Raw genomic sequence first — 41,308 nt, 5'->3', positions numbered from 1 at the left:
CGTCCTCATCAGCCCAGGAGGGTTCGCAACAGCAGCTGCGTGTCCTTGCCGCGCCCGAGGTAGGCGAGTCCTCATCAGCCCAGGAGGGTTCGCAACCACTGGGGACACGGCACCGAGCCCCGCCCCTCGCACGTCCTCATCAGCCCAGGAGGGTTCGCAACACCATGCGGACGACGAGCCGGCCACCCAGCCGCTGTCCTCATCAGCCCAGGAGGGTTCGCAACCTGATGTACACCGACGTTGAGACGATCCAGCTCAGCGTCCTCATCAGCCCAGGAGGGTTCGCAACTGCGGCATCCGGAGGTGATGAGGGAGGCGTACACCGGTCCTCATCAGCCCAGGAGGGTTCGCAACTGGCTTCCTCGATCACTGTGTACGGACCGCCGACCGGTCCTCATCAGCCCAGGAGGGTTCGCAACCCCATGCCCATGACCAGACCGCCGCCGGACAGCAGCGTCCTCATCAGCCCAGGAGGGTTCGCAACGAGGCGGTGGGGTGGGTGTCGGGCTGGACGGTCATGCGTCCTCATCAGCCCAGGAGGGTTCGCAACTACTGGATCCCCCGGCGCTACGTCGGCGGCGGCGGCAGGTCCTCATCAGCCCAGGAGGGTTCGCAACCACCGGGCGAGGATCGTTGCCCCCACCGATCCGGGCGTCCTCATCAGCCCAGGAGGGTTCGCAACGGGGTGCTCATGCTGCGTCCCCCTCCGCAGCTCGGGGTCCTCATCAGCCCAGGAGGGTTCGCAACATGTGGCAGGACATGCAGCGCAAGAAGTGATCCCGGGTCCTCATCAGCCCAGGAGGGTTCGCAACGCGTATATGGGCTCGCGGAACAGCCCCTGCCACTGCGGGTCCTCATCAGCCCAGGAGGGTTCGCAACGGGTAACGCCCGACGGCAACGCGAGCGGTTCGAATCCGGTCCTCATCAGCCCAGGAGGGTTCGCAACAGGTACCCGAGTGGCCTCACCCGCTGCTGCCCGCACGTCCTCATCAGCCCAGGAGGGTTCGCAACGCGGACACGTACACCCACGCACCGCCGACCTCATGCCGTCCTCATCAGCCCAGGAGGGTTCGCAACGTCCCGGCCGGGGAGGAGGAGCGGGCCCTCGGGGGCGTCCTCATCAGCCCAGGAGGGTTCGCAACAAAAGCCCTTCTAGGTCTTTGGGGTTCATGGCTTCCGTCCTCATCAGCCCAGGAGGGTTCGCAACATCTGCTTGGCCCGGGCGCGGATCTCCTCCGACGCCGTCCTCATCAGCCCAGGAGGGTTCGCAACACCCGGACAACCCGGCGAACAACGACGCGAACATCTAGTCCTCATCAGCCCAGGAGGGTTCGCAACTGATGGTCCTGCCGCCGGCCCCGTTGTCGACGTCCAGGTCCTCATCAGCCCAGGAGGGTTCGCAACCGGAAGGCGCCACCTGCCCTCAGGTCGCCCGGGAGCTGTCCTCATCAGCCCAGGAGGGTTCGCAACAGCCGTCGGGGTAGCGGACGCCGCGGCTGATCCGCAGTCCTCATCAGCCCAGGAGGGTTCGCAACATCCACTTGTCCCCGCCGAGACTCACGGCTCCATACGTCCTCATCAGCCCAGGAGGGTTCGCAACGTGCGGCCGTACGCCATCCACCGCAGGAACGTCGCCGTCCTCATCAGCCCAGGAGGGTTCGCAACGGAATCTCGTGGACGATCCGGAACTCCGGTTCACCGGTCCTCATCAGCCCAGGAGGGTTCGCAACAGGGGCAAGGCAGCCGGCATCGGCTACTCGCTTCGCGGTCCTCATCAGACCCAGGAGGGTTCGCAACCTCTGCATCTGCTGGAGCCACCGGACATACCCGAGGGTCCTCATCAGCCCAGGAGGGTTCGCAACACATACGTCAGTGCCACGGGGGCCTCCTGTGGTTACGGTCCTCATCAGCCCAGGAGGGTTCGCAACGGTGCCCGCACCCACGGCAGTCCACGGGGCCGCCCTCGGTCCTCATCAGCCCAGGAGGGTTCGCAACCTACAGGTGAGCACCCCTACGGATCGCGTCTGCCCACGGTCCTCATCAGCCCAGGAGGGTTCGCAACGGGAGTGGCCGGCGCCTGGCGGCCGAGGGCGGCCCGGGGGTCCTCATCAGCCCAGGAGGGTTCGCAACAAGGCGGGGCAGGAGAGGCGTCGCGCTCTCCAATCCAAGGGTCCTCATCAGCCCAGGAGGGTTCGCAACAAACGGAAGGGTGTGGGACATGGTCTTTCCTCCGAGTTCGCAACATCAGCACCGTCGCGGCGGCGAGGGCGAGAGTGGCGTGGGTCCTCATCAGCCCAGGAGGGTTCGCAACATACGTCCTCAACAGTCAGCGGCTGGCGTACGTGTAGGGGTCCTCATCAGCCCAGGAGGGTTCGCAACGCCAGGATCTGGAACCGCTTCTGCCCGTCGCCGCTGGGGTCCTCATCAGCCCAGGAGGGTTCGCAACCCGTGCACGACGAGCTGGATGGCATCGTCCGCGCTGGGGTCCTCATCAGCCCAGGAGGGTTCGTAACACGTACTGCCGGACGGTGTTTCCGCCGTCGCTCGACGGTCCTCATCAGCCCAGGAGGGTTCGTAACGCAACCACCGGATCGAGCGGCACCGGCGGATCGTTCACGGTCCTCATCAGCCCAGGAGGGTTCGTAACACCGGCACCCGGCCGCCGTCGCCTGCAACATGCCCGGGTCCTCATCAGCCCAGGAGGGTTCGTAACATGCGGTCCTGCGTGACGCCGATCCCCTCGAACGCGCGGTCCTCATCAGCCCAGGAGGGTTCGTAACTAGCTGGGTTCGCTGGAGCAGCCGACGAGCAGCAGGGGTCCTCATCAGCCCAGGAGGGTTCGTAACGCGACCCTCAACGCGGCGCGCACGGCGGCGGTCTGGGGGTCCTCATCAGCCCAGGAGGGTTCGTAACGCGGTCGTGTAGGTGCCGAGGGGGATCTGCTCGTGCGGTCCTCATCAGCCCAGGAGGGTTCGTAACCCGTGCTCCGCCGCTACGGCTGGTGCCAGTCCCTGGGTCCTCATCAGCCCAGGAGGGTTCGTAACGGTGCAAGCCGAGGGATTCGGCGTACTCCAGGGCGTACAGGTCCTCATCAGCCCATGAGGGTTCGTAACGCTCCGGGCCGCCGCCGACACACTAGGGCGAGCAGTCCTCATCAGCCAGGAGGGTTCGTAACCCGGGAAGACCGTGGCCGCCTGGGGCGACACCAAAGGTCCTCATCAGCCCAGGAGGGTTCGTAACGCCTGGCGATCGGCATGCAGCTCTCGGGTTCGCCAGTCCTCATCAGCCCAGGAGGGTTCGTAACGCGGCCCGGCTGCCTCTCGACAACTGGCTGGCGAAGGTGTTCCTGCCGCACCGGCTCGACGACACCATCGACCTCATGGCGACAGCAGCGGCCCCCGAGCAGGAGCCCGCTCCCGTCGCAGCCGCCCGTAAGATCATCGCCGACTGCGATGCCAAGCTGGCTACCCACCGAGCCGCCCTGGAAGCAGGCGCGGACCCCGCTCTCGTCACCCAGTGGATTGCTGAGACCCAAGCCCGCCGGGCCAGGGCCGGAGCCGAGCTCCGCACAGCGTCGAGGGGGCCGGGCACCAGAATGTCGCGCGATGCCGGTCCATCAGCGACCTGGCTGTCGCGATCCAACAGGCCGAGGCCGAAGACAAGGCCGAGATCTACCGCCTGCTGGGCTTCCGGCTCACCTACGCGCCAGCACAATCGACCGTGCGCGCCGAGGTCACGCTCGACCCGAAAAACAACAAATCCCCACGGTCGACCAACGACCGTGGGGAAATGGTACGTGTCCGAGGGGGGACTTGAACCCCCACGCCCGATAAAGGGCACTAGCACCTCAAGCTAGCGCGTCTGCCATTCCGCCACCCGGACCAGGTGTCTGCCGGTCGGCCTGCGGCCGTTCCGACGTGGAAAACCATAGCAAACATCCGGACGTGCTCGATCACGCCCGGTCGCCCGGCCGGGATGGTCCGGGGGAGGGGCCACTGTGACGGGGGCATGACGGCGGCGTTACCGCCTTGGGCTGGCTGGGCGGGCGCGGGAGGATGGGGAGGGTCCCCGTCGCGGTTCCGGCCCGGCCAGGGTGTTCCGCGGCAGTGAACGACGAGGAGGCAGCGTGAGTGAGTCGCTATCGGGCGCCACGACGACCGGCACGGTCAGAGGCGAGGACGAGGTGGTCGACCTCTGCCGCGATCTGATCCGGATCGACACCAGCAACTATGGCGATCAACCCGGGCCCGGCGAGCGCGCGGCAGCCGAGTACGTCGCCGAGAAGCTCGCCGAGGTGGGGCTCGAGCCGAAGATCTTCGAGTCCCGGAAGGGCCGGGCGTCCACGGTGGCACGGATCGAGGGGGAGGATCCGTCCCGTCCGGCGCTGCTCATCCACGGCCACACCGATGTCGTACCGGCCAACGCCGAGGACTGGACCCATCACCCCTTCTCCGGCGAGATCGCGGACGACTGCGTCTGGGGCCGGGGCGCGGTGGACATGAAGGACATGGACGCGATGACGCTCGCGGTCGTGCGGGAGCGCCTGCGCACCGGCCGCAAGCCCCCGCGCGACATCGTGCTGGCCTTCCTCGCCGACGAGGAGGCGGGCGGGGTGCACGGGGCGCGGTATCTGGTCAATGAGCACCCCGAGGTCTTCGAGGGCGTGACGGAGGCGATCGGCGAGGTCGGCGGCTTCTCGTTCACCGTGAACGAGAAGCTGCGGCTCTATCTGATCGAGACCGCCCAGAAGGGCATGCACTGGATGCGGCTCACGGTGGAGGGCACCGCGGGCCACGGCTCGATGACCAACAACGACAACGCCATCACGGAGCTGGCGGAGGCGGTCGGGCGGCTGGGGCGGCACAAGTTCCCGGTCCGGGTGACCAAGACCGTACGGTCCTTCCTGGACGAGCTGTCCGACGCGCTCGGCACCCCGCTCGACCCCGAGAACATGGACGAGACGCTCGCCAAGCTCGGTGGCATCGCGAAGATCATCGGGGCCACCCTGCAGAACACCGCCGCCCCGACCATGCTCGGCGCCGGCTACAAGGTCAATGTGATCCCCGGGCAGGCGACGGCCCATGTGGACGGCCGCTTCCTGCCGGGGTTCGAGGAGGAGTTCCTCGCCGACCTCGACCGCATCCTCGGCCCGCGGGTGAAGCGGGAGGACGTGCACGCGGACAAGGCGCTGGAGACCAGCTTCGACGGGGCGCTGGTCGACGCGATGCAGTCGGCGCTGCAGGCCGAGGACCCGATCGCCCACGCCGTGCCGTACTGCCTCTCGGGCGGGACGGACGCCAAGTCCTTCGACGACCTCGGCATCCGCTGCTTCGGCTTCGCCCCGCTGCGGCTGCCCCCGGAGCTGGACTTCGCCGGGATGTTCCACGGGGTCGACGAGCGGGTGCCGGTGGACGGGCTGAAGTTCGGCGTCAGGGTGCTGGACCGGTTTCTGGACGCCTGCTGAGGCTCGCCGAGGAGTGAACCGTTCGGCCTAATCGATCACACATACCGAAGGAACCAAAAAGGGTGAATGCTGTCGTAGCTTGATAGCTTGATTGCTCCTTCCTCGTTACATGGGGTGTGCGGCCCGTGACAGGGCCGCTATGCCGAGCAGGGGGTGGGTGCTGTGCCCCGCCTTCGGCAACTACCGCATCGATCACGTGACATTGGGTCACGGTCCACCGGGATGTGGTCCCGGGCGGTCTCGGAGTGTGCGCCATGCACTCCGGGGGCGCCCGGGCATGGGGGTGCGGGCGAACCGCCCGCACGCGTTCCGGCTCAGGACGGAAGGCAGGGGAGCAGAAAGTTATGCGACAGGTTGCGAAAAAAGGCCTGATCACCGTAGCGGCGGCGAGTGGCGTGCTGGCCATGACCGGCGGCTACGCCCACGCGAGCTCGGGGGCCGACGGCGGCGCCGCGTACGCGCCGGGGATCGGATCGGGCAACTCCGTCCAGGCCCCGGTGCACATCCCGGTGAACGTGTGCGGAAACACGGTGAGCGTCATCGGGATGTTCAACGGCGCGGGCGGAGGCCGGTGCGGCGAGCGGTCCGGGGGCGGATCGGGGGACTCGGGTGGCTCGTCGAGCGGTGCCCAGGCGGGCGGCTCCCAGGCCCAGGGCAGCACTCACGGCTCGGCCGGAATCATCTCCGGCAACAATGTTCAGGCCCCGATCGACGTGCCGGTCAATGTGTGCGGAAACAACATCGGGGTGGCCGCCGTCGGCAACAGCAGCGGCGGCGACGGCTGCGGTCAGGTCGTCCCGGCCGTCCCGAGCGACCCGGGGGAGCCGGGTGAGCCTGGCGAGCCCAATGAGCCGGGTGAGCCGAACAACCCCGGTCAGCCCGAGAATCCCGGCCAGCCCAATAACCCGGGCCAGCCGAACAACCCGGGCCAGCCGAACAACCCGGGCCAGCCGAACAACCCGGGCCAGCCGAACAACCCCGGCACCCCCAGTAACCCCGGGCACCACAACCCCGGCGGTGACTCGGACCACGGCTCGCACCACAACGGGCAGCAGGCCGGATCCCCCGGCGTCGACCCGTCCGCGAACCTCGGGGGTTCCCGTCCCGCGGGCAGCGAGCAGCTCGCCCACACCGGCGCGGGCCCCGTGGAGCTGGCCATTCCGGCTGCCGCGGGCATGCTGCTGGCGGGGACCGTGCTCTACCGTCGCGCCCGCGCCGCGCGGCGCTGACCCGCAGCACACCCGCACGCCGTGTGACCGCGGCGTCACTCCCGGCGGGCCCCGCGATGCGCGGGGCCCGCTCGGCATCCGGGCGACCTACCAGGTCGCCCGGAGCTGGCGGATGATCCGGCGCCGCAGGCGCACTCTGCGGCTGCCGTCGGGGTTGAGTCTGAGTCGGTCCAACTCCCAGTGTCCGTACTCGGCATGGTCCGTGAGCAGGCGAGTAGTGGCCTTGCGGGAAACCCCGCGCGGCACGTACACGTCATAGAATTCGTATTCCGGCATCGCATCTATTGTGCGGGAACTGCCCTGCTACGGATAGCGTCTGCACTATGTCTGATGCTGCGCAGCCATCCGCTGCCGAGGTACGCGCCGCTGCCGAAGCGGTGAAAGCCGCACTGGATCGTCACCTCGACGCTGTCGAACGCCGGTCGGGGGAAGGCGACCCGGCCGTCTACGCCGCGTTCAACGAACTGGCCGCGGCAGCCGAGGTCTACGACGAGCTGCTCTATGACGCCTATGACGAGGTGACGCCCTTCGAGATCCCGGGTGACGACAACCTCCCCGCGTACGCGGGGCCGGGGGAGCCGAGCGCGCTGAGCGTGTTCATCCGCAGGGACTACGCGGTCGTGGAACCGCAGCGGCTGCTCTCGCAGGCCCGGCGGATCGCCGAGCTGGATCCGGACGTGGAGAGCGCCAATGGCCGCCCGGACGGCCCCGCCGCCGGCGAGAGCGTGCACGCCGCCCTAGGGGTGCTCTTCGGGGAGTTCGAACCGGATGAGATCGCCTCCCGGCACAAGGAGTTCGGCCTGGAGGAGGGCGACTCCACGCTGTGGGTGACAGCCGCCGACGAACCCGCCGAACCGGGGGAGTGGCTGCCCGCCCCCTTCGATCAGGCTGATCCGCAGCTGGTGCTGTGCCGCTTCGATGTGAGCACGGTCTTCGACGAGGAGCTGGGCGAGGAGCTCGAGGACGAGGACGATCTGGAGGTCCTGGAACCGGGCACCTGACGGCTGCCCGGACACCTCACGGCTCGGGCCGGCACCCGACGGCACGGGCCGGGGTGCCACCGCGGACATGCCCGATGCGCGTCAGGGCAGGTCCGCACGGGCACCCCGCCGGCCTCCCGGGGCGGGCAGCCCCGGGCTCCCGCCCTCACCCGGTGGCCGGGACCTGTGTTTCGAGCAGGGTCCGCAGCCGGGTGGTGCGGTCCACATATGGAATCTCCGCCACCGCCCGCGGCAGCGCCCCCTCCGCGCCGTGCACCACGGACAGATGGCGCTCACCGCGGCTGAAGGCGGTGTAGACCCAGGCCCGGGTCAGCCCCGCCGCCGCGTCGCCCGGCAGGACCACGACGGCCGCGGGCCAGCGCGCCCCGGCCGCCTGGTGCGCGGTGAGGGCCCAGCCGTGCCGTACCAGGTCGCCCACCTCCTCCCGGGGCACCACCACCGGCGTGCCCGCGCAGTCCAGCCGCAGCCCCTCGGAGTCCGCCGAGACCACGGTGCCCGGCACCGTACGGCCCGGGGCCGGGGTGTACGCCACGCGGTCGCCCGGGTCGAACCCGCCGAACCGTCCGGGCCCCGGGTTCAGCCGGTTCTTCAGGGCCGTGTTCAGCACACGCGTCCCGGCGGCGCCACCATGGCCCGGCGTGATCACCTGCGTGTGCTCCGGCGGCACGCCGATCGCGCGTGGCACCGAGTCGGCGACCAGCTGTACGGTACGGTGCACCGCCTCGCCCGCGTCGCGCACGGGCACGATCACGACCTCCTTGCCGGGCGCCTCGACCTGGTTCAGCTCGCCGATCCCGATCCCCGAGACCAGCTCGCCGATCGGACCCGGGTCGGGGGTGCGGGAGACGACGTGCGGGCAGCGGCGGGCCGCCACCAGATCCGCGAAGACCCGCCCGGGGCCGGCCGACCACAGCACACCGGGGTCGCCGCCGAGCACCAGCCGGGCGCCCTCCGGCAGCGACTCGACCAGCATCGCGGCCGTCTCCACATCGAGCTGCGGCGTGTCCAGCACGGCGAGCAGATCGAGGGCGAGCGCCCCTTCCTCGTCGCGCCCCGGGCCTTCGGCGCCGGACAGCAGTCCGGCGACGGTCACGGCCGCCGGGGTCTCGTCGGGGCCCGTGGCACCGAGCGTCGCGGCCAGCCGCCGCCTGCCGTCCTCGCTGTGCGCGGCCGCGTACGCCCGCAGGCCCATCGCCCGCGCGGCGGCCACCAGCGCCGCCGGTTCGGCGCGCGCCGCCTCGCCGCCGCTGTGGATGACCAGACCGTGGGCCGCGACGGTGCGGATGAGCTCGGCGGCGGATGAGGTCGGCGCACCGGCGGCCGCGCTCTCCCAGTCGGGCGCGCCGTCCGTCTCACCGCCTGTCTCGGCGCCGGTCTCACCGCCCGCCTCGGCGCCGGTCACACCGCCCGTCTCGGCGAAGGTGCTGGCAAGGCGGGCGAGACCATCGGCCAGGCTCTCCTCCGCGAGTGCGTAGCGGTCCAGTCCCAGCAGCACCCGGACCGGCTGCTCGGCGTCCTCGTCGTCGCTCTCCGCCGTGGCACGGGCCCCGCCGGGTGCGTCGAGCGCGTCCTGGAAGACCAGCACCCCACCGTCCGCGATCGCGGTGCGCAGCGCCTCGTCCGGGTCGGGCACACCCACCTTGGCGAGCGCGGCGCGCAGCGCGGCGGACTCCAGCGCGGTGTGCCCCTCCCGGGCGGCGCGCTCCAGCAGCCAACCGATGAGCGCCTGCGAGCGGCGCTCGTCGCCGGGCTCACAGGCCGGGCCGAGCAGGGCCCGGGCGAAGCCGTCGGCCTGGTCGTGGCGTACGCCCGGCACGGCGAGGAGCTGCCAGGGGTTCTCGCGCAGCGCCCCGGCCGCGCGCTCGCCGAAGGCCTCGACGACCGGCCCGGCCAGGCTCTCGGGCGCTCCGCCCGCCGCGAGCACCTGCCGGACGTCACCGAGGTCGATGTCCTCACGGCCCGGCCGGACCGGGGGCCGGATCTCCCTCCGGGGCGGCTGCTCGCGCACCGGCGCGGCCGGGGCGGCGGGCGCGGCGGGGGCCGCCGGCCGGCGTGCCGGGGCGGTGTCGTTGAAGAACGAGGCCGCCGGCCGCTCCCCGCTCTCCACGGCCCGCACAGCGGCGGCCAGCGCCTCGGCGGCAGCGGACCGCCGCCCTTTATCCTCCGGGCTTCCGGCGTCGCGGGACACTTCCGCCCCGCCGCCCGTGGCTGCCTCGGGCCCAGCCGCGGCCCCGGCGCTTCGCGGGGCCGCCCCCGGCTCGGTGCCCTGGGGCTCCGCCCCCGGGGCCGTCTGGGCCGAGGCGTCCCGCGCGCCCGCGGGGCCGGGGGCAGCCGTGCCCTCGGCACTCCGGCGCCCGGCCCCACCGGCGGCCGCCGCCTCGGCTCCGGCGCTCCGGGGCGCCGCGCCTTCGGCGTCGCGGTGCTCGGCCCCGCCGGAGGCCGTGTCTCCGGCCCCGGCGTCCGTGGCCGTCCCGGCCCCCGCCGCGGGGGCGTTGGCCTCGGCCGGAGGCTCGGCCACAGCGGGCTGGTCGCCTGGCGCGAGGTCCGTGGGCGCCGTGCGCCCGGGGCCCCGGGGCTCCGCCCCCGAGGCCCGCGGGGCGGCCTCGGCGGTGGCCGCTCGCTCGGCCCCGCCCGGGGCAGCGGCCTCGCCCTCAGCGTCCCGGGGCTCCGCCCCGGCAGGGGCGTCCGTGCCGGCGATGGCCCCGGGGACCGCCCCCGGGGCCGGGTCCGGGGACGCCTCGGCTGCGGGGCCCTCCGGGGGCGTCGGGCCCCCGGAGGGCTGGGGCTCCGCCCCCTGGGCGGCCTCGCCGGCGAGGCGGTCGGTCGTCACAGCGTGCTCCAGTCCTGATCGGGATAGCGGTGCACGGGCGCCGACACATCGTCGAGCGCCTGGCAGATCTCGTCCGGAAGACTAAGGCTCTCCACTGACAACGCGGTCCTCAGCTGCTGCGCGTTGCGCGCGCCGATGATCGGGGCGGTGACGCCGGGCCGGTCGCGGACCCAGGCGAGGGCCACCTGCAGCGGGGTGGTGGCCAGGCCGTCGGCGGCTATGGCGACCGCCTCGACGATCCGGCTCGCCTCCTCGTCGAGGTACGGGGCGACGAAGGCCGCGAGCTCGGAGGCGCCGCGCGAGTCGGCGGGAGTCATATGGCGGTACTTGCCGGTGAGCACGCCCCGGCCCAGGGGTGAGGACGGGAGCAGACCAAGGCCCAGATCAAGGGCGGCCGGCAGCACTTCGCGCTCGACACCGCGCTGGAGCAGCGAGTACTCCATCTGCGTGCTGGCGAGGGGGGTGTGCGTACCGGAAGAGGCGAGCTGCCAGGTAGCGGCCTTGGCGAGCTGCCAGCCGCAGAAGTTGGACACCCCCACATAGCGGGCCCGGCCGCTGCTGACCGCGATGTCGAGCGCCTGCAGGGTCTCCTCGAGCGGGGTGCCGGGGTCGAAGGCGTGCACCTGCCACAGGTCGACATAGTCGGTGCCCAGCCGCTCCAGGGAGGCGTCCAGTGCGGCCAGCAGATGGCCGCGCGAGCCGTCGAAGCGGCGGTCCGGGTCGGGGACGCTGCCCGCCTTGGTGGCGATCTGCAGATCGCGCCGCGGCACCAGCCCTTCCAGCAGCCGGCCCAGGAGGTATTCGGCGCCGCCGTCCGCGTATACATCCGCGGTGTCGACCAGCGTCCCGCCCGCCTCCCAGAACGCCTTGAGCTGATCCGCGGCGTCGTGTTCGTCGGTGTCCCGCCCCCAGGTGAGCGTGCCGAGCCCGAGCCGGGATACGCGCAGGCCCGTGCGGCCGAGGTGCCTTAGCTCCATGAACGTGAGATTACTGGCCGGAAAGCGGCCTGTGGGAGCCTGTGGATAACCCGCCCCTGCCGCAGCCCGGCCTCGCGCGCTAGAGTCCCCGGAACAGCGACGTTACTGATCGGTAAGAGGTGCGGTATGAGGCTCGGCATCAACCTCGGCTACTGGGGTGCCGGAATGGACGCGGACAACCTCGCGGTCGCCCGCGAGGCGGACCGGCTCGGCTACGCGGTCTGCTGGGCCGCCGAAGCGTACGGCTCGGATGCCGCCACCGTGCTCGCCTGGGTCGCCGCCCAGACCGAGCAGATCGACGTCGGCTCGGCCATCTTCCAGATCCCGGCCCGTACGCCCGCGATGACGGCCATGACCGCCGCCACCCTCGACACCCTCTCCGGCGGCCGTTTCCGGCTCGGGCTCGGCGTCTCGGGCCCGCAGGTGTCGGAGGGATGGTACGGGGTGCGGTTCGACAAGCCGCTGGCCCGCACCCGGGAGTACGTGGAGGTCATCCGCAAGGCGATGTCGCGCGAGCGGCTGACCCACGACGGCGACAACTGGACGCTGCCGCTGCCCGGCGGCCCCGGCAAGCCCCTCAAGCTCACCGTGCACCCGGTGCGCGAGTACATCCCGCTCTACATCGCGGCCATAGGCCCGAAGAACCTGGAGCAGACCGGCGAGATCGCCGACGGCGCGCTGGTCCTCTTCTACGCCCCCGAGCACGCCGAGGCGACCACCCTCAGCGCGCTGCGCGCGGGCCGCGCAAAGGTGGGCAAGGACCTTGAGGGCTTTGACGTCGTGCCCACGGTCCCCATGGCCCTGGGCGACGATGTGAACGCCCTCGCCGACCAGTTCCGCCCGTACACCGCGCTCTACGTGGGCGGTATGGGCAGCGCGAAGCAGAACTTCTACAACAAGCTCGCGCAGCGCATGGGGTACGAGAAGGAAGCCGCCGAGATCCAGGAGAAGTACCTGTCCGGGGACAAGGAGGGCGCGGCCGCCGCCGTCCCCCACGACCTGATCGACTCCACCGCGCTGCTCGGCCCCGTCGAGCGCATCGCCGACCGGATGCAGGCGTACGCCGAGGCCGGGGTCACCACCCTGTCGCTCACCCCCGCGGGCTTCACGCTGGAGGAGCGGCTGGCCGGGCTGCGGGCGGGCATCGAGGCGCTGGAGCGGGCCGGGCTGGCCTGAGGCCGCCCGGCCGCCGGCCGATACAGCGGGTCCTGCGGCCGTGGTGGGGGCTCGGGGGTCTTCCCCGCCACGGCCGTCACCCAGCACAACGCCGTACGAGCCCCGGGGTTACGCGGGCGCCGCCCCCGTGGATTCCCCCGTTCGGCCGAATCCCGTCCCCCAGGTGTTGCCGCTCCGCGCCGAGGGCAGTTGACTCTTTCTGCACGGATGCCGTGCACGGAGGAGGCAGTGATGCTCTCGGCGAAGCGCGTCTTCCAGGAGATCCTCGACAACGACGAGTCGTTCCGGCTCTTCTGCTCCATCGCGGCCAGCGGCGAGGCCCAGGGTGGGTGGGAGAACGGCAGGATCGCCGCGCTCGTCCCCGAGGGCCTGCGCGACCTCGCGCCCAAGATCACTCGCCATGGCGCGGACGAGGACAAACACGGCCGGATCTTCAACGCCCTGCTCCGCAAGCGCGGCCTGGAGCCGCTGGAGGTCCCCCGGGACACCGACTACACGATGCTGCTGGAGGCGCGCGGCATCGGCCTCGCCCATGAGAAGCTGCGCCGCGACGAGCCGCTGACCGAGCACGACATCATCATCTACCTCGCGCACAGCAGGGTCACCGAACAGCGCGCCTCCGCGCAGATGGCGATGTTGCGCAAGTACTTCGGCGACCATCCGGTCCTCGGCCGCGCCGTCGCCATGGTCTCCGCCGACGAGGACAACCATCTCGCCTACTGCCATGAGGAGCTGCTGCGCCTGGCCGCCGCCGGGCACGGCCGGACCATCCAGCGGGTCCTGCGCGAGAGCGCGCTCGCCGAGATGGAGGTCTACCGGGACGTCAGCCTCGCCGTGATGGCCCACATGGGGCTCATCCTGGGCTGGCCGAGGGCGCAGTGCGCGGTGCTGGCGGCGGGGGTCCTTGCCCTGTACGCGTACGAGCGGCTGGGCGGCTGGCGGCGCATGGTGTCGCTGCGGATGCCCGAGCGGCGGAACGCGCTGGGCGGGCCCGCGACGGCCGCGTCCGAGGCGCCCGAGTTCGTCTGACGCGGCTGTTCAAAGCCACTGACGGCGGCTGTTCAGAGCCAGCCGCGGCGCTTGAACAGGCGGTACAGCAGGGCGACCAGTCCGGCCATCACCACGACCACCGCCGGGTACCCCCAGGGCTGGTGCAGCTCGGGCATGTACTCGAAGTTCATCCCGTAGACACCGGCGATCATGGTCGGCACCGCGGCCATCGCCGCCCATGCCGAGATCTTCCGCATGTCGTCGTTCTGCCGCACACCCATCTGCGCGAGATGGGCGGACAGGACGTCCGACAGCAGCCGGTCCATGCCCTCCACATGCTCGTTCACCCGGGTCAGATGGTCGCTGACATCCCGGAAGAACGGCTGTGACGCCTCGTCCACGAAGGGCACCCCGGTACTCGAGAGCCGCCTTATCGGGTCGGCCAGCGGGGCCGTCGCCCGGCGGAATCCCATGACCTCCCGCTTGAAGGCGTAGATCCGCCCGGCGGTGCTCTGCGTGGTGGCGCCGTCCGGCGCGAAGACGTTTGCCTCCAGCTCCTCCAGGTCCTCGTGCAGGGCGTCCGCGACCTCCAGATAGGTGTCCACGACCGTGTCGGCGACCGCGTACATCACGGTCGTCGGCCCGTGCTGCAGCAGCTCCGGGTCACGCTCCAGCCGCTCGCGCACCATGCCCAGCGGGTTGGCCTCGCCGTGCCGGACGGTCACCACGAAGGAGTCACCGACGAACACCATCAGTTCACCCGCGGTGACGGTGCCTGCCGTGTCGTCGTACTGGACCGGCTTGAGGACCAGGAACAGCGAGTCGTCATAGACCTCCAGCTTCGGCCTCTGGTGGGCCTTGAGGGCGTCCTCGACGGCCAGGGGATGCAGCCCGAACTCGCTGGTGACCAGCTCGAACTCCTTCTCGGTCGGCGCGTACAGACCGATCCACAAGAAGGCGTCGCCACTCGCACGGGCCTGGTCGAGGGCGTCGGAGAAGTCGGCGGGCCCCTCGGTGCGGCGCCCGCCCTGGTAGATGGCACAATCCACGATCACGCCGGGCATTGTGCCCCCCAGGTCCCCGGTCCACACAAGATGATCACGGACGCCGGTGGTCCCCGCCCCCACTGATCGGCGCCGGGGTGGTCGTAGGGTGGCAGGCATGCCCATGCTGATCCTCGTCCGGCACGGCCGGTCCACCGCCAATACCGCGGGCGTCCTCGCAGGCTGGACACCCGGTGTCGCCCTCGACGAGCGCGGCGCCGCCCAGGCCGCGGCGCTGCCCGGCAGGCTGGCGCGGCTGCCGCTCGCCGCCGTCGTCACCAGCCCGCTCCAGCGCTGCCAGGAGACGCTGGCTCCGCTGCTCGCCGCCCGTCCCGAGCTGCCCGTGCACACCGAGGAGCGGATCGGGGAGTGCCACTACGGCGAGTGGTCGGGCCGCAAGCTCGCCGAGCTGGCCGATGAACCGCTGATGAACGTCGTCCAGCAGCATCCGTCCGCCGCGGCCTTCCCGGGCGGTGAGTCCATGCGGGCCATGCAGGCGCGCGCGGTCGACGCGGTACGCGACTGGAACGCCCGGATCGAGGAGCAGCACGGCGCCGACGCGATCTATGTGATGTGCTCGCACGGCGACATCATCAAATCGATCGTCGCGGACGCCCTAGGTCTGCACCTCGATCTCTTCCAGCGGATCTCGGTCGAGCCCTGCTCGGTCACCGCGATCCGCTACACCCCGGTCCGTCCCTTTCTGGTGCGGCTCGGGGACACCGGTGACTTCGCGGGGCTGGCCCCGCGCGAGGACACCCCTGCGGACCGGGGCGGGGACGCGGCGGTGGGCGGCGGCGCGGGAGCACCGTGATCTCTGTGCGCAGTAGGGTGGTGCCGCACCGCCGCGACGTGCCAGGACGGCCGTGACCGGGCAGTCGTGACACCCAGCAGCCAGCACCCAGTAGTTCAGCGGTCAGCAATCAACCAGCCAGCAGTCGAACCAAATGGAGCAGGACGTTGTCCCGTCAGGTGTTCCTCTATGACCCACCGGACCGTTTCATCGCCGGTACGGTCGGGCTGCCTGGCCGCCGTACCTTTTTCCTGCAGGCGTCCGCGGGTGGCCGGACCACCAGCGTCGCACTGGAGAAGACGCAGGTCGCCGCGTTGGCCGAGCGGATAGACGAGCTGCTCGACGAGGTGGTGCGGCGCACCGGCGGCAATGCCCCGGTCCCGGCCGTCGCTCCGGCCGAACTCACCGATACCGCGCCGCTGGAAGCCCCTGTGGAGGAGGAGTTCCGGGTCGGCACCATGGCGCTCGCCTGGGACGGCGAGGAACAGCGCATGATCGTGGAGGCGCAGGCGCTCGTCGAGCTGGAGGCCGAGTCCGAGGAGGACCTGGCCGAGGCCGAGGAGCGGCTGCTGCAGGACGAGGTGAACGGGCCGCCCATGCTGCGGGTGCGGCTCACCGGGACGCAGGCGCGCGCCTTCGCCAAGCGCGCCCTGGAGGTCGTCAACGCCGGCCGTCCGCCCTGCCCGCTGTGCAGCCTGCCGCTCGACCCGGAGGGACACGTATGTCCGCGCCAGAACGGATACCGCCGCGGAGCGTGACGCCCCCGTCCCCGGCCGAGCTGCTGGCCCTGGGCGAGCTGACGGTGCGCGGCCGGGTCAGGGAGGCGTCCAACGCGGTGCTGTACTGCACGGTCGAGCACCAGGGCCACAGCGCCCCGTGCGTCTACAAGCCGGTGGCTGGGGAGCGCCCGCTGTGGGACTTCCCGGACGGCACGCTCGCCCAGCGCGAGGTCGCGGCGTACGAGATCTCCGAAGTCACCGGCTGGGGCCTGGTCCCGCCCACCGTGCTGCGGGACGGACCGTATGGGCAGGGGATGTGCCAGCTGTGGGTCGAGGTGGCCACGGACGGACACCCTGACGGATCCGGGAATGGGTCCGGGGAGGGGTCCGGGGACGGCGGCGGGGAGATCGAGGGCCCGGAGCTGCTCGCCCTCGTCGAGGGCGATGAGCCGGGCCCCGGCTGGAAGGCGGTGGGCTTCGCCGAGGTCGGCGAGGGCCGTACCGCGCTGCTGGTGCACGCCGACGACGTACGGCTGCGTCGGCTGGCCGTCCTCGACGCGGTGATCAACAACGGCGACCGCAAGGGCGGCCATCTGCTGCCCGCGGCCGGCGGCCGGCTCTATGCGATTGATCACGGCGTCACCTTCAACGCCGACGACAAGCTGCGCACACTGCTGTGGGGCTGGGCCGGGGAGCCGCTGCCGGATGATGTGCTGGAGGTCCTCGGTCGGTTGACGGATCAGCTGGCCGAGGGCGGGCCGCTCAGCGCCCGGCTGGCGGAACTGATCACCGAGGCCGAGATCAAGGCGCTGCGGGCCCGGGTGGCCACGCTGCTGCGGACCAAGGTGCACCCCGAGCCCAGCGGTCAGTGGCCCGCCATCCCCTGGCCGCCGGTCTGAACGAGGCGGCCGGTCTGAACGAGGCGGCCGGTCTGAACGAGGCGGCCGGTCTGAACGAGGCGGCCGGTCTGAACGAGGCCGCCGTCCGAACGAGGCCGCCGTCCGAACGAGGCCACCGGTCCGAACGAGGCCACCGGTCCGAACGAGGCCGCCGGTCTGAATGAACGGGGACAAAGCAGGTCACGGGGGTTTGCGCAAGACCGCCTATCCGGCCAACAGCACTGGTCCGGTTCGTATCCGGAACCGGCATCCGGTTACGCTCATTGCATGTATGCCTGGCCCGCTTCTGAGGTTCCCGCCCTGCCCGGCAGTGGCCGCGACCTGAGCATTCACGACACCGCGACCGGGGGACGGATCAACCTCACCCCCGGTCCCGTCGCGCGCATCTACGTCTGCGGGATCACCCCGTACGACGCGACCCACATGGGTCATGCGGCGACCTACAACGCGTTCGACCTCGTTCAGCGCGTGTGGCTCGACACCAAGCGGCAGGTGCACTACGTCCAGAACGTCACCGACATCGACGATCCACTGCTGGAGCGGGCCGTGGCGAACGGCGACGACTGGACGGCCCTCGCCGAGCGCGAGACCGCCCTCTTCCGCGAGGACATGACGGCCCTGCGGATGCTCCCCCCGCGTCACTACATCGGCGCCGTCGAGGCGATACCGGGGATCGTGCCGCTCGTGGAGCGGCTGCGCGACCTGGGTGCCGCCTATGAGCTCGAGGGCGACATCTACTTCTCCGTGGAGTCCGATCCGTCGTTCGGGTCGGTCAGCCGGCTCGACGCCGAGGCCATGCGGCTGCTGTCCGCCGAGCGCGGCGGCGACCCGGAGCGCCCCGGCAAGAAGAACCCCATCGACCCGATGCTGTGGGTCGCCGCCCGTGCGGGCGAACCGAGTTGGGACGGCGGGTCGCTCGGCCCCGGCCGCCCCGGCTGGCACATCGAGTGTGTGGCCATCGCCCTCGACCACCTCGGCATGGGCTTCGACGTCCAGGGCGGCGGATCCGATCTCGCCTTCCCCCACCACGAGATGGGGGCCTCGCACGCCCAGGTGCTCACCGGTGAGCGGCCGTTCGCCCAGTCTTATGTGCACGCGGGGATGGTCGCCCTCGACGGCGAGAAGATGTCCAAGTCCAAGGGCAACCTGGTCTTCGTCTCCGCGCTCCGCCGCGACGGAGTGGATCCGGCGGCCATCCGGCTCACGCTGCTGGCCCACCACTACCGCGCGGACTGGGAGTGGACGGACGAGGTGCTGCGGGAGGCCGAGGAGCGCCTCGGCCGCTGGCGCGCCGCCGTCTCCCGGCCGGACGGGCCGTCGGCCGACGCGCTGATCGAGGAGATCCGCGAGGCTCTGGCGGACGACCTCGACGCCCCGGCCGCCCTGGCCGCCGTCGACCGCTGGGCCGCCACGCAGGCGTCCGCCGGCGGCACGGACGAGGGGGCGCCCGGTCTGGTGTCCCGCGCCGTGGACGCGCTCCTCGGCGTGGCGCTGTGATGTCAGGGCCCAGTTCGCCTCCGGGGCCCTCTATATCGGCTGGGGGCACCTCCCAGAGGTAGCTGGGGGAGGCTTGAGCGCCGCGGAGGCGAACCGAGCCGTCAAAAAGGGGACAGCAAGAGGGCGGGCCCGCACCGGAATCCTCCCGGTGCGGGCCCGCCCTCTTGCTGTCCCGGGCGGCCGCTGTGGTTACTGGCCGGAGCTCTGCTCCCCGTCGCCGCTTTGCTCCCCGTCGCTGCCCTGCTCCCGGTCGCCGCTTTGCTCCCCGTCGCCGCTTTGCTCCCGGTCGCCGCTCTGCTCCCCGTCGCCGCTCTGCTCCCCGTCGCCGCCCTGGTCCGTACCGCCTTCGTCGCCGTCGGCGTCCTCGGAGTCGTCCTTGGCCACGTCGTCCTTGGGGGACGGCTTGCGCGGCCGCGGATGACCGCTGGTCGAGTCCCGCAGATACGAGGCGCCCGTACCGCCCTCCCGGCCGTCCGCGACGCCGCCGCTCTCGGTCGCGTGGCCGCCCGGTCCGGGCTGGCCGTCGCGCCGCCGCAGATAGCGCTCGAACTCCCGGGCGATGGCCTCGCCCGACGCCTCCGGCAGCTCGGCGGTGTCGCGCGCCTCCTCCAGCGACTGGACGTACTCGGCGACCTCGCTGTCCTCGGCGGCCAGTTGGTCCACGCCCAGCTGCCAGGCGCGGGCGTCCTCGGTCAGCTCGCCGAGCGGGATGCGCACCCCGATCAGATCCTCGAGGCGGTTGAGCAGCGCCAGGGTGGCCTTCGGGTTCGGTGGCTGCGAGACGTAGTGCGGTACGGCGGCCCACAGGCTCACCGCCGGGACCCCGGCGTGGGTGCAGGCCTCCTGAAGGATCCCGACGATGCCGGTCGGGCCCTCGTAGCGGGTCTCCTCCAGGTCGAGGCTGCGGGCCAGGTCCGGATCGGAGGTGACCCCGCTGACCGGCACCGGCCGGGTGTGCGGGGTGTCGCCGAGCAGCGCGCCGAGGACGACGACCATCTCCACGCCCAACTCATGGGCGTAGCCGAGGATCTCATTGCAGAACGACCGCCAGCGCATGCTCGGCTCGATGCCGCGCACCAGCACGAGATCGCGGGACTTCTCCCCGTTCTCCGCCCGGACCACCGAGAGCCGGGTGGTCGGCCAGGTGATCTTGCGGACCCCGCCCTCCAGCGCCACGGTGGGCCGGTTGACCTGGAAGTCGTAGTAGTCCTCCGCGTCGAGCGCGGCGAAGATCTCGCCCTTCCACTCCCGGTCCAAGTGCCCGACCGCGGTGGAGGCGGCGTCTCCGGCATCGTTCCAGCCCTCGAAGGCACAGATCATGACCGGGTCGATCAGCTCGGGAACCCCCTCAAGCTCGATCACCCAGCGCCTCCTTCCGACCGGGGCGGACAGGTCGGTACCGCCGCCGGCTGCAGTTCCATTGCGTGCGTCCCAAGCCTACGGCTTCCAGGGCCTGTCACCGCAGCCCCCGTACAGCAGTACTAGGAGATTCATCCGACCTGTCTGCTGGAAACGCGGGCGTACCGTTGGACGGCCTCGAGCAGGAAGCGCTATACATCGGATCACCACGAAAGATCCGATGTCCTTGTGCCCCTCGCTCATGGAGCCCCCATCGAGTCTGCCTCCGACTTTCCCACGGCCGAGCGGCTGGACGCTCGGACGCGATGAATCCGGATCCCAACGCACCGGACGCGGCGGCGACTTCGAAGCGCTGGCCGCGCTGGTCACCGGCGGCGCCTCCGGCATCGGCGCCGCCGTCGCCACCGCGCTGCGCGACCGGGGCGTGCGGGTGGCCGTGCTCGACCGACCCGACCGGTGTACGTGCTCGATCGCCGCCACTGCCGGGCTGCCGCAGCACGCCGTCGTCTTCGGCGCCAACGCGGCCCGCGCCTGCGGCCCGGACGGCTGAATCGGCAGCGTCCTCACAGCGTGGAGCGCAGCCACTGCTCCACGCTGGCGATATGCACCGTCGCCCAGGACCGTGCCGCCTCCGCGTCGCGGTCCCGCAGCGCGGCCAGGATCGCCCGGTGCTCATGGAGGGTGCGGCTGACCGCGTCCTGCTGGCTCAGACCGCGCCAGACGCGGGCCCGGGTAGTGGGTCCCGACAGCCCGTCGAGCAGCGAGCAGAGCACCGAGTTGCCCGACGAGTGGACGATGCGGCGGTGGAATTCCAGATCGCAGGCGACCAGCTCCTCCACCGTTGGCTCCGGCCCGAGCGCGTCGAGCTGGGCGCTCAGCGCCTCCAGCTCGGCGTCGCGGATCCGGGTGCAGGCCAGCGCGGTGGCGGCCGGTTCCAGGATCCGCCGCACCGCCAGGAACTCCAGCACGGTGTCGTCACGGTGGAAGTCGACGACGAAGCTCAGTGCCTCCAGCAGCAGCTGAGGGTCGAGGCTGGTGACATACGTTCCGTCGCCCTGCCGCACATCCAGGATCCGGATCAGCGACAGGGCCCGTACCGCCTCGCGCAGCGAGTTGCGGGACAGGCCGAGATCGGCGGCCAGTTCGCTCTCCTTGGGGAGCCGGTCACCCGGCCGCAGCGCACCGGAGACGATCATGCCCTTGATCTTCTCGATCGCCTCGTCGGTGACCGCCATTGGTGGACCTCCCCGCGTCAAACGTCCGACCTCTGGACCATTATGGCGTACAGGCGCGGGCGGACCGGCGGCGTTGCCGGGGACGCCGCCGGTCGGCTGTGTGTGTCGGCTCTGCGCTGCCGGCGAGGAGCCTCAGAAGGTGAACGGTCCCGGCGACTGCGCGGACGTGGCGGTGCAGTTCACCGTGATGAGGCCGAAGATCACGAGCTTCAGCGACGTGGCCTCCAGCACGTCGCCCGCGGCGACCGTGCCGGTCAGCGGGCCGGTGCTCACATCGGAGCCGGACGGGAGTGCCGGGTTGGAGCTGCCGGTGAACGTCGTGGTGTCGGTGCCGTTCTTCGACAGGGTGAGCGTCGAGTTCACCGAGCCCGCCGGCACGTCGAGCGACGCCTTGACCGCCGACGAGGAGAGGGTGATCGTCGCCGAGGTGCCGTCCTGCGTGGCCACCAGCGTCGCCAGGCCGGAGCCGAAGGACCCGCAGTCGGCTGTCAGGGTCGCGGTCGTGGGCGTGACCGCGGTCGCCGTCGGCGCCAGGGCGAGCGCGCCGGTGGCCAGTGCCGCCGCTCCCAGTGCCGTGCTGATCCCGAGCTTGATACGTCTCATGGGACTGCCTTCCGGTGTGGGGGAAGTGCGCGATGTGGGGGGGTCGTTCCTGACTGCCCGTCACAGCGGGCGATGTCATTGATGCGCGTGCCACCGAAGAAAGCAAGAGCGATTCCGCTGATTTGTCAACGCGCGGGTCAGGTAGCCCTCCGGCGCACAGCCCGCACAGCCCGCACAGCCCGCACAGCCCGCACAGCCCGCACAGCCCGGCCCGAAAAAGCCCGGGCGGCCGGGTGAAACGAGGTCTCACCCGGCCGCCCGGGCCCGTCAGCGGTCTGAGGGGAGTATCAGGCGGGCTTGGCCAGCAGCTCCTCGACCCGGGTCCGGATGTCCTGGGAGTCCAGGCCACGGATCGTCAGAGTGGTACGGCGGCGCAGCACATCGTCCGCCGTCTGCGCCCACTCGTGGTCCCGGGCGTAGACGACCTGTGCCCAGATCTCCGGGGCGTCCGGGTGGATCCGCTCGGCGAGCGCGGCGTCGCCGCTCGCGAGCCGGGCGATGTCGAAGGAGAGCGAACCGTAGTGGGTGGCCAGATGGCGCGCGGTGTCGGCGGCCATCCGCGGTCCCGGCGTACCGCCGTCGACCAGCAGCCGGTGCTCGACCGCGTGCGGGCTGGCGAGACCGGGCAGTGGCATGTGCTTGGGGAGCAGCTTGACCGGCTCCATGTCGTCCGCGAGCGGGCGGCCGGGCAGCTCGGCGAGCTTGTTCATGACGGTGCGGCCGATGTGGCGGAAGGTGGTCCACTTGCCGCCCGCTATGGAGAGCATGCCGCCCTTGCCCTCGGTGACCACCGTCTCCCGCTTGGCCTTGGCGGTGTCGCCCGGGCCGCCGGGCAGTACGCGAAGGCCCGCGAAGGAGTAGGTGATCAGATCGCGGGAGAGCTGCTGGTCGCGGATGGAGAAGGCCGCCTCGTCCAGGATCTGGGTGATGTCGGCCTCGTTGACCGCGACGTCGGCCGGGTCGCCCTCGAATGCCTCGTCGGTGGTGCCCAGCAGCAGCATGTCCTCCCAGGGGAGGGCGAAGGTGATGCGGTACTTGTCGATCGGGGTCGCCAGCGCCGCCTTCCACGGGGAGGTGCGCTTGAGGACCAGATGCGCGCCCTTGGAGAGCCGGATCGACGGTGCCGCGTTCGGGTCCTCCATCCGGCGCAGGTGGTCCACCCAGGGGCCGGTGGCGTTGAGCACCAGACGGGCGTCGACACCGAACTCGGTGCCGTCGGTGCGGTCCTTGAGCTCGGCACCGGTCACCCGGCCGTCGGTCTTGCGCAACCCGACGACCTCGGCGTGGTTGAGGACGGTGGCGCCCGCCTCGGCCGCCGCCCGGACCGTCATCAGGGCCATGCGGCTGTCGTTCATCTGGCCGTCGCCGTAGACCGCGACCGCCTTGAGGCCCTCGGTGCGCAGCTCCGGGACATCGCGGGCGGCCTTCTCCGCGCCGATGACATGGCCGACGCCGTCACGGAACGCGGAGAGCGCGGAGTAGGCGAAGACGCCCGCGCCGAGCTTGGCCGCACCGTGCGGGCCGCCCTTGTAGACGGGCAGGTAGAAGGTGAGCGGGTTGGACAGATGCGGGGCGACGGTGCGGGAGACCGCGCGCCGCTCGAAGTGGTTCTCGGCGACCAGCTTGACCGCGCCGGTCTGGAGGTAGCGCAGGCCGCCGTGGAGCAGCTTGGAGGAAGCGGAGGAGGTGGCGCCGGCGAAGTCGCCGGCGTCCACCATGGCCACCCGCAGCCCGGACTGCGCGGCGTGCCAGGCAGTGGTGATGCCCAGGATGCCGCCACCGATCACCAGGAGGTCGTACGTTGCCTTGGACAGCTGCTCCCGGGTCTCGGCGCGGCTCGGGTGCGAGCCGGCAGCCGGGTGCGTTCCGAGGGAGGGAACGCTCTGCAGGGTGGTCATGTGATTACTCCTCGTCCTCGATCCAGCCCATGGTCCGCTGCACGGCCTTGAGCCAGTTCTTGTACTCGCGGTCGCGAACGTCCGCTTCCATACGGGGGGTCCACTCGGCGGCCCGGCGCCAGTTGGCGCGCAGGGCATCGGTGTCCGGCCAGAAGCCGACGGCCAGGCCGGCGGCGTAGGCGGCGCCGAGGCAGGTGGTCTCGGCGACCATCGGGCGCACCACGGGTGCGTCGAGGGCGTCCGAGAGCGTCTGCATCAGCAGGTTGTTGGAGGTCATTCCGCCGTCGACCTTGAGCGCGGCGAGCTCGACGCCGGAGTCCTTGGTCATCGCGTCGACGATTTCGCGGGTCTGCCAGGCGGTGGCCTCGAGCACCGCACGGGCGATGTGCGCCTTGGTGACATAGCGGGTCAGACCCGCGATGACACCGCGGGCGTCATCCCGCCAGTACGGGGCGAACAGGCCCGAGAAGGCGGGCACGAAGTACGCGCCGCCGTTGTCGTCCACCGAGCTGGCGAGGGTCTCGATCTCGGCGGCGCTGTTGATCAGGCCCATCTGGTCGCGCATCCACTGCACCAGCGAACCGGTGACGGCGATGGAGCCCTCCAGGGCGTAGACCGGCTTCTCGTTGCCGATCCGGTAGCCGACGGTGGTCAGCAGGCCGTTGTAGGAGTTGACCGGCTTGTCGCCGGTGTTCATCAGCAGGAAGGTGCCGGTGCCGTACGTGGACTTGGCCTCGCCCTCGGAGAAGCAGGTCTGGCCGAACAGGGCCGCCTGCTGGTCGCCGAGCGCGGAGGCCACGGGCACGCCCGCGAGGACGCCCTCGGCGGTCCGTCCGTACACCTCCGCGGAGGAGCGGATCTTCGGCAGCACCGCGGCCGGGATGTGCATCGAGGACAGGATCTTCTCGTCCCAGTCCAGGGTCTGCAGGTTCATCAGCATCGTGCGGGAGGCGTTGGTGACGTCGGTGACGTGCACACCGCCGTTGACGCCGCCGGTGAGATTCCAGATGACCCAGGAGTCCATCGTGCCGAAGAGGATGTCGCCCGACTCGGCGCGCTCGCGCAGCCCCTCGACGTTGTCGAGCAGCCAACGGATCTTCGGGCCCGCGAAGTAGGAGGCCAGCGGGAGGCCGGTCTCGCGGCGGAAGCGGTCCTGGCCGACGTTGCGGCCGAGCTCGCGACACAGGGCGTCGGTACGGGTGTCCTGCCAGACGAGCGCGTTGTGCACCGGCTCACCGGTGTTCTTGTCCCACAGCACGGTGGTCTCGCGCTGATTGGTGATGCCGATCGCCTTGACGTCGGCGGCGGTGATCCCCGCCTTGGTGATGGCGCCGCTCACGACCTCCTGGACGTTCTCCCAGATCTCGGTCGCGTTGTGCTCGACCCACCCCGGCTTGGGGAAGATCTGCTCGTGCTCCTTCTGGTCGACGGAGACGATTCTGCCGTCCCGGTCGAAGACGATGCAGCGGCTGGAGGTGGTGCCCTGGTCGATCGCGGCGATGAACGGTCCGGTGCTGTGTGTGTCAGTCATGGTGTGAATGCTCTCCTGCGAAGTCGGTGTATTGGGGTCGGCTCAGGCAAACGCGATCTCGAAGAGACCGCCGGCGAGAGCGCCGCCGACGAGCGGGCCCACGACGGGGATCCAGGCGTAACCCCAGTCCGAGCCGCCCTTGTTGGGCAGCGGCAGAAGGGCGTGCACGATACGCGGGCCCAGGTCACGGGCCGGGTTGATGGCGTAGCCGGTCGGGCCGCCGAGCGAGAGGCCGATACCGACGACCGACAGGGCCACGATCAGCACTCCGGTGCCGGAGACGCCCAGGCCCTTGGTGAGGCCGGTGGTGAGGATCAGCAGGACCAGCACGGCGGTGCCGATGATCTCGGTGACCAGGTTCTGCACCACGTTCCGGACCTCCGGGCCGGTGGAGAAGACGCCCAGCACCGGGCCGGCGGCCGGGGCCGCGGCCTTGTCGACCAGGCCCTCATCGTCCTTCCGGCCCACGATCTCCGGGTCGGTGAGGTGGGCCTGAAACTGACCGTAGTAGGAGAGCCAGGCGAGCGTGGCGCCGAGCATCGCGCCGAGCATCTGGCCCGCGAAGTAGACCGGAACGTCGCCCCACTCGCCGGTGGTGACCGCGATGCCGACGGTGACGGCCGGGTTGAGGTGCGCCCCGGAGAGCGGAGCCGATATGTAGGCGCCGATGAGCACGGCGAAGCCCCACCCGAAGGTGATGGCAAGCCAGCCCGCGTTCAGGGCCTTCGAACGCTTGAGTACGACGCCTGCGACCACACCGGCGCCGAGCAGGATGAGTGCGGCGGTACCGATGGTCTCGCCGATGAAGATGTCGGAGCTGGACACCCGCGACTCCTTTGTCCTTCGTCCAGGGGAAGGCGAACCCCCGGCTCCTGCCGAGGATCCGCGCCCTCATGGGAGGGCGTTGGTCGGCCCGCGGCGAGTCCACCATAGCGAATATTGTCGTCAGGTGTTCGACAATGCCGACCGATGAACGGCAGTTTTCTTCACGCTGAATGCCCCGTCAAGGGTCGTGTGAAGGAAAAATCGCGAGGATGTGAAACCGTGATGGAAGGGGCGGGGCCAGACATCGGTCCTGGTCAGAAGCGACCGGCGCCCAGGTCCCGGGAAACGGAGCGCGCACAGTCCCGTACCGCGGCCACGAGCTCCGAGCGCAGCTCCCCGTCATCGCACACCCGCTCGACCGCGCCCGTTATGCCCACGGCGCCCACCGGCAGCCGCCGCCGGTCGTGAATGGGGGCCGCGACCGACGCCACGCCCTCCCACGTCTCCTCCACGTCCGCGCCCCAGCCGCGTGCCCGGGTCAGGGCCAGGAGGTCCTCGAACTCCTCGACGCCGGTCACCGTGCGCGGCGTGAACGCCTTCCGTGCGCCTTCGGTCACCTCGGTGTGCGCGACCGGGTCGTACGCGGACAGCACCTTGCCCAGGGCGGTGGAGTGCAGCGGATGCATGGCGCCGACCTCCAGCACCTGCCGGCTGTCGTCGGGGCGGAAGACGTGGTGGACGATGAGCACGCCCTGCTGGTGCAGCACGCCCAGATACACGCTCTCGCCGCTGGAGCGGGCCAGGTCGTCCGTCCATACGAGGGCGCGGGCGCGCAGCTCGTGCACGTCCAGATAGCTGTTGCCCAGGCGCAGCAGCTCCGCGCCGAGCTGATAGCGGCCCGAGGCCTCGTCCTGCTCGACGAACCCCTCCTGCTGCAGGGTGCGCAGGATTCCGTGCGCGGTGCCCTTGGCCAGCCCGAGGGTGGAGGCGATGTCGGACAGTCCCAGACGTCGCTCACCACCGGCGAGCAGGCGTAGCATCGCGGCAGCTCGCTCCAAGGACTGGATGTTCCGGGCCATCGCCTACCCCTCCTGACTGCGGTTCGACAATGCTGAACACTATCGGTCCATGTCGACACCGTGGTACTGCATGGGCATCCCAAACGATCAACAGCGGGTCCCGGCTGTCCCGTCCCGGCAGATGGGACAGTCCTCGAGGAAAGAGCCCCGGCAGTTACGCTGGCGTGGTGCGCCCTCCTGACCGGGGGCGCAAAGCCGACAGCCGTCGCACTCCAGGGAGCACATCCATGGCCTCGCATACGCCATCGTCCACGCCCGCCGCCCGAGCCGACGCACTCCGCGAGGCACTGGCCACCCGTGTGGTGGTCGCCGACGGCGCGATGGGGACGATGCTCCAGGCGCAGGACCCCAGCCTCGAGGACTTCCAGCAGCTCGAGGGCTGCAACGAGATCCTCAACATCACCCGCCCGGACATCGTGCGGTCCGTCCACGAGGCCTACTACGCGGTCGGCGTCGACTGCGTCGGGACCAACACCTTCGGCGCGAACCACGCCGCGCTCGGCGAGTACGACATCCCCGAGCGCGTCTTCGAGCTGTCCGAGACCGGCGCCCGTATCGCCCGCGAGGTCGCCGACGAATTCGCGGCCGACGGCCGCCAGCGCTGGGTGCTCGGCTCCATGGGCCCCGGCACCAAGCTGCCCACCCTTGGCCACGCCCCCTACACCACGCTGCGCGACGCCTATCAGCAGAACGCCGAGGGCATGATCGCCGGCGGCGCGGACGCCCTGCTGGTGGAGACCACCCAGGACCTGCTGCAGACCAAGGCCGCGATCCTCGGCGCCCGCCGCGCCCTGGACGCCACCGGCGCGAACCTGCCGCTGATCTGCTCGGTCACCGTCGAGACCACCGGCACCATGCTGCTGGGCTCCGAGATCGGCGCGGCGCTGACCGCCCTGGAGCCGCTCGGCATCGACATGATCGGCCTCAACTGCGCGACCGGCCCGGCCGAGATGAGCGAGCATCTGCGCTATCTCGCCCGCCACTCGCGTATCCCGCTGTCCTGCATGCCGAACGCCGGTCTGCCGGTGCTGGGCAAGGACGGCGCGCACTACCCGCTGACCGCGGGCGAGCTCGCCGACGCCCAGGAGACCTTCGTCCGCGAGTACGGCCTGTCCCTCGTCGGCGGCTGCTGTGGTACGACCCCGGAGCATCTGCGCCAGGTCGTCGAGCGGGTCCGCGACCTGACCCCCGGCGAGCGCGAGCCGCGCCCCGAGCCCGGCGCCGCCTCGCTCTACCAGTCCGTTCCGTTCCGCCAGGACACCTCGTATCTGGCGATCGGCGAGCGGACGAACGCCAACGGTTCCAAGAAGTTCCGCGAGGCCATGCTGGAGGGCCGCTGGGACGACTGTGTGGAGATCGCCCGCGAGCAGATCCGCGAGGGCGCCCATCTGCTCGACCTGTGCGTCGACTACGTGGGCCGCGACGGCGTCGCCGACATGGAGGAGCTGGCCGGCCGCTTCGCCACCGCCTCCACCCTCCCCATCGTGCTCGACTCCACCGAGGTGGACGTCATCCGCGCGGGGCTGGAGAAGCTGGGCGGCCGAGCGGTGATCAACTCGGTCAACTACGAGGACGGGGACGGCCCCGAGTCGCGCTTCGCCAAGGTCACCCGGCTCGCCCAGGAGCACGGTGCCGCCCTGATCGCGCTGACGATCGACGAGGAGGGCCAGGCCCGTACGCCCGAGAAGAAGGTGGAGATCGCCGAGCGGCTGATCGCCGACCTGACCGGCAACTGGGGCATCCACGAGGCGGACATCCTCATCGACTGCCTCACCTTCACGATCTGCACCGGGCAGGAGGAGTCCCGCAAGGACGGCACCGCCACCATCGAGGCGATCCGCGAGCTGAAGCGGCGCCACCCGGACGTGCAGACCACGCTGGGCCTGTCGAACATCTCCTTCGGCCTGAACCCGGCGGCCCGCATCCTGCTCAACTCGGTCTTCCTCGACGAGTGCGTCAAGGCGGGCCTCGATTCGGCGATCGTGCACGCCAGCAAGATCCTGCCGATCGCGCGGTTCGACGAGGAGCAGGTCACCACGGCTCTCGACCTGATCTACGACCGTCGGGCGGAGGGCTACGACCCGCTGCAGAAGCTGATGGCGCTCTTCGAGGGCGCCACCGCGAAGTCGCTCAAGGCGGGCAAGACCGAGGAGCTGCTGGCCCTGCCGCTCGAGGAGCGGCTCAAGCGGCGCATCATCGACGGGGAGCGCAACGGCCTGGAGGCCGACCTCGACGAGGCCCTGGGGGAGCGGCCCGCCCTCGACATCGTCAACGAGACGCTGCTGGACGGCATGAAGGTCGTCGGCGAGCTGTTCGGCTCCGGACAGATGCAGCTGCCCTTCGTCCTCCAGTCCGCCGAGGTCATGAAGGCCGCGGTGGCGCACCTCGAGCCCCATATGGAGAAGTCGGACACGGAGGGCAAGGGCACCATCGTGCTGGCCACCGTCCGCGGCGACGTCCATGACATCGGCAAGAACCTCGTCGACATCATCCTGTCCAACAACGGCTACAACGTGGTCAACCTCGGCATCAAGCAGCCGGTCTCCGCGATCCTGGAAGCCGCCGAGGAGCACCGGGCCGATGTGATCGGCATGTCCGGGCTGCTGGTGAAGTCCACCGTGATCATGAAGGAGAACCTGGAGGAGCTCAACCAGCGCAAGCTGGCCGCCGACTACCCCGTCATCCTCGGCGGCGCGGCGCTCACCCGGGCCTATGTCGAGCAGGACCTGCACGAGATCTACGAGGGCGAGGTCCGCTACGCCCGCGACGCCTTCGAGGGGCTGCGCCTCATGGACGCGCTGATCGCCGTCAAGCGCGGCGTCCCCGGCGCCACCCTCCCCGAGCTCAAGCAGCGCCGCGTCCCCCGGCGCGCCGTCGAGGTGCGGGAGCCGGAGCCCGACGAGGGTCCCGCGCGCTCGGACGTGGCCACCGACAACCCGGTACCGGAACCGCCCTTCTGGGGCACCCGGGTCGTCAAGGGCATCCAGCAGGCCGACTACGCCTCCTGGCTGGACGAGGGCGCCCTCTTCAAGGGCCAGTGGGGGCTCAAGCAGGCCCGCACCGGCGACGGGCCCGGCTACGAGGAGCTGGTGGAGACCGAGGGACGACCGCGGCTGCGCGGCTGGCTCGACAAGCTGCACACCGAGAACCTGCTGGAGGCGGCCGTCGTCTACGGCTACTTCCCGTGCGTGTCCAAGGGCGAGGACCTGGTCCTGCTGAACGAGGACGGCAGCGAGCGGACCCGCTTCACCTTCCCGCGCCAGCGCCGCGGCCGCCGGCTGTGCCTCGCGGACTTCTTCCGGCCCGAGGAGTCGGGGGAGACCGATGTGGTCGGGCTGCAGGTGGTGACGGTCGGCTCGAAGATCGGCGAGGCCACCGCCGAGCTGTTCGCCGCCGACTCCTACCGTGACTACCTGGAGCTGCACGGGCTGTCCGTCCAGCTGGCCGAGGCGCTGGCCGAGTACTGGCACGCCCGGGTCCGGGCCGAGCTGGGCTTCGCCGGGGAGGACCCGAGCGATGTCGAGGACATGTTCGCGCTGAAGTACCGCGGCGCCCGCTTCTCGCTGGGCTACGGCGCCTGCCCGGATCTGGAGGACCGCGCGAAGATCGCCGACCTGCTGGAGCCGGAGCGGATCGGGGTGAAGCTCTCGGAGGAGTTCCAGCTGCACCCCGAGCAGTCCACGGACGCCATCGTCATCCACCATCCGGAGGCGAAGTACTTCAACGCCCGGTAGGGGCCCCTGGGCCGTCCGTGGGCGCCTTACGGCGGCCATCAAGCGCCGCGGCCCGGCGCGACGTAGACTGGTCGATCCGGTAGAGGCCGGTCGTCTTCCGTATCGCGGAAGGGGGCCGGCCTTCGTGCCCCTTATCCGGAGGTGTTTGGATGACCAGCAGCATCCCCGCCGTCGAGACCCGTACGGCCGAAGGCTCCGCTCTCCAAGCCGTCCTGCTCGACATGGACGGCACCCTGGTCGACACCGAGGGCATCTGGTGGGACGCGGAGGTCTCGATCTTCGCCGAGCTCGGCCATGCGCTCGCGGAGGAGTACCGCGAGGTGGTCGTCGGCGGCCCGATGGCCCGCAGCGCTTCCTTCCTGATCGAGGCCACCGGCGCCCAGATCGCGCTCGCGGAGCTCACTGGCCTGCTGAACAGCCGCTTCACCGAGCTGATCGACGGCAGCGTCCCGATGCTGCCCGGTGCCCGCCGGCTGCTCACCGAGCTGGCCGCGCACGGCATCCCCACCGCGCTCGTCTCGGCCTCGCACCGGCGGGTGATGGACCGCGTCCTGCGCTCGCTGGGTCCGGAGAACTTCGCCCTGACCGTCGCGGGCGACGAGGTCGACCGCACCAAGCCGCATCCGGACCCGTATCTGTTCGCCGCCGCGGGCCTCGCCGCCGACCCGGCCCGCTGTGTGGTGGTGGAGGACACCGTGACGGGCGTCCGGGCGGCCGAGGCGGCGGGTTGCCGGGTGGTGGCGGTGCCCTCCGTGGTGCCGATCGAGCCCGCAGCGGGCCGTACGATCATCCGCTCGCTGGAAGAAGTCGATCTCCCTTTTCTGCACACGCTCGTCACTGCAATGCACTGATCGCGCACTGTGCGTATTTCTGTAAATTGCAGACTGAATAGCGCGCTTCCTTTTCGAGGCTCACCGGCTCCACTTCGAACGTGATGTTTGTCACTGCCCATACCGTCGACAAACGGGGTCGGTCCCTGCTGTGCGTCCCCTCTGGGGTGGTTTGAGTCGGCCCTTGTGTCCGGATTGGTGACACGCCGTACGAAACGCGACCGCGTTCGGATATCGGTCGGCCGTCTCTCGTTATCGGGGCGTGATATCGCCTCAAGTTCGTTGTGTCCCAGCATGGCTGGCGCCGCGGACTAATCTCGTCGCGAGCAGTTGATCGATCGCAGGGAGACTCCCGACAATGAAGCGCAAGTCGCTGGTGCCGCCTGCCGTGGCCGGCCTTCTGGTATCCGCGCTCACCGCGTGCGGTGGCAGCGACGGATCGGGCTCCGACGGGAGTGCGATCGTCCTGGGCAGCACCGACCGTATAGAGGCGACCAACGTCGCCCCGGCGCCCCTGGACCCCGCCCTGGCGTATGACTTCGCCTCCTGGAGCGTGCTGCACAACACGTTCCAGACGCTGATGCGGCTGCCCCGCTCCGGGACCGAGCCCATACCCGACGCGGCCGAGCGCTGCGGCTTCCAGGACCGGCAGAGTGAGCAGTACCGCTGCACCCTGCGCAGCGGACTGAAGTTCTCCAACGGCCACGCGCTGACCTCCGAGGACGTCAAGTTCTCGCTCGACCGGGTCCTGCGCATCAACGACCAGAACGGCCCCAAGTCGCTGCTGTCCAACGTGGACAAGGTGGAGACCCCCAGCGACCGCGAGGTCGTCATCCACCTTCGCGCCCCGGACGCGACCTTCCCGTCCAAGCTGACCACCCCCGCCGCGGCGATCGTGGACAGCGAGGTCTACCAGGGGGACGCGCTGCGCAAGGGCTTCGACGTGATGGGCTCCGGCCCGTACGCCGCGAAGACCGAAATGCGTGGCAACCTCCTGACGAAGGTGATCTTCACCAGGAACAGCCACTACAAGGGCGATCTGAAGCTGAAGAACGACAAGGTGGAGATGCGTTTCTTCAATGACGCCTCCGCCATGGAGAAGGCACTGGTCGGCGGTGATGTCGACCTGGTCCACCGCGGCTTCTCGCCCCAGCAGATCGACAAGCTCAACAGGGGCCAGGTCAAGGGCGTCCGCCTCTTCGAGTCCTCCGGCCAGGGCATCCGCTACCTCGGCTTCAACACCGCCGACCCGTCGGTGAAGAGCAAGGCGATCCGGCAGGCCATCGCCTACCTGGTCGACCGGCAGGCGCTGGTGCGCGATGTGTACAAGCGCACCGCCGAGCCCCTCTACTCGCTGATCCCGACCAGCGTCAGCTCACACATCAACTCGTTCCACAACGAGTACGGCGACCCGGACCCCGCCGCCGCCCGCCGCGTGCTGCGCACCGCCGGCGTCACCACCCCGGTGAAGCTCACCCTGACCTACACCACCGATCACTACGGCCCGCAGACGGCAGCGGAGTTCAAGGAGCTGCAGCGGCAGCTCAACCGCAGCGATCTGTTCTCCGTGAAGATCAAGGGCATCCCGTGGGCGAAGTTCCGCCCCTCGCTCATCAAGCGTCAGTACCCCGCCTACGGTATGGGCTGGCTGCCGGACTTCCCGGACCCCGACAACTACATCGCGCCCTTCCTCACCAAGGACAACTTCCTCAACTCGCCCTACCACAACAGCGCCATCCAGGACGAGCTGATCCCGAAGACCCGGCAGGAGGCCCAGCGCACCCTCGCGGACAAGGACTTCAAGTCCATCCAGAACACTGTCGCCAACGATGTGCCCTATCTGCCGCTGTGGCAGGAGAACACCTACGTGGCGGCCCGTGAGGACATCATCGGGGCGGAGTACGCGTTCGACTCCTCGACCAATCTGCAGCTGCAGGAGATCGGCCGCGGCGTCGAAGACTAGAACCGACAGACGGGGGCCGAGAAGAAGACTACGAGAGTGTGAGGAACTTACCCGTGAGGAAACGTGATCAGTGGCTGGCAGCTCCCCTCGGCGCGGGGCTGGCCGCTGCCCTGCTCACCGGATGCGGCAGTGAAGACGGTGACGCCGCGGGCAGCGGCGAGCACGTGGTCATGGGGATGTCGGACGAGGTGCTGGCCACGGACCCGGCATCCGGCTACGACCCGGGCTCCTGGCTGCTGTTCAACAACGTCTTCCAGTCCCTGCTGAGCTTCCCCAAGGGCAGCACCACCCCGCAGCCGGAGGCGGCGGAGAAGTGCAGCTTCAAGGACAACACCAGCCGGGTCTACTCCTGCACCCTGAAGAACGATCTGACGTTCTCCAACGGTCATCCGCTCACCTCCGAGGACGTCAAGTTCTCCTTCGAGCGCACCCTGCGGATCAACGACGAGAACGGTCCGGCGGTGATGTTCGGGTCGATCGGGAAGATCGCCACCCCGGACGAGCGGACCGTCGTCTTCCATCTGAAGAACGCCGACGCCACCTTCCCGCAGAAGATCGCCTCCGGCGCCGGATCCATCGTCGACCACCAGGAATACGCGGCCGACAAGCTGCGCACCGACAACAAGGCGGTCGGCTCCGGCGTCTACAAGCTGGACTCCTTCGACACGAGCAAGGCGGACTTCTCCGTCAACCGGGACTACAAGGGGTCCGCCAAGGTCAAGAACTCCGGACTGACCATGAAGTTCTTCCACGGTGAGCAGAAGCGGCTGAAGTCCGCCGTGCAGAACGGCGACGTCGATCTCGCCTACCGCGGGCTGGCCATGAAGGATCTCGCCGATCTGCAGGCGCAGAGCATCGGCGGCGGCAAGAGCCTGGACGTTGTCGAGGGCACCGGTGCCGAGGTCCAGCACCTCGTCTTCAACATGAAGCACCCGGTGGCGGGCAAGCTCGGGGTGCGCAAGGCCATGGCGTACCTCATCGACCGCTCCACCCTGGTGCGGGACGTCTACAAGCGCACCGCCGAGCCGCTCTACTCGGTCGTCCCGGCCGGCATCACCGGCCACAACACGGCCTTCTACGACAAGTACGGCGACCGGCCGCAGCCCCAGAAGGCCAAGCAGGCGCTGCGCGACGAGGGCATCACCGGCAAGGTCCGGCTGACGCTGTGGGGCACCCCGATTCGCTATGGCCCCGGCACCGTCCCGGGCCTGCGCCAGATCGCCAAGCAGCTCAACGCCAGCGGGCTCTTCGACGTCGATGTGAAGAGCGTGGATGTCGCGGCGTACGAGAAGGGCGTGGCCGACGGGAAGTACGGGGTCTACGTGAAGGGCTGGGTGCCCGACTACCCGGACCCGGACAACTTCGTCGCCCCGTTCTTCGGCAACGGCAACGTGCTGGCCAACCACTACAACTCGCCGCAGCTGACCAGCCAGCTCATCCCCGCCACCGCGGAGCAGCCCAGCCGTGAGGCCACGGTCAGCGACTTCCAGCGGATACAGGACATCATCGCCGACGAGGTGCCGATGCTGCCGCTGTGGCAGGGCAAGCAGTACGCGGTGGCACAGGACGACATCACCGGGCTGCAGTGGACCCTCGACTCCTCGACGGTCTTCCGCTTCTGGGAGATCGCCAAGACGCCGAAGGGCTGACGGGCGGCCCTTCCCTGCGGGGCCGCCGATCAGCCCGTCCGCCCCGGTGCCGCTACCGCGCGCCGGGGCGGACCAGTCGGCTCCGGCCGGCTCGCCGCTCAGCGTGCCGGTTCCCGGGCCGCCGATGTCCACCTTCGCGAACCGGACATGGCCAAGTCCCGCACGAGGGAGAGCGCCGGTCATCCCGCCGGGGCGTGTTACGCCCCGGCGACCGCCTACTGCGCGCCGGGGCGCACCAGCCCGCTCTCATACGCGTACACGGCGGCCTGCACCCGGTCCCGCAGGCCCAGCTTGGTCAGCACATGGCCCACATGGGTCTTCACCGTCGTCTCGCTGACGAACAGATCCGCGGCGATCTCCGCGTTCGACAGCCCCCGGGCCACCAGCTTCAGCACCTCGACCTCGCGCTCGGTCAGGGTGTGCAAAGTGTCCGGAACCGGCTCCTCGCCCGACGGCAGATGCCCGGCGTACTTGTCGAGCAGCCGGCGGGTGATGCTCGGCGCCAGCATCGCCTCGCCCGCCGCCACCACCCGGATGGCCTGCACCAGCTCGGTGGCCGGAGCGTCCTTCAGCAGAAAGCCGCTGGCCCCGGCGCGGAGCGCCTCCACCACGTACTCATCCAGGTCGAAGGTGGTCAGCACCAGCACCTTGGCCGGGCCGTCCCTTCCCGGGCCCGTGATCTGACGGGTCGCCTCCACGCCGTCCATCCGCGGCATCCGGATGTCCATCAGCACCACATCGGGCTGGAGGGCCCGCACCTGGTCGAGGGCCTGCAGACCGTCCCCGGCCTCGCCGACGACCACCAGATCCTGCTCGGCCTCCAGAATCATTCGGAAGCCGGTGCGCAGCAGCGGCTGGTCATCGACCAGTAGGACGCGGATCGCCACGGGATCTCCTTCGTTAGACCGCAGACCGCATCCATTCTGCCCGTCCCCGCCGATTCACCACCCTCAGGGGTCATTCCGCCCCGAGGACTGCGCCGGAACCGTCGGCAGGGGATACGGCGGGGGAGTGCCGCCGAACTCCGGGCAGTGCGCCTGGTGATCGCACCAGCCGCACAGCTTGGTCTGGCGCGGCAGAAAGGCCCCCGTCTCCGTCGCCAGCCGGATCGCCTCCCACAGGGCCAGCACCTTGCGCTCCACGGTGCGCAGATCCCGCTCGTCCGGGTCGTACGTCAGCACATCGCCGCTGCCCAGATAGACCAGCTGAAGGCGGCGCGGCACCGTGCCGCGCAGCCGCCACAGCACCAGGGCGTAGAACTTCATCTGGAACAGCGCTTCGCCCGCGTACCGCGGCGCGGGGGCCTTGCCCGTCTTGTAGTCGACGATCCGTACGTCACCGGTGGGGGCGATGTCGAGCCGGTCGATGATGCCACGCAGCGTCAGCCCCGACTCCAGCTGCGCCTCCACGAACAGCTCCCGCTCCGCGGGCTCCAGACGCGTCGGATCCTCCAGCGAGAACCACTGCTCCACCAGCGTCTGGGCCCCCGTCAGCCACTCGGCGAGCCGCTCCGGGGCCGGGGCGCCGTCCTCCTCCCGGAACAGCTCCGCCAGCTCCGGCTTGGCCGCCAGCAGCCGCTCCCACTCACCGGGCACCAGCGAGCGGGCGCGCGGGGCGGTGCGCTCGGCCGCGGGCGCATCGAAGAGCCGCTCCAGCACCGCGTGCACCACCGTCCCGCGCGTGGCGGCGGCGCTCGGCTTCTCCGGCAGTTTGTCGATCACTCGGAAGCGGTACAGCAAGGGGCACCGCATGAAGTCGGCCGCGCGTGAGGGCGACAACGAGGCGGGGCGGTCGGACTTCGCTGGCCCGGCCGCGGGTTCGGCCTTCCCGGTGGTGGTTCCCATGCCGAAGACCCTACGGCCCGCCACGGACAGCCGGACGCATACCATCGACGTCCGAGCCTCGCGCACTGCATGATCGTGGGGACCGTATCAAAAGAGGGGTGCGAGGGACGCATCCGACGAGGGGACACCGTGGACAACAGCGGGCAGCGGCAGTCCGACGACGGGGGAGCGGACCGCACGACCGAGCCCGAGGGCGCCAAACCGCAGCGGCCACCCGAGGCGGGCGGCGGTTTTCTGATGGGCCGGCCCTTCGGGGTACCGGTCTATGTCTCGCCCAGCTGGTTTCTGGTCGCCGCACTCATCACCTGGGTCTTCGGCGGCCAGCTGGAACGGGTGCTGCCGGAGCTCGGCGCCGCACGCTATCTGGTCTCGCTCTTCTTCGCGGTCGCCTTCTACGCCTCCGTACTGGTCCATGAGCTCGCCCACACCGTGGCCGCGCTCCGCTTCAAGCTGCCGGTGCGCCGGATCCAGCTGCAGTTCTTCGGCGGCGTCTCGGAGATCGAGAAGGAGTCCGAGACGCCCGGCCGCGAGTTTGTGCTCGCCTTCGTCGGCCCGCTGCTCTCCCTGGTCCTCTCCGGCGTCTTCTACCTCGGCATGCTGGTCGTGGACCCCGACACGGTGCCCGGGGTGCTGCTGGCCGGCCTGATGGCCTCCAACCTCATCGTGGCCGCCTTCAATCTGCTGCCGGGCCTGCCGCTGGACGGCGGCCGGATGCTGCGTGCCGTCGTCTGGAAGATCAGCGGCAGGCCCATGACCGGCACCGTCGCCGCCGCCTGGAGCGGCCGCGCGCTGGCCGTCGCGGTCCTCGTCGGGCTGCCGCTGCTCACCCAGGCGGGCGGGCTGGGCGGTGAGCCCGAGAGCTTCGGCAGCGTCGACTCGCTCACCGACGCCCTGCTCGCCGCCATACTCGCCGCGATCATCTGGACCGGTGCGGGCAACAGCCTGCGCATGGCCCGGCTGCGGGAGCGGCTGCCGGATCTGCGCGCCCGTACGCTCACCCGGCGCGCCGTCCCGGTGGCCGCCGACACCCCGCTCTCGGAGGCGCTGCGCCGGGCGAACGAGGCCGGGGCCCGCGCCCTGGTCGTCGTGGACGGCCACGGAGCCCCGACCGCCGTCGTACGGGAGGCGGCCATCGTCGGGATCCCCGAGCACCGCCGCCCCTGGGTCGCGGTCAGCGGCCTGGCCCAGGACCTGAAGGACGGCATGCGGGTCTCCGCCGAGCTCACCGGTGAGGAGCTGCTGGACACCTTGCGGGCCACCCCCGCCACCGAGTACCTGGTGGTCGAGGTGACGGGCGAGATCTACGGCGTGCTCTCCACGGCCGACGTCGAGCGCGCCTTCGTCGCGGCCATGGCGCGCACGCCCTCCGCGCCGCCGTCCTGAGGGGCGCCTGTCTCCGGGGGCTTCCCCCGCGTCGGAGGGAGCCCGCACGGTCCTGGGCACCGGTGGGAGCCCGGTAGGCTGTTCACATGTCCGAACCGACCGGTGCCGCCCGCCGTCGCGGGCCCTTCCAGGTCGGGGACCAGGTCCAGCTCACCGACCCCAAGGGACGCCACTACACCTTCACGCTCGAGGCCGGGAAGAACTTCCACACCCACAAGGGATCCTTCCCCCACGATGAGCTGATCGGTGCCCCCGAGGGAACTGTCGTGCGTACCACGGGAAACGTCGCGTATCTCGCGCTGCGTCCCCTGCTCCCCGACTATGTCCTGTCCATGCCACGCGGTGCCGCCGTGGTCTACCCCAAGGACGCGGGGCAGATCCTGGCGATGGCCGACATCTTCCCCGGCGCACGTGTCGTCGAGGCGGGCGTCGGCTCCGGCTCGCTCTCCGCCTTCCTGCTGCGGGCCATCGGCGACCAGGGCATGCTGCACTCCTACGAGCGCCGGGCCGACTTCGCCGAGATCGCCTCCCAGAACGTCGAGCGCTACTTCGGCGCCCCGCACCCCGCCTGGCGGCTGACCGTCGGCGACCTCCAGGACAACCTGTCCGACACCGACGTCGACCGCGTCATCCTGGACATGCTCGCTCCTTGGGAGTGCCTGGAGGTCGTCTCCAAGGCGCTCGTCCCCGGCGGCATCCTGTGCGCGTACGTCGCCACCACCACCCAGCTCGCCCGCACCGTGGAGTCCATCCGCGAGCACGGCACCTTCAACGAGCCGTCGGCCTGGGAAACCATGGTCCGCACCTGGCATGTCGAGGGCCTCGCCGTGCGGCCGGACCATCGCATGATCGGCCACACCGGCTTTCTGCTCACCGCCCGCCGCCTCGCGGACGGCGTGGAGCCGCCACTTCGCCGCCGCAGGCCCGCCAAGGGCGCGTACGGCGAGGACTACGCGGGCTACGGCAGCGGCAAGGACGCCGGCGCCGCGGACGCGGCAGGCGGCAAGCAGGCCGCTTCCCGCGCGCCGGAAGCGCCGGACGGGGGCAGCTGACCCGCCTCGCCGGTCATCCCGCCTTCAACGGCTCGGCGCGGCCACCGATTTCCCCGTGCGGGACGGTGGCCGCGCCGCTGTGAGATGTGGCACGATGCGGGGCATCCCCCCGCAGCTCTCACATGGAGTCGTCCCGCGTGCAGCCTCTGGGCCCGGATCTCGCGCACACCCACCCCCGTCCGGTGCACTGGGTCGCGACCGCGGCCGCCGTGGCCGGCGTCATCGCCGGAGCCTCGGTCTTCCAGTCCGCGGACGCCAAGGCCGGCACGGCCACCACGTACTCCGCGCATCGCACCGGCACTCTCCCGGGCCTGACGGCTCCCGATCCCCGCGCCGCGGACTATCCGATGAACTGCCCGGGGACGAAGCCGGATGTGCTGGACCGGGGCTCGGCGGACCTGGACGGCGACGGACGGCCGGAAACCGTCGCCGTCGTGCGCTGCCACTCCGCGACCGGCACCCCGCCCAGCGGCGTCTACGTGCTCGGGCAGCCGGTGCGCCGGGGCGGTGCGCCCCGGGTCGTGGCGACGTTCGTCGATCCCAAGGAAGGGATGAGCATCCGGGGTTTCGCGGTGCGCGGAACGACGGTTTCGGCCACCTTGCTGGGATATTCCTCGTCCCGGGTCCCGCGCTGCTGTCCGGATCTGCAACGGAAGGTCAACTGGCAGTGGCGGGACGGCAAGTTCGTACTGAAGGCGCTGCCGGTTCCGGGGAGTGTGTGATCCGCTACCCGGCGTCGGGTCCGTAGACCTCGACCCTGTCGGCCACGCGCCGCACATGGATGCAGTCGCCGGGGCACTCCTTGGCGGAGTCCACGACCTCGGTCAGCAGCGGCAGCGGTACCGGGGTGGTCGCGCCTTTGTCCTGCAGGAGCTCATCGTCGGCGCTCTTGACGTAGGCTAGACCGTCGATGTCGAGTTCGAAGACCTCGGGCGCGTACTGGGCGCAGATGCCGTCGCCGGTACACAGGTCCTGGTCAATCCACACTTCAAGATCGCCGAGCTCCTCGTTCCGCACGGTGCGTCGCCTGCCGTTCCCTCGATACGTGATTCAACAGTGTCTAAATATCGCCAGCCCTGGCGGGCGTTGACCGTCTCGACGATACAACCGCTCGCTTTCCGATGTTGTTGGGTGGGTATTCACCTGGCGTGAGGGAGTGCGCAAGGGTGAAGATCGGACACACGCCGACCGGGTTTGTGATCTAGGGGTTTCAACCCGCACCGGCCCAGGTAGGGTCAGGAAGCGTCCAGCTCCCCTTGGAGGAGGTGAGGACCGTGGCAGCCCACGACGACGACATCAACCGCGGCATCCGGCCGGGGCGGGGGTCTGATGACCCTGCCGGCCAGGTTGCCTATCTCGAGCAGGAAATCGCCGTCCTGCGCCGCAAGCTCGCCGACTCTCCGCGTCATACGAGGATTCTCGAAGAGCGGATCGTCGAGCTGCAGACCAATCTGGCGGGAGTGTCCGCACAGAACGAGCGGCTCGCGAACACACTCCGTGAGGCCCGGGACCAGATCGTGGCCCTCAAGGAGGAGGTCGACCGGCTCGCGCAGCCGCCGGCCGGCTTCGGGGCCTTTCTGCAGGCGAACGAGGACGGCACGGCGGACATCTTCACCGGGGGCCGCAAGCTCCGGGTGAATGTCAGCCCGAGCGTCGAGCTCGAGGAGCTCAGGCGCGGCCAGGAAGTCATGCTCAACGAGGCCCTCAACGTGGTCGAGGCCATGGAGTTCGAGCGCGCCGGGGACATCGTCACCCTCAAGGAGGT

The 41,308-nt window shown here is 70.4% G+C and carries 31 protein-coding genes, 1 tRNA gene, 1 pseudogene and 2 CRISPR repeat arrays (1 of these 35 running past the window's edge); of the genes and pseudogenes, 18 read left to right on the top strand and 15 right to left on the bottom strand.

Translation table 11 applies throughout. The annotated features are described in order from the left end of the window. Position 1: 1 nt before the first annotated feature. Positions 2-2,199: a CRISPR direct-repeat array (repeat unit 29 nt; unit sequence GTCCTCATCAGCCCAGGAGGGTTCGCAAC). Between the two features lie 82 nt (positions 2,200-2,281). Then, positions 2,282-3,304: a CRISPR direct-repeat array (repeat unit 29 nt; unit sequence GTCCTCATCAGCCCAGGAGGGTTCGTAAC). Between the two features lie 493 nt (positions 3,305-3,797). Next, positions 3,798-3,882 (bottom strand) — tRNA-Leu (locus ABZU99_RS26460). Positions 3,883-4,126: 244 nt separating this feature from the next. On the opposite strand from ABZU99_RS26460, the gene ABZU99_RS26455 reads away from it, so the two are divergent. Both ABZU99_RS26455 and ABZU99_RS26450 read left to right on the top strand, forming a co-directional pair. Further along, on the top strand, positions 4,127-5,464 hold the full coding sequence (locus ABZU99_RS26455; RefSeq protein WP_355949370.1) for a M20/M25/M40 family metallo-hydrolase: 1,338 nt from the start codon (positions 4,127-4,129) through the stop codon (positions 5,462-5,464). A gap of 344 nt (positions 5,465-5,808) precedes the next feature. After that, on the top strand, positions 5,809-6,693 hold the full coding sequence (locus ABZU99_RS26450) for a chaplin (RefSeq protein WP_356049215.1): 885 nt from the start codon (positions 5,809-5,811) through the stop codon (positions 6,691-6,693). Between the two features lie 87 nt (positions 6,694-6,780). Here the strand turns inward: ABZU99_RS26450 and ABZU99_RS26445 are convergent, their stop codons facing one another. Beyond that, positions 6,781-6,969, bottom strand: coding sequence for a DUF5703 family protein (locus tag ABZU99_RS26445; RefSeq protein WP_355844238.1), 189 nt, complete (start codon positions 6,967-6,969; stop codon positions 6,781-6,783). Positions 6,970-7,016: 47 nt separating this feature from the next. On the opposite strand from ABZU99_RS26445, the gene ABZU99_RS26440 reads away from it, so the two are divergent. After that, positions 7,017-7,694, top strand: a complete 678-nt coding sequence (locus ABZU99_RS26440) for a hypothetical protein (RefSeq protein ID WP_355949364.1) — start codon at positions 7,017-7,019, stop codon at positions 7,692-7,694. 145 nt (positions 7,695-7,839) lie between these two features. On the opposite strand, the gene ABZU99_RS26435 is transcribed toward ABZU99_RS26440, so the two are convergent. Next, positions 7,840-10,524: a helix-hairpin-helix domain-containing protein gene (locus ABZU99_RS26435; protein ID WP_356049217.1), complete on the bottom strand. Its 2,685-nt coding sequence runs from the start codon at positions 10,522-10,524 to the stop codon at positions 7,840-7,842. Further along, positions 10,521-11,501, bottom strand: a complete 981-nt coding sequence (locus ABZU99_RS26430) for an aldo/keto reductase (protein WP_355949361.1) — start codon at positions 11,499-11,501, stop codon at positions 10,521-10,523. The genes ABZU99_RS26435 and ABZU99_RS26430 overlap by 4 nt, the downstream gene beginning before the upstream one ends. Positions 11,502-11,627: 126 nt before the next feature. On the opposite strand from ABZU99_RS26430, the gene ABZU99_RS26425 reads away from it, so the two are divergent. Both ABZU99_RS26425 and ABZU99_RS26420 read left to right on the top strand, forming a co-directional pair. Then, positions 11,628-12,677 (top strand): LLM class F420-dependent oxidoreductase, encoded by a 1,050-nt coding sequence (locus tag ABZU99_RS26425; protein ID WP_355949358.1) that lies wholly within the window; start codon positions 11,628-11,630, stop codon positions 12,675-12,677. Positions 12,678-12,908: 231 nt separating this feature from the next. Continuing rightward, the gene (locus ABZU99_RS26420; protein ID WP_355949355.1) at positions 12,909-13,706 is read left to right on the top strand and encodes a ferritin-like domain-containing protein; all 798 of its coding nucleotides are present in this window, start codon (positions 12,909-12,911) and stop codon (positions 13,704-13,706) included. A gap of 32 nt (positions 13,707-13,738) precedes the next feature. Here the strand turns inward: ABZU99_RS26420 and corA are convergent, their stop codons facing one another. Next, positions 13,739-14,731 (bottom strand): magnesium/cobalt transporter CorA, encoded by a 993-nt coding sequence (gene corA / locus ABZU99_RS26415; protein WP_356049220.1) that lies wholly within the window; start codon positions 14,729-14,731, stop codon positions 13,739-13,741. A gap of 97 nt (positions 14,732-14,828) precedes the next feature. Between corA and ABZU99_RS26410 the strand changes: the two genes are divergently transcribed. From ABZU99_RS26410 to mshC, 4 genes are all read left to right on the top strand, one after another. After that, entirely contained in the window at positions 14,829-15,524 is a 696-nt protein-coding gene (locus tag ABZU99_RS26410) for a histidine phosphatase family protein (protein WP_355949349.1), read from the top strand. Positions 15,525-15,670: 146 nt separating this feature from the next. Next, entirely contained in the window at positions 15,671-16,261 is a 591-nt protein-coding gene (locus ABZU99_RS26405) for a DUF3090 domain-containing protein (protein WP_356049222.1), read from the top strand. Next, positions 16,225-17,121 carry an SCO1664 family protein gene (locus ABZU99_RS26400; protein ID WP_356049224.1) on the top strand — a complete coding sequence of 299 codons (897 nt, stop codon included), beginning with the start codon at positions 16,225-16,227 and terminating at the stop codon, positions 17,119-17,121. Before ABZU99_RS26405 ends, ABZU99_RS26400 begins: the two co-directional genes overlap by 37 nt. 267 nt (positions 17,122-17,388) lie before the next feature. Then, on the top strand, positions 17,389-18,618 hold the full coding sequence (gene mshC / locus ABZU99_RS26395) for a cysteine--1-D-myo-inosityl 2-amino-2-deoxy-alpha-D-glucopyranoside ligase (protein ID WP_355949340.1): 1,230 nt from the start codon (positions 17,389-17,391) through the stop codon (positions 18,616-18,618). A 189-nt stretch (positions 18,619-18,807) separates the two neighbouring features. Here mshC and ABZU99_RS26390 read toward each other — a convergent pair whose 3' ends face one another. Continuing rightward, positions 18,808-19,980: a PAC2 family protein gene (locus ABZU99_RS26390; protein ID WP_356050084.1), complete on the bottom strand. Its 1,173-nt coding sequence runs from the start codon at positions 19,978-19,980 to the stop codon at positions 18,808-18,810. A 349-nt stretch (positions 19,981-20,329) separates the two neighbouring features. On the opposite strand from ABZU99_RS26390, the pseudogene ABZU99_RS26385 reads away from it, so the two are divergent. Further along, a pseudogene (locus ABZU99_RS26385) lies at positions 20,330-20,425 on the top strand (SDR family NAD(P)-dependent oxidoreductase); the annotation flags it as partial. 115 nt (positions 20,426-20,540) lie between these two features. Here ABZU99_RS26385 and ABZU99_RS26380 read toward each other — a convergent pair. The 6 genes from ABZU99_RS26380 to ABZU99_RS26355 all read right to left on the bottom strand — a co-directional run bounded on the left by ABZU99_RS26380 (position 20,541) and on the right by ABZU99_RS26355 (position 27,088). Further along, complete coding sequence (locus ABZU99_RS26380; protein WP_356050082.1) at positions 20,541-21,212, bottom strand: FadR/GntR family transcriptional regulator; 672 nt, start codon at positions 21,210-21,212, stop codon at positions 20,541-20,543. Between the two features lie 132 nt (positions 21,213-21,344). Beyond that, a complete protein-coding gene (locus ABZU99_RS26375; RefSeq protein ID WP_355949331.1) occupies positions 21,345-21,815 on the bottom strand; it encodes a hypothetical protein in 471 nt (156 codons plus the stop codon). 287 nt (positions 21,816-22,102) lie between these two features. Further along, complete coding sequence (locus ABZU99_RS26370; RefSeq protein WP_355949328.1) at positions 22,103-23,713, bottom strand: glycerol-3-phosphate dehydrogenase/oxidase; 1,611 nt, start codon at positions 23,711-23,713, stop codon at positions 22,103-22,105. Between the two features lie 4 nt (positions 23,714-23,717). Further along, complete coding sequence (gene glpK / locus ABZU99_RS26365) at positions 23,718-25,244, bottom strand: glycerol kinase GlpK (protein WP_355949325.1); 1,527 nt, start codon at positions 25,242-25,244, stop codon at positions 23,718-23,720. Between the two features lie 42 nt (positions 25,245-25,286). Then, positions 25,287-26,069 carry an MIP/aquaporin family protein gene (locus ABZU99_RS26360; protein ID WP_355949322.1) on the bottom strand — a complete coding sequence of 261 codons (783 nt, stop codon included), beginning with the start codon at positions 26,067-26,069 and terminating at the stop codon, positions 25,287-25,289. Between the two features lie 254 nt (positions 26,070-26,323). Continuing rightward, on the bottom strand, positions 26,324-27,088 hold the full coding sequence (locus ABZU99_RS26355) for an IclR family transcriptional regulator (protein ID WP_355949319.1): 765 nt from the start codon (positions 27,086-27,088) through the stop codon (positions 26,324-26,326). Positions 27,089-27,315: 227 nt separating this feature from the next. On the opposite strand from ABZU99_RS26355, the gene metH reads away from it, so the two are divergent. The 4 genes from metH to ABZU99_RS26335 all read left to right on the top strand — a co-directional run bounded on the left by metH (position 27,316) and on the right by ABZU99_RS26335 (position 35,264). After that, positions 27,316-30,822, top strand: a complete 3,507-nt coding sequence (gene metH, locus ABZU99_RS26350) for a methionine synthase (RefSeq protein WP_356050079.1) — start codon at positions 27,316-27,318, stop codon at positions 30,820-30,822. 149 nt (positions 30,823-30,971) lie between these two features. Further along, complete coding sequence (locus ABZU99_RS26345; protein ID WP_355949313.1) at positions 30,972-31,673, top strand: HAD family phosphatase; 702 nt, start codon at positions 30,972-30,974, stop codon at positions 31,671-31,673. A 337-nt stretch (positions 31,674-32,010) separates the two neighbouring features. Beyond that, complete coding sequence (locus tag ABZU99_RS26340) at positions 32,011-33,615, top strand: ABC transporter substrate-binding protein (protein ID WP_356050077.1); 1,605 nt, start codon at positions 32,011-32,013, stop codon at positions 33,613-33,615. Between the two features lie 53 nt (positions 33,616-33,668). Further along, positions 33,669-35,264 (top strand): ABC transporter substrate-binding protein, encoded by a 1,596-nt coding sequence (locus ABZU99_RS26335; RefSeq protein WP_355949308.1) that lies wholly within the window; start codon positions 33,669-33,671, stop codon positions 35,262-35,264. A gap of 215 nt (positions 35,265-35,479) precedes the next feature. Here ABZU99_RS26335 and ABZU99_RS26330 read toward each other — a convergent pair whose 3' ends face one another. Both ABZU99_RS26330 and ABZU99_RS26325 read right to left on the bottom strand, forming a co-directional pair. Next, complete coding sequence (locus ABZU99_RS26330) at positions 35,480-36,151, bottom strand: response regulator transcription factor (protein ID WP_138911454.1); 672 nt, start codon at positions 36,149-36,151, stop codon at positions 35,480-35,482. Between the two features lie 63 nt (positions 36,152-36,214). Beyond that, positions 36,215-37,108: a PD-(D/E)XK nuclease family protein gene (locus ABZU99_RS26325; protein ID WP_355949304.1), complete on the bottom strand. Its 894-nt coding sequence runs from the start codon at positions 37,106-37,108 to the stop codon at positions 36,215-36,217. Between the two features lie 129 nt (positions 37,109-37,237). Between ABZU99_RS26325 and ABZU99_RS26320 the strand changes: the two genes are divergently transcribed. From ABZU99_RS26320 to ABZU99_RS26310, 3 genes are all read left to right on the top strand, one after another. Then, positions 37,238-38,491, top strand: a complete 1,254-nt coding sequence (locus ABZU99_RS26320; RefSeq protein WP_355949301.1) for a site-2 protease family protein — start codon at positions 37,238-37,240, stop codon at positions 38,489-38,491. Positions 38,492-38,577: 86 nt separating this feature from the next. Beyond that, positions 38,578-39,543: a tRNA (adenine-N1)-methyltransferase gene (locus tag ABZU99_RS26315; RefSeq protein WP_355949299.1), complete on the top strand. Its 966-nt coding sequence runs from the start codon at positions 38,578-38,580 to the stop codon at positions 39,541-39,543. Positions 39,544-39,680: 137 nt separating this feature from the next. Next, a complete protein-coding gene (locus tag ABZU99_RS26310; protein WP_355949296.1) occupies positions 39,681-40,265 on the top strand; it encodes a hypothetical protein in 585 nt (194 codons plus the stop codon). Between the two features lie 4 nt (positions 40,266-40,269). On the opposite strand, the gene ABZU99_RS26305 is transcribed toward ABZU99_RS26310, so the two are convergent. Continuing rightward, the gene (locus tag ABZU99_RS26305; protein ID WP_355949293.1) at positions 40,270-40,560 is read right to left on the bottom strand and encodes a ferredoxin; all 291 of its coding nucleotides are present in this window, start codon (positions 40,558-40,560) and stop codon (positions 40,270-40,272) included. Positions 40,561-40,817: 257 nt separating this feature from the next. Between ABZU99_RS26305 and arc the strand changes: the two genes are divergently transcribed. Continuing rightward, positions 40,818-41,308 carry the 5' portion of a proteasome ATPase gene (arc, locus tag ABZU99_RS26300; protein WP_355949291.1) on the top strand. 1,276 nt of this gene lie beyond the right edge of the window, so the window shows 491 of its 1,767 coding nt (coding positions 1-491); its start codon is at positions 40,818-40,820; its stop codon lies off the right edge, out of view.

Origin of the sequence: Streptomyces sp. NPDC005266 (genome assembly GCF_040607655.1) — a bacterium.
GTDB lineage: Bacteria > Actinomycetota > Actinomycetes > Streptomycetales > Streptomycetaceae > Streptomyces.
Note: the sequence above shows the minus strand (reverse complement) of the source record. Positions and strands in the feature narration are given on the sequence as shown.

Coding starts and splice junctions, on each gene's coding strand:
- ABZU99_RS26450 (WP_356049215.1), top strand. CDS start 5,809: ATGCGACAGGTTGCGAAAAAAGGCCTGATCACCGTAGCGGCGGCGAGT.
- ABZU99_RS26445 (WP_355844238.1), bottom strand. CDS start 6,969: ATGCCGGAATACGAATTCTATGACGTGTACGTGCCGCGCGGGGTTTCC.
- ABZU99_RS26440 (WP_355949364.1), top strand. CDS start 7,017: ATGTCTGATGCTGCGCAGCCATCCGCTGCCGAGGTACGCGCCGCTGCC.
- ABZU99_RS26430 (WP_355949361.1), bottom strand. CDS start 11,501: ATGGAGCTAAGGCACCTCGGCCGCACGGGCCTGCGCGTATCCCGGCTC.
- ABZU99_RS26425 (WP_355949358.1), top strand. CDS start 11,628: ATGAGGCTCGGCATCAACCTCGGCTACTGGGGTGCCGGAATGGACGCG.
- ABZU99_RS26420 (WP_355949355.1), top strand. CDS start 12,909: ATGCTCTCGGCGAAGCGCGTCTTCCAGGAGATCCTCGACAACGACGAG.
- corA (WP_356049220.1), bottom strand. CDS start 14,731: ATGCCCGGCGTGATCGTGGATTGTGCCATCTACCAGGGCGGGCGCCGC.
- ABZU99_RS26410 (WP_355949349.1), top strand. CDS start 14,829: ATGCCCATGCTGATCCTCGTCCGGCACGGCCGGTCCACCGCCAATACC.
- ABZU99_RS26400 (WP_356049224.1), top strand. CDS start 16,225: ATGTCCGCGCCAGAACGGATACCGCCGCGGAGCGTGACGCCCCCGTCC.
- mshC (WP_355949340.1), top strand. CDS start 17,389: ATGTATGCCTGGCCCGCTTCTGAGGTTCCCGCCCTGCCCGGCAGTGGC.
- ABZU99_RS26380 (WP_356050082.1), bottom strand. CDS start 21,212: ATGGCGGTCACCGACGAGGCGATCGAGAAGATCAAGGGCATGATCGTC.
- ABZU99_RS26375 (WP_355949331.1), bottom strand. CDS start 21,815: ATGAGACGTATCAAGCTCGGGATCAGCACGGCACTGGGAGCGGCGGCA.
- ABZU99_RS26370 (WP_355949328.1), bottom strand. CDS start 23,713: ATGACCACCCTGCAGAGCGTTCCCTCCCTCGGAACGCACCCGGCTGCC.
- glpK (WP_355949325.1), bottom strand. CDS start 25,244: ATGACTGACACACACAGCACCGGACCGTTCATCGCCGCGATCGACCAG.
- ABZU99_RS26355 (WP_355949319.1), bottom strand. CDS start 27,088: ATGGCCCGGAACATCCAGTCCTTGGAGCGAGCTGCCGCGATGCTACGC.
- metH (WP_356050079.1), top strand. CDS start 27,316: ATGGCCTCGCATACGCCATCGTCCACGCCCGCCGCCCGAGCCGACGCA.
- ABZU99_RS26345 (WP_355949313.1), top strand. CDS start 30,972: ATGACCAGCAGCATCCCCGCCGTCGAGACCCGTACGGCCGAAGGCTCC.
- ABZU99_RS26340 (WP_356050077.1), top strand. CDS start 32,011: ATGAAGCGCAAGTCGCTGGTGCCGCCTGCCGTGGCCGGCCTTCTGGTA.
- ABZU99_RS26325 (WP_355949304.1), bottom strand. CDS start 37,108: ATGGGAACCACCACCGGGAAGGCCGAACCCGCGGCCGGGCCAGCGAAG.
- ABZU99_RS26315 (WP_355949299.1), top strand. CDS start 38,578: ATGTCCGAACCGACCGGTGCCGCCCGCCGTCGCGGGCCCTTCCAGGTC.